Source organism: Pseudomonas kermanshahensis (genome assembly GCF_014269205.2).
GTDB classification, from domain to species: Bacteria; Pseudomonadota; Gammaproteobacteria; order Pseudomonadales; family Pseudomonadaceae; genus Aquipseudomonas; species Aquipseudomonas kermanshahensis.
Genome location: NZ_JABWRY020000001.1, coordinates 4343276 through 4399142, shown reverse-complemented (window position 1 = coordinate 4399142; position 55867 = coordinate 4343276). Strand labels below are relative to the sequence as shown.

The 55867-nt window shown below is 62.3% G+C and carries 52 protein-coding genes, 5 tRNA genes and 2 pseudogenes (2 of these 59 cut by a window edge); 33 read left to right on the top strand and 26 right to left on the bottom strand.

Going from position 1 to position 55867, the window contains the following annotated elements; genetic code table 11:
* The 4 genes from mprF to HU764_RS19715 form a co-directional block, all read right to left on the bottom strand.
* Positions 1-2579 carry the 5' portion of a bifunctional lysylphosphatidylglycerol flippase/synthetase MprF gene (mprF, locus tag HU764_RS19730; protein WP_186703803.1) on the bottom strand. The gene continues 64 nt to the left of window position 1, outside the view, so only the first 2579 of its 2643 coding nucleotides appear in the window; it begins with the start codon at positions 2577-2579; the stop codon falls past the left edge of the window.
* A 265-nt stretch (positions 2580-2844) separates the two neighbouring features.
* Positions 2845-2921 (bottom strand) — tRNA-Met (locus HU764_RS19725).
* A gap of 133 nt (positions 2922-3054) precedes the next feature.
* Positions 3055-3131: transfer RNA gene (locus HU764_RS19720), tRNA-Met, on the bottom strand.
* Positions 3132-3265: 134 nt separating this feature from the next.
* Positions 3266-3342, bottom strand: a tRNA-Met gene (locus HU764_RS19715).
* Between the two features lie 221 nt (positions 3343-3563).
* Between HU764_RS19715 and dinB the strand changes: the two genes are divergently transcribed.
* Complete coding sequence (gene dinB, locus HU764_RS19710; protein ID WP_186703832.1) at positions 3564-4622, top strand: DNA polymerase IV; 1059 nt, start codon at positions 3564-3566, stop codon at positions 4620-4622.
* Between the two features lie 28 nt (positions 4623-4650).
* Here the strand turns inward: dinB and HU764_RS19705 are convergent, their stop codons facing one another.
* The 3 genes from HU764_RS19705 to HU764_RS19695 all read right to left on the bottom strand — a co-directional run bounded on the left by HU764_RS19705 (position 4651) and on the right by HU764_RS19695 (position 8784).
* Positions 4651-5604, bottom strand: a complete 954-nt coding sequence (locus HU764_RS19705; RefSeq protein WP_027594678.1) for a YceB family lipoprotein — start codon at positions 5602-5604, stop codon at positions 4651-4653.
* 20 nt (positions 5605-5624) lie between these two features.
* On the bottom strand, positions 5625-7340 hold the full coding sequence (locus HU764_RS19700; RefSeq protein ID WP_186680995.1) for a proline--tRNA ligase: 1716 nt from the start codon (positions 7338-7340) through the stop codon (positions 5625-5627).
* Between the two features lie 160 nt (positions 7341-7500).
* Positions 7501-8784, bottom strand: a complete 1284-nt coding sequence (locus HU764_RS19695) for an OprD family porin (RefSeq protein WP_085272416.1) — start codon at positions 8782-8784, stop codon at positions 7501-7503.
* Positions 8785-9549: 765 nt separating this feature from the next.
* On the opposite strand from HU764_RS19695, the gene HU764_RS19690 reads away from it, so the two are divergent.
* Both HU764_RS19690 and HU764_RS19685 read left to right on the top strand, forming a co-directional pair.
* Positions 9550-9972: an HIT family protein gene (locus HU764_RS19690; protein WP_097151314.1), complete on the top strand. Its 423-nt coding sequence runs from the start codon at positions 9550-9552 to the stop codon at positions 9970-9972.
* Position 9973: 1 nt separating this feature from the next.
* The gene (locus HU764_RS19685) at positions 9974-10180 is read left to right on the top strand and encodes a SlyX family protein (protein ID WP_027594674.1); all 207 of its coding nucleotides are present in this window, start codon (positions 9974-9976) and stop codon (positions 10178-10180) included.
* Between the two features lie 39 nt (positions 10181-10219).
* Here the strand turns inward: HU764_RS19685 and HU764_RS27900 are convergent, their stop codons facing one another.
* Positions 10220-10813, bottom strand: coding sequence for a cold-shock protein (locus HU764_RS27900; RefSeq protein ID WP_186703804.1), 594 nt, complete (start codon positions 10811-10813; stop codon positions 10220-10222).
* A gap of 277 nt (positions 10814-11090) precedes the next feature.
* Here HU764_RS27900 and HU764_RS19675 point away from each other — a divergent pair, with 277 nt between their 5' ends.
* The 18 genes from HU764_RS19675 to HU764_RS19590 all read left to right on the top strand — a co-directional run bounded on the left by HU764_RS19675 (position 11091) and on the right by HU764_RS19590 (position 24712).
* Positions 11091-11564 (top strand): Dps family protein, encoded by a 474-nt coding sequence (locus HU764_RS19675; RefSeq protein WP_027594672.1) that lies wholly within the window; start codon positions 11091-11093, stop codon positions 11562-11564.
* 181 nt (positions 11565-11745) lie between these two features.
* Positions 11746-12075 carry a ribbon-helix-helix domain-containing protein gene (locus tag HU764_RS19670; protein WP_186703805.1) on the top strand — a complete coding sequence of 110 codons (330 nt, stop codon included), beginning with the start codon at positions 11746-11748 and terminating at the stop codon, positions 12073-12075.
* Between the two features lie 92 nt (positions 12076-12167).
* Positions 12168-12389, top strand: coding sequence for an FmdB family zinc ribbon protein (locus HU764_RS19665; protein ID WP_027594670.1), 222 nt, complete (start codon positions 12168-12170; stop codon positions 12387-12389).
* Positions 12390-12482: 93 nt separating this feature from the next.
* A complete protein-coding gene (gene aspS / locus HU764_RS19660) occupies positions 12483-14258 on the top strand; it encodes an aspartate--tRNA ligase (protein ID WP_186703806.1) in 1776 nt (591 codons plus the stop codon).
* A gap of 114 nt (positions 14259-14372) precedes the next feature.
* Entirely contained in the window at positions 14373-15119 is a 747-nt protein-coding gene (locus HU764_RS19655) for a YebC/PmpR family DNA-binding transcriptional regulator (RefSeq protein WP_027594668.1), read from the top strand.
* A 124-nt stretch (positions 15120-15243) separates the two neighbouring features.
* The gene (gene ruvC, locus HU764_RS19650) at positions 15244-15768 is read left to right on the top strand and encodes a crossover junction endodeoxyribonuclease RuvC (RefSeq protein WP_027594667.1); all 525 of its coding nucleotides are present in this window, start codon (positions 15244-15246) and stop codon (positions 15766-15768) included.
* A gap of 109 nt (positions 15769-15877) precedes the next feature.
* A complete protein-coding gene (ruvA, locus tag HU764_RS19645; RefSeq protein ID WP_027594666.1) occupies positions 15878-16495 on the top strand; it encodes a Holliday junction branch migration protein RuvA in 618 nt (205 codons plus the stop codon).
* The gene (gene ruvB / locus HU764_RS19640) at positions 16492-17538 is read left to right on the top strand and encodes a Holliday junction branch migration DNA helicase RuvB (RefSeq protein ID WP_027594665.1); all 1047 of its coding nucleotides are present in this window, start codon (positions 16492-16494) and stop codon (positions 17536-17538) included. Before ruvA ends, ruvB begins: the two co-directional genes overlap by 4 nt.
* A gap of 124 nt (positions 17539-17662) precedes the next feature.
* Positions 17663-18115, top strand: a complete 453-nt coding sequence (ybgC, locus tag HU764_RS19635) for a tol-pal system-associated acyl-CoA thioesterase (RefSeq protein ID WP_027594664.1) — start codon at positions 17663-17665, stop codon at positions 18113-18115.
* A gap of 2 nt (positions 18116-18117) precedes the next feature.
* Positions 18118-18813 carry a protein TolQ gene (gene tolQ / locus HU764_RS19630; protein WP_008090219.1) on the top strand — a complete coding sequence of 232 codons (696 nt, stop codon included), beginning with the start codon at positions 18118-18120 and terminating at the stop codon, positions 18811-18813.
* Positions 18814-18827: 14 nt separating this feature from the next.
* A complete protein-coding gene (tolR, locus tag HU764_RS19625; protein ID WP_012273765.1) occupies positions 18828-19280 on the top strand; it encodes a protein TolR in 453 nt (150 codons plus the stop codon).
* The gene (gene tolA, locus HU764_RS19620; RefSeq protein ID WP_033694212.1) at positions 19280-20404 is read left to right on the top strand and encodes a cell envelope integrity protein TolA; all 1125 of its coding nucleotides are present in this window, start codon (positions 19280-19282) and stop codon (positions 20402-20404) included. The genes tolR and tolA overlap by 1 nt, the downstream gene beginning before the upstream one ends.
* Before the next feature lie 26 nt (positions 20405-20430).
* The gene (gene tolB, locus HU764_RS19615) at positions 20431-21702 is read left to right on the top strand and encodes a Tol-Pal system beta propeller repeat protein TolB (RefSeq protein WP_033694211.1); all 1272 of its coding nucleotides are present in this window, start codon (positions 20431-20433) and stop codon (positions 21700-21702) included.
* Between the two features lie 54 nt (positions 21703-21756).
* On the top strand, positions 21757-22254 hold the full coding sequence (gene pal / locus HU764_RS19610) for a peptidoglycan-associated lipoprotein Pal (protein ID WP_008090230.1): 498 nt from the start codon (positions 21757-21759) through the stop codon (positions 22252-22254).
* Positions 22255-22260: 6 nt separating this feature from the next.
* Entirely contained in the window at positions 22261-23076 is an 816-nt protein-coding gene (gene ybgF / locus HU764_RS19605; RefSeq protein WP_027594661.1) for a tol-pal system protein YbgF, read from the top strand.
* Between the two features lie 159 nt (positions 23077-23235).
* Positions 23236-23883 carry a 7-carboxy-7-deazaguanine synthase QueE gene (gene queE / locus HU764_RS19600; protein WP_027594660.1) on the top strand — a complete coding sequence of 216 codons (648 nt, stop codon included), beginning with the start codon at positions 23236-23238 and terminating at the stop codon, positions 23881-23883.
* Between the two features lie 17 nt (positions 23884-23900).
* Positions 23901-24575 (top strand): 7-cyano-7-deazaguanine synthase QueC, encoded by a 675-nt coding sequence (queC, locus tag HU764_RS19595; protein WP_186703807.1) that lies wholly within the window; start codon positions 23901-23903, stop codon positions 24573-24575.
* A 61-nt stretch (positions 24576-24636) separates the two neighbouring features.
* A tRNA-Lys gene (locus HU764_RS19590) sits at positions 24637-24712 on the top strand.
* 69 nt (positions 24713-24781) lie between these two features.
* Here HU764_RS19590 and HU764_RS19585 read toward each other — a convergent pair.
* The 3 genes from HU764_RS19585 to HU764_RS19575 all read right to left on the bottom strand — a co-directional run bounded on the left by HU764_RS19585 (position 24782) and on the right by HU764_RS19575 (position 29303).
* The gene (locus HU764_RS19585) at positions 24782-25741 is read right to left on the bottom strand and encodes a cation diffusion facilitator family transporter (protein ID WP_027594658.1); all 960 of its coding nucleotides are present in this window, start codon (positions 25739-25741) and stop codon (positions 24782-24784) included.
* Positions 25742-25817: 76 nt separating this feature from the next.
* Positions 25818-27884, bottom strand: a complete 2067-nt coding sequence (locus HU764_RS28270) for a methyl-accepting chemotaxis protein (RefSeq protein WP_186703808.1) — start codon at positions 27882-27884, stop codon at positions 25818-25820.
* Between the two features lie 66 nt (positions 27885-27950).
* Positions 27951-29303 carry an APC family permease gene (locus HU764_RS19575; protein WP_186680979.1) on the bottom strand — a complete coding sequence of 451 codons (1353 nt, stop codon included), beginning with the start codon at positions 29301-29303 and terminating at the stop codon, positions 27951-27953.
* A 473-nt stretch (positions 29304-29776) separates the two neighbouring features.
* Here HU764_RS19575 and HU764_RS19570 point away from each other — a divergent pair, with 473 nt between their 5' ends.
* Together HU764_RS19570 and nadA are read left to right on the top strand one after the other, a co-directional pair.
* Entirely contained in the window at positions 29777-31285 is a 1509-nt protein-coding gene (locus tag HU764_RS19570; RefSeq protein ID WP_186703809.1) for a YdgA family protein, read from the top strand.
* A gap of 215 nt (positions 31286-31500) precedes the next feature.
* Positions 31501-32559, top strand: coding sequence for a quinolinate synthase NadA (gene nadA, locus HU764_RS19565; RefSeq protein ID WP_027594654.1), 1059 nt, complete (start codon positions 31501-31503; stop codon positions 32557-32559).
* Positions 32560-32677: 118 nt separating this feature from the next.
* Here the strand turns inward: nadA and HU764_RS19560 are convergent, their stop codons facing one another.
* A complete protein-coding gene (locus HU764_RS19560) occupies positions 32678-34114 on the bottom strand; it encodes a M48 family metalloprotease (protein ID WP_027594653.1) in 1437 nt (478 codons plus the stop codon).
* Between the two features lie 120 nt (positions 34115-34234).
* On the opposite strand from HU764_RS19560, the gene HU764_RS19555 reads away from it, so the two are divergent.
* On the top strand, positions 34235-34474 hold the full coding sequence (locus tag HU764_RS19555) for a sulfurtransferase TusA family protein (protein ID WP_186680975.1): 240 nt from the start codon (positions 34235-34237) through the stop codon (positions 34472-34474).
* A 20-nt stretch (positions 34475-34494) separates the two neighbouring features.
* Positions 34495-35565 carry an AI-2E family transporter gene (locus HU764_RS19550; RefSeq protein WP_027594651.1) on the top strand — a complete coding sequence of 357 codons (1071 nt, stop codon included), beginning with the start codon at positions 34495-34497 and terminating at the stop codon, positions 35563-35565.
* A 121-nt stretch (positions 35566-35686) separates the two neighbouring features.
* Here the strand turns inward: HU764_RS19550 and HU764_RS19545 are convergent, their stop codons facing one another.
* A complete protein-coding gene (locus HU764_RS19545; RefSeq protein ID WP_013973794.1) occupies positions 35687-36160 on the bottom strand; it encodes a peroxiredoxin in 474 nt (157 codons plus the stop codon).
* Between the two features lie 10 nt (positions 36161-36170).
* Complete coding sequence (locus HU764_RS19540; RefSeq protein ID WP_027594649.1) at positions 36171-36731, bottom strand: glycine cleavage system transcriptional repressor; 561 nt, start codon at positions 36729-36731, stop codon at positions 36171-36173.
* Between the two features lie 259 nt (positions 36732-36990).
* On the opposite strand from HU764_RS19540, the gene dapA reads away from it, so the two are divergent.
* From dapA to HU764_RS19515, 5 genes are all read left to right on the top strand, one after another.
* Positions 36991-37869: a 4-hydroxy-tetrahydrodipicolinate synthase gene (gene dapA, locus HU764_RS19535; RefSeq protein WP_099430204.1), complete on the top strand. Its 879-nt coding sequence runs from the start codon at positions 36991-36993 to the stop codon at positions 37867-37869.
* Positions 37870-37886: 17 nt separating this feature from the next.
* Positions 37887-39005 (top strand): outer membrane protein assembly factor BamC, encoded by a 1119-nt coding sequence (gene bamC / locus HU764_RS19530; RefSeq protein ID WP_186680973.1) that lies wholly within the window; start codon positions 37887-37889, stop codon positions 39003-39005.
* Positions 39006-39764 (top strand): MBL fold metallo-hydrolase, encoded by a 759-nt coding sequence (locus tag HU764_RS19525; protein ID WP_027594646.1) that lies wholly within the window; start codon positions 39006-39008, stop codon positions 39762-39764.
* A gap of 29 nt (positions 39765-39793) precedes the next feature.
* A complete protein-coding gene (gene purC, locus HU764_RS19520) occupies positions 39794-40504 on the top strand; it encodes a phosphoribosylaminoimidazolesuccinocarboxamide synthase (RefSeq protein ID WP_012315794.1) in 711 nt (236 codons plus the stop codon).
* A 92-nt stretch (positions 40505-40596) separates the two neighbouring features.
* Positions 40597-40686: transfer RNA gene (locus tag HU764_RS19515), tRNA-Ser, on the top strand.
* Between the two features lie 63 nt (positions 40687-40749).
* Here HU764_RS19515 and HU764_RS19510 read toward each other — a convergent pair.
* The 3 genes and pseudogenes from HU764_RS19510 to HU764_RS19505 all read right to left on the bottom strand — a co-directional run bounded on the left by HU764_RS19510 (position 40750) and on the right by HU764_RS19505 (position 42400).
* A pseudogene (locus HU764_RS19510) lies at positions 40750-41025 on the bottom strand (DUF3077 domain-containing protein).
* Between the two features lie 108 nt (positions 41026-41133).
* Positions 41134-41397, bottom strand: a pseudogene (locus tag HU764_RS27765) (hypothetical protein).
* Positions 41398-41782: 385 nt separating this feature from the next.
* Positions 41783-42400 (bottom strand): LysE family transporter, encoded by a 618-nt coding sequence (locus HU764_RS19505; protein ID WP_186680972.1) that lies wholly within the window; start codon positions 42398-42400, stop codon positions 41783-41785.
* Positions 42401-42605: 205 nt separating this feature from the next.
* Between HU764_RS19505 and HU764_RS19500 the strand changes: the two genes are divergently transcribed.
* Positions 42606-42797, top strand: a complete 192-nt coding sequence (locus HU764_RS19500; RefSeq protein WP_027594641.1) for a DUF4223 family protein — start codon at positions 42606-42608, stop codon at positions 42795-42797.
* Positions 42798-42882: 85 nt separating this feature from the next.
* On the opposite strand, the gene HU764_RS19495 is transcribed toward HU764_RS19500, so the two are convergent.
* The 3 genes from HU764_RS19495 to HU764_RS19485 all read right to left on the bottom strand — a co-directional run bounded on the left by HU764_RS19495 (position 42883) and on the right by HU764_RS19485 (position 47045).
* On the bottom strand, positions 42883-45324 hold the full coding sequence (locus HU764_RS19495; protein ID WP_186680970.1) for a TonB-dependent siderophore receptor: 2442 nt from the start codon (positions 45322-45324) through the stop codon (positions 42883-42885).
* Between the two features lie 220 nt (positions 45325-45544).
* A complete protein-coding gene (locus tag HU764_RS19490; RefSeq protein ID WP_186680968.1) occupies positions 45545-46510 on the bottom strand; it encodes a FecR domain-containing protein in 966 nt (321 codons plus the stop codon).
* A 4-nt stretch (positions 46511-46514) separates the two neighbouring features.
* Positions 46515-47045 carry a sigma-70 family RNA polymerase sigma factor gene (locus HU764_RS19485; protein ID WP_186703810.1) on the bottom strand — a complete coding sequence of 177 codons (531 nt, stop codon included), beginning with the start codon at positions 47043-47045 and terminating at the stop codon, positions 46515-46517.
* Positions 47046-47379: 334 nt separating this feature from the next.
* Between HU764_RS19485 and mqo the strand changes: the two genes are divergently transcribed.
* Positions 47380-49017, top strand: a complete 1638-nt coding sequence (gene mqo / locus HU764_RS19480) for a malate dehydrogenase (quinone) (RefSeq protein WP_027594638.1) — start codon at positions 47380-47382, stop codon at positions 49015-49017.
* 163 nt (positions 49018-49180) lie between these two features.
* Here the strand turns inward: mqo and HU764_RS19475 are convergent, their stop codons facing one another.
* Positions 49181-49516, bottom strand: coding sequence for an ArsR/SmtB family transcription factor (locus HU764_RS19475; protein ID WP_027594635.1), 336 nt, complete (start codon positions 49514-49516; stop codon positions 49181-49183).
* Positions 49517-49565: 49 nt separating this feature from the next.
* On the opposite strand from HU764_RS19475, the gene xenA reads away from it, so the two are divergent.
* Positions 49566-50657, top strand: coding sequence for a xenobiotic reductase XenA (xenA, locus tag HU764_RS19470; RefSeq protein ID WP_085272428.1), 1092 nt, complete (start codon positions 49566-49568; stop codon positions 50655-50657).
* A gap of 130 nt (positions 50658-50787) precedes the next feature.
* Here the strand turns inward: xenA and HU764_RS19465 are convergent, their stop codons facing one another.
* The 5 genes from HU764_RS19465 to HU764_RS19445 form a co-directional block, all read right to left on the bottom strand.
* Positions 50788-52044, bottom strand: a complete 1257-nt coding sequence (locus HU764_RS19465) for an NAD(P)/FAD-dependent oxidoreductase (protein WP_186703811.1) — start codon at positions 52042-52044, stop codon at positions 50788-50790.
* 3 nt (positions 52045-52047) lie between these two features.
* Positions 52048-53625: an aldehyde dehydrogenase (NADP(+)) gene (locus tag HU764_RS19460; protein ID WP_186680961.1), complete on the bottom strand. Its 1578-nt coding sequence runs from the start codon at positions 53623-53625 to the stop codon at positions 52048-52050.
* Between the two features lie 172 nt (positions 53626-53797).
* On the bottom strand, positions 53798-54745 hold the full coding sequence (locus HU764_RS19455) for a dihydrodipicolinate synthase family protein (protein ID WP_027594631.1): 948 nt from the start codon (positions 54743-54745) through the stop codon (positions 53798-53800).
* 56 nt (positions 54746-54801) lie between these two features.
* Positions 54802-55728, bottom strand: coding sequence for a 4-hydroxyproline epimerase (locus tag HU764_RS19450; RefSeq protein WP_186703812.1), 927 nt, complete (start codon positions 55726-55728; stop codon positions 54802-54804).
* Positions 55729-55756: 28 nt separating this feature from the next.
* Positions 55757-55867, bottom strand: partial view of an APC family permease gene (locus HU764_RS19445; protein ID WP_027594629.1) — the 3' portion only. Its footprint extends 1506 nt past the window's final position; the window shows 111 of its 1617 coding nt (coding positions 1507-1617); its start codon lies beyond the right edge, outside the window; it ends in the stop codon at positions 55757-55759.

Below are 55867 nucleotides of genomic sequence, written 5' to 3'. Positions count from 1 at the left end.
AGCGGGTCGAGCCCTGCTGGCACAGCCATGTAACGGGGTTCCCAGTCCGGTTGGAACTTGTCCTTGAAGCGTCGAAGCCCCTGGAAGTTGTAGAGCTGTTCGCCGCGGCGGAACACCATTGAGCCCAGGCGTTGGGTCAACGGCGCGCCACGCCGTGGCTGCAGCCCGGAAAGCGGGACCATGCCCAGGCTGAAACGGCCGTAGTCATGGCTTTTGTAGTGCAGGATCAGGCCGATCATCATGAATTCCATGGTCAGCTTCGGTGCTTCTGGATGTGCGCGCATCAGGTCGAGGCTGGCCAGCTCGTTGCTGTGGGTTTCCAGCAGGTTGGCAAATGCAACGGGCCGGCCCTGGAAGCGAATCAGGGCAATCCGGAAATGCTGCAGGTACTCGGGGCTGAAGCGCCCGAGCGAGAAGCCTTTCTCGCGCACGTTCTTGCCGCTGAGCCAGGCATCGGAGATTTCCTTGAGCTCTGCCAGTGGGGCGTGACCGGGCTCATGGATCTCCAGGCTAAGGCCGTCACGGCCGCCACGGTTCCAGGTGTAGCGCAGGTCCTTCATCTCCTTGCCCTTGGCGTCGAGGTCGAAACGGCGCAGGTCGACCCGGGCTTCCTCGCCCAGCTTGAGGGCGGTCAGGCCAATGTCCATATAGAAGGGCAGGTTCTCTGCGCGTACCTGATAGAACACCGGTCGGGCGTGGTGCAGGTCGCACAGGTCACGGAACTGCCAGATCATCTCGGCGCGCTCTTGGGCGGGGCCGATCGGGTCATACAGGGCCACCAGGCTGCGACCGCGACGGGCATACATCAGGAAGGCGTTGTCGCGTGGGTGGAACAGCAAGGCCTTGTCCCCCGTCAGCGCCAGGCCGCCATCGGGCTGGTCGGACGCCAGCAGAATACGATTGGCGCGTTGCAGCTCTTCGTCATCGGGCAGGTGGATGACCGGCGGTGCGGTGCGCAGCAGCCAGGTCAGGGCCACGGCCACCAGCAGCACGGCGCTGCCCATGGCTGCTCGCAGGCCGCGCGGGGCATCGGCATCCAGGGTGAACTGCCACCACAGCTGGTGGCTGTAGGGCACATCCTGGTAGGCAAACAGCAGCAACCACACCGAAGCACCCACCACACAGGCGCTGGCCACCAGGAACACCGGCGAGAAGGGCAGCTCCAGCAAGCGGCTGGGGCGGTAGAAGGAGCGGCGGAACAGGGCAAGCAGGGCAGCCGTGAACGTGAGCAGGCACGCTTCTTCCCAGTCAAAGCCCTTGAGCAGCGACAGCAAGGCACCGACCAGCAGCAATGTGGTGGTCAGCAGCCAGGCCGCCGATAGGCGCCGGCGCAGCCCTTGGGCCAACAGCAGGCAGAGCACGCCGATCAGGCTGGCGCCGAAGTGCGATGCATCGATCAGGCGATGGGGCACCAGAAAACCCATGTGCTCCAGGCGCGTGTCGATCTCCGGCGTGGCACCGGAGAACAGCAGCACGACGCCGGACAGGAACACCAGGATCGACAGCACCGGCGCGGCCAGCCCTGAAGCTACCTTGATCGCCTGTTGCGCGAACAGCAGGCGCCGTGCCTCGTTGGCCAACAACAGCACGCAGGCCAGCAGCAGCGGCAATACCACGTAGATCAGGCGATACAGCAACAAGGCTGCGGCCAGTGGCGCGGCGCCCAACTGGTCGGCAAAGGCTGCCAGCAAGATCGCCTCGAACACCCCGACACCGCCGGGTACATGGCTGAGCACGCCAGCGGCCAAGGCCAGCAGGTACACCAGGATGAACGCGCCAAAGGGCGGTGCTTCGGGCAGCAGCAGGTACAGCACGGTGGCTGCGGCGGCCACGTCCAAGGCAGTGATCAGCAATTGCAGCGCAGCCAGGCGGGCACCCGGCAGGCGCAGCGTGCGGCGGCCCAGTTGCACCAACAGGTTATCGGTCACGGGTTGTTCGGCCAGGCGCCTGCGATAGAGCCCGATCACCAACACTGCAAACAGCACCAGTACAGCAGCAGCGATACCCGCCAACAGGCCCGGCGAAAGGCCCAGCGCCGTAGAGGCGGCGGGCAGATCGCTCAAGGTCGCCAAGGCAGCCAGGGGCGGCAACGCACACCCCAGCGACAGGCTGGCAAAAACGGTCATCCGCGCAACTTCGGCAGCCCCAAGGCCCTGGCGCGCATACAGGCGGTAACGTACCGAACCACCCGACAGCATCGACAGGCCGATGGCGTTACCGATGGCGAAGGCGCTGAAGCCCCCCAGGACCAGGCTGCGCGCGGGCAGTTTCACGCCGGCATAGCGGCTGGCCGACCATTCGTACCCCAGCAGGATCACGAACCCGACGACTGTCGCCAGCAACGCACCGAGCAACGACTGCGTCGGCACGCTGAGCATGGCATCGTGCAGCGCATAGATGTCCAGCTCGCTCAGCAGGTGGCGGCAGGCAACCAGCGCCATGGCGAATAGTACCAGCGTCACCGCCAGGCCAATGGGCTGACGATAGCGGCTCAAGCGCTCGATCATGGGCAGGCGCTGCGCAGCAGTCGGTAGCGCCGATGCGAGGGGCACCGGAGGTTCAGGGTTGTGGGAAGTCATCGATTGGTACCCCGAGCCGGCAGCGCGAGGTAGGGGAGAGGTGCGGCCAAGTGAAAGTCCCTTAGGAAAACGTATCCAATAGTACTCCGTGCACAGGCGCTTTCAGCGTTCTGGCCGGGTTAAAGATAGTTCATCCTGAGAGGGGGTTCTCAAGCCTGGGGGGCAGGCGAGTGGCAGCTTGGTGCCGTGGCGGTGGAAAACGTGGGGCCATAAAACAACAAACCCCGCGCTGCTGTTACACAGGCGGGGTTTGTTCTGACGAATATGGTTGCGGGAGCCGGATTTGAACCGACGACCTTCGGGTTATGAGCCCGACGAGCTACCAGACTGCTCCATCCCGCGTCAGAGGTGCGCATTCTACAGCTTGTTGAATCTGTGTAAAGCGTTAATTGTTGATTTCTCAACCTTTTTTCTTCTGCATCATTTTCGATGCAAATAAAAAGGCCACTGCGTTAACAGTGGCCTTCTCTTTGTTTGGTTGCGGGAGCCGGATTTGAACCGACGACCTTCGGGTTATGAGCCCGACGAGCTACCAGACTGCTCCATCCCGCGTCTGTGGGGCGGATTCTACAGTTTATTGACGGTGTGTCAAGCGTTAGCTCTTGATTTATCGTCAATTTTCCACAATGACTTTTTCGAGACCAAAGAAAAAGGCCACTGCGTTAACAGTGGCCTTTTCTCGAATCTGGTTGCGGGAGCCGGATTTGAACCGACGACCTTCGGGTTATGAGCCCGACGAGCTACCAGGCTGCTCCATCCCGCGCCTGTGAGATCGAATTCTACGGATTTCCCGCCCTATGTCAAGCAATATTCCAAGAAAACCCTTTTTCGTTCAAACCCTTAGCGTTTGAGCAAGGCGCGCGGGGCAGGCGCGGCGGGCCTTGCAGGCCAATTGTCGAGGCATGCGCCGTGCTGGCTGTTGCGCCAGAGGGGCCATGCGATACTATCTGTATGAATCTACAGTACTGACGGTCATCCATGTCCTTGCGCAAGATCATCCATGTCGACTGCGATTGCTTCTACGCCGCGATCGAGATGCGTGACGACCCGCGCCTGGCCGGTCGGCCCATGGCGGTCGGCGGGTCGGCCGACCATCGCGGGGTCATCGCCACCTGCAACTATGAAGCCCGTGCCTATGGCGTGCGCTCGGCCATGTCCTCGCGCCATGCGCTCAAGCTGTGCCCTGACTTGTTGATCGTCAAACCCCGTTTTGAAGCCTATCGCGAGGCATCGCGTGAGATTCACGCCATTTTTCGCGATTACACCGAGCTGATCGAGCCCTTGTCGCTGGATGAAGCTTACCTGGATGTCAGCGACAGCCAGTGGTACGCCGGTAGCGCGACACGGATTGCCGAGGACATTCGCCGGCGCGTCGCCCGTACCTTGCATATAACGGTGTCGGTGGGTGTCGCCCCCAACAAGTTCCTGGCCAAGATCGCCAGTGACTGGCGTAAGCCCAATGGCCTGTTCGTCATCACCCCGGGGGAGGTCGAGGCGTTTGTCGCGGCCTTGCCCGTCGCCCGGTTACATGGGGTGGGCAAGGTCACGGCGGACAAGCTGGCGCGGTTGGGTATCGATACCTGCCTGGACCTGCGCGCGTGGTCCCGCCTGGCCCTGGTGCGTGAGTTCGGCAGTTTTGGTGAGCGGCTTTGGGGGCTGGCGAGGGGTATTGATGAGCGTGCTGTGCACAATGACAGCCGCAGGCAATCGGTCAGCGTGGAAAATACCTACGATACCGATCTGCCGGACCTGGCCAGTTGCCTGGAGCGTCTTCCTGCGTTGCTCGACAGCCTTAATGAACGCATTGCCCGCATGGACAGCAGCTATCGGCCAGACAAGCCTTTCGTCAAGGTCAAGTTCCATGACTTCAGCCAGACGACCATGGAGCAGGCGGGGGCAGGCAGGGACCTGGAGAGTTACCGGCAATTAATGAAGCAGGCCTTCGCGCGGGGTGACAAGCCGGTGCGCTTGCTGGGGGTTGGGGTGAGGTTGCGGGATTTGCGCGGTGGGCATGAGCAACTGGAGCTGTTCCCACCTAAATGAACAAGGGCCGCTAAGCGGCCCCTTTCATTTATTGCACCCCTGGGTCAGCTACCAGCCGCCCGGTGGCCTTGGTCAGGGATTGCAGGAATTCCTGCTGCAGTTCCGGATCGTTGCGCGTCAGCTCGATCAGGCTCTGCTCCATTTCACTGGCTTCCTCTTCCAGGCCCAGTTCGGACAGGCGTTTGACCCGGTGCACCCACTGGCTGACATCATCGTCTTCCAGGTCGTCAAAGATCAGCTCATGCGCTTCAAGCAGCTTGTTGCGCAGGGTGGCGCTGACCAGCAGGCTGGCGTCACCGCGCACCGCATTGTCCTCATCGACCACCTGCAGGTGCAGGGTGCCGATGTGGTTGAGGTTCTGCTCGGAGAACGGGCTGTCGAGCAGGTTCAGGCGCAGCACGCCGTTTCTGTCGGTGGTCAGCTCGTGGGTGAGTTTGCCGGCCTTGACTTCGACCAGGCGCTCGCTCCAGGGCAGGCTGGTGGACTCCTCGCGCTGGTCCTTCTGCACTTCGCTGATCCCGGCAAGGTTCTGCTGGGCGCGACCGTTGGACTGCACGTTCATGAACGGGTTAAGCCCCGCCACGCCGTAGCTGAGCCAGTCGTGGGTCACGCTTTCAGGCAGGTTGCCCAAGGCGAACACGTTGACCACGTTGGCACCCACGCCCGCCACTACAGCCACCGCACCCAGTGGGATCTCGTAGATCTCCCGCCAGGGCTGGTAAGGCGTGTAGCGGTCGTAGCGCCGGGTTACTTCGAACTCGGTGACTTCGAAGCGCTTCAGCTCATGCACGCGCACACGTCGTTGCGGCAGCTCCATCACCTTCGGCTCGCCGACATCGATCTGCAGACTGTGTTCGAGCAATTTTCGCTCGACGCGCTCCTCGTGCTCGCTGCGCTGGGACATCTGGTTGGCGCAGCCGCTGATGAGCAGGGCGCCGCACAGTGCGGCGCCCCCCAGGGGAAAGGTACTTCGCTTGGACATGATCACTCGTGCATTGATTATCAGCGGCGAACGCGGGCCTGCAGGAACGACAGCACTTCATTGAGTGGCAGCGCTTGAGCATCCTGTTCGGTGCGGTGCTTGTATTCCAGGTTGCCTTCGGCCAGGCCGCGGTCGCTGACGACGATGCGGTGCGGGATGCCGATCAGCTCCATGTCGGCAAACTTGATGCCTGGGCTGGTCTTCTTGTCGCGGTCATCCAACAGCACTTCGAAGCCGGCGGCGGTCAGTTCGGCGTACAGCTTGTCGGTCGCTTCGCGAACCACGTCGGTTTCATAGCGCAGCGGCACCAGGGCGATCTGGAAAGGCGCCAGGGCGTCGTTCCAGATGATGCCTTTGTCGTCGTAGCTCTGTTCGATGGCGGCGGCGACCACGCGGGACACGCCAATGCCATAGCAACCCATGGACAACACGACAGGCTTGCCGTTCTCGCCCAGTACCTGGCACTTGAGTGCCTCGCTGTACTTGGTGCCGAGCTGGAAGATGTGGCCCACTTCAATGCCGCGCTTGATCACCAGGGTGCCCTGGCCGTCTGGGCTTGGGTCGCCTTCGACGACGTTGCGCAGGTCGGCGACTTGCGGAACCGGCAAGTCGCGCTCCCAGTTGACGCCGAAGTAGTGCTTGTCATCGATGTTGGCGCCGATGCCGAAGTCGCTCATCAGGGCAACCGAACGGTCGATGATGCACTCCAGTGGCAGGTTCAGCGGGCCGAGCGAGCCTGCACCGGCGCCGATGGCGTCGCGCAGTTCAGCTTCGGTCGCCATGACCAGCGGGTCGGCAACCTGTTCCAGCTTGGTGGCCTTGATTTCGTTGAGCTCGTGGTCGCCACGGACGATCAGGGCGATCAGCTTGCCTTCTTCGGCGCCGCGCACGATCAGGGTCTTGACGGTCTTCTCGATCGGCAGGCCGAAGTTTTCGACCAACTGGGCGATGGTCTTGGCGTCCGGCGTGTCGACCAGGCGCAGCTCCTCGGAAGGGGCAGGGCGCACGGTTTCACGCGGGATGGCCTCGGCCTTCTCGATGTTGGCAGCGTAATCGGAGCTGTCGCTGAAGATCACATCGTCTTCACCGGATTCGGCCAGCACGTGGAACTCGTGCGAGTAGCTGCCACCGATGGAGCCGGTGTCGGCTTGCACAGGGCGGAAGTCCAGGCCCAGGCGGGAAAAGATGTTGCTGTACGCCTGGTGCATGCGGTCGTAGGTTTCCTGCAGGGAAGCCTGGTCGGCATGGAAGGAGTAGGCGTCCTTCATGATGAACTCGCGGCCGCGCATCAGGCCGAAGCGTGGGCGGATCTCATCACGGAATTTGGTCTGGATCTGGTACATGTTGAGTGGCAGCTGTTTATAGCTGGACAGCTCGTTACGGGCCAGGTCGGTAATGACTTCTTCGTGGGTCGGGCCGACGCAGAAGTCGCGGTTGTGGCGGTCTTTCAGGCGCAGCAGCTCTGGGCCGTACTGCTCCCAACGGCCGGATTCCTGCCACAGTTCGGCGGGCTGGATGCTGGGCATCAGCACTTCCAGGGCGCCGGCGGCGTTCATTTCCTCGCGTACAACGGCTTCGACCTTGCGCATCACTCGCAAGCCCATCGGCAGCCAGGTGTACAGGCCAGAGGCCAGTTTGCGGATCATGCCGGCGCGCAGCATGAGCTGGTGGCTGATGACCACTGCGTCGGCAGGGGTTTCTTTCTGGGTGGCGAGCAAATATTGACTGGTGCGCATGGTGGGCCGTGTCGATTGCCTAAGACGTTGAAATGACCCCGCATTGTACGGGGGCGAAACGAAGGCGTACAGGATGCCCCAGGGCGTGACACTTGTCAGCCAAGAAAAAGCCCGGCGTGATCGCCGGGCTTTTTCAAGTGCGGGGCACTGCAAGCCAGGCTTACAGGATGCTCAGCGGGTACTCGACGATCAGACGCAGTTCGTCGATCGAGCTCGAACCGTAGTACACACCGTCGCTGGAGCGGTAGGTGGCCTGGCGGACACGGAAGCTCAGATCTTTCGCTGGGCCGCTCTGCATGACGTACTTGACGTCTACGTCGCGTTCCCATTCCTTACCGTCGTCGGTGGTGCGGGTGGTTGCACCGGTACCGCGTGCGTAACGGGTCATGAAGGTCAGGCCTGGTACGCCGAACTCGGCGAAGTTCAGGTCGTAGCGAGCCTGCCAGGATTTCTCGTCTTCGGCGTTGAAGTCGGAACGGGCGATGGAGTTGGCCAGGAACACGGTGCCGCCGCCGTCCACGCCGTAGGCGTAGTCACCGTCGCCGCTGACTTTCTGGTAGGCCAGGGTGAAGGTGTGGGCGCCGATGTTGTAGGCAGCCGACAGGCTGGCTGCGATGTTGTCGAGCTCGTTGGTGCCGTCGGACTTGGTGACGAATGCACCGGTACGGTTGGCGCCGATCGACTTGGTGTCATAGATGTTGAAGTCGAACACCAGGCCTTGCTTGTCGCTGATCGGCAGCGCCCAGTTGATGTTGCCGTACCACTTACGGAAGTGATCTTCGATGTGCGAGTAGTAAACGCTGGTGCTGAGGCTATCAGTGAACGCGTAGGTACCGCCGAAGATGTTGGCTTCGGTCAGGTTCAGGCTGTCATGGTAGGTCTGAGCCTGGGCGTTCATGGCGGTGAAGTGACCGGCGTTCAGGGTCAGGCCATTGATCTCGTTGCTGGTGATCAAGCCGCCTTCGGCAACTTCCGGCAGCAAGCGGCTGTCGTCAGTGGCGAATACTGGCATGGCGGTGAACTGGTCACCGAACTTCAGCACGGTATTGGAGATGCGCATTTTTACAGCGCCGCCGCCTTCGGAGTAATCATCCTGCGAACGGCCGTCGGAGCCTTGTGGGAACAGGCCGGTGCCGGCGCGACCTTTGCCGCTGTCCAGTTTCAGGCCGAGCATGCCGATGGCGTCGACGCCGAAGCCTACGGTGCCTTGGGTGAAGCCCGATTCGTAAGTGCCGAGGAAACCAAGGCCGGTTTCTTCCACGCGGCTTTGACTGCCGGCTGGGTTGTTGCGGAAGTCACGGCTGAAGTACAGCATGCGAGTTTTAACGTTCAGCTGGCTGTCTTCGATGAAACCCTTGGACTCGTCTTGTGCAGAGGCGAAAGCCAATTGCGAGGTCCCTGCCGAAACGGCCAGGGCGATCATGCTCCACTTCATCACGCGCATCGTGATTTGCTCCTTTGGTTTTTTAGGAAGAGTACCGCTGCGCCCAAGTCTTTTAGTTATATGGGGCAGCTCTTTCTTGTTATGTCGGCGGAAATGTATAACACGCTGACTGTTGTTGGCGATATGGGCATATCCAAGGTTTCGGGAACTTTATGGCCATGTCGCTTTCAGGTATTTCCATGTCGCAAATCACGTCCCGGATTCCCGGGTCGTACAACGCCAGCGCTGTTCCTGTCACCGTAACGAATCTGTAACTACAGGTTCCGGTTAGGGAAACTCCCTGGTGTATCCAAAGCGGCTGTTGTTATTTGTTGCGTACATCGCTTGATGCAGATGTCGTGCCGACTTGGCGGGAGAGGAATGCAACAAGCGTGCTCAAAATTACCACCGGTTCATGAAATTTTCACAAATGGGGCTGCCGAAGGTCGGAAAGTACCGTAAATACGGGGCGGGGCTTGTCTGATGGTGTGCCACAACACGGGCGGTTTTCAAATTCAAAACCTGCCATAAAAGTCAATGTGTTACCGGCAACTGTTCATGCGGAGTCATTCGTGTGGGTAAAAGCGTAGTGGTGTGCTCGTTTGCGGCCTCATTTTGGTGCGAAAAGTAGCGGTGTGTTACCGCGACTGTGCAGGCAGCAGGTATTCATGAACTTAAAGTGTGCAGTGCCGGGCTGCTGTTGCATGCCGGCGTGCGCGAAGCAAGGTATCCTTGCGCAATGTTCCCGTGTCTCGCGGGCCCGTTATCGAGTATTGGAGGTTGGTAGTGGTTGAGATGGATTCGCGTTTGCAGCAAGACACATTTGTACTTGGAGACTTCCCGTTGTGCCGTGTATTGCTCAGCAAAGACGCCAATTACCCCTGGTTCATCCTGGTGCCTCGTCGCCCTGGGGTGAGCGAATTGTTCGACTTGAGCCAGGAAGACCAGGTGCAGTTGTGGAAAGAAACCACGTACTTGGCTGAGGCGCTGAAGGGCGAATTCAAGGCTGACAAGATGAACGTTGCCACCCTGGGTAACGTTGTCAGCCAGATGCACATGCACGTCATTGTCCGTCACACGCATGACGCCGCTTGGCCAGCGCCGGTATGGGGCAAAGTGCCCGCCGTCGAGTATGCGCCGGGGCAAGTCGACGCCATTGGTCAGCGCCTGCGCGCGCTGCTCAACGATGACTACCAGCAGGTGGCCTGAAGTGTCCTCTGAATCGCGAATCATCGAGCTGGAAACCCGCCAGGCCTTCCAGGACGACACGCTTCAGGCGCTCAATGATGTAGTGGTCGAGCAAGGGCGTGTGATCGAGCGCCTGCAACTGCAGATGGCCGAGCTGCTCAAGCGTTACGAAGAAATGGTGGGGCAATACGGCAGCGAAGGTGAAGAGGCGCCGCCCCCTCATTATTGAGTTGAGGCAGCCCTGGCCTTGCACCAGGGCTGCACACGGTCAGCGACGGGTTACCGCGACCACATCTTCGGCCTGCAGGCCTTTGTCACGGTGCATGACCGAAAACTCGACGCGTTGGCCTTCGACCAGAATGCGGTGGCCTTCGCCGCGGATGGCGCGGAAGTGCACAAAGATGTCATCGCCCGAATCGCGGGAAATGAAGCCAAAGCCTTTGGACGTGTTGAACCACTTGACGGTGCCCGTATCGCGGTTGCCGGCCTCCAAGGGGGCGCTTTGGCTGGTGCGGGCTTTTCGGTTGGCTCGGGCGAAGCCCGCAGCCAGGTGCAGCGCCACGGCCAATGCCGCGCAGACCAGGGCGGCCAGGTTGCCCATCTCGGGGCGAGCCAGCAGCGTCAGGGTCTGCAATACCACGGCCACCACCAGCAAGGCGCAAGCCAGGTGCTGCAATTGTTGCCGGGCGCCTCGGTAATACAGCGGCACGACCGGGGCCAATACCAGGTTAAGCAGGCCGAGCAGTGCCAGGTAGACCGCGTCGGGTTGCTGCAGGAAGGGTGTTGCGTCGGTTTTCAGGCTGGGTATGAGCGATAGCAGCAAAGCCGCTACGCCCGTCACCAGATGGACGATCTTGAACATGGGTTGGCTCACAGTTGACAAGCTGATCACAGGAAGAGCTGGCGACACGGTGCGCATGAGGTGTAAAGCGCGAACACGTGATGGGCCAGCCTATGCACCCGGCAATAACAGTCCGCACGGGTGGCACCCTGCCTATTTAACAGCAAAGGCGCAGGCTACTCAAACCGCAGGCCGCCACAGCCGATGTGTTGCGCCATGTCACAGGCGGGTTGCGCCAAGTGTTGATACAGTTGGAAGGGCCTGCTTGATCATCAAGCCTTATGGAAAGGGGAACTTCATGGCAATTGATATCGGTATCAGTGAGGAAGATCGCAAGTCCATCGTCGATGGGCTGTCCCGCCTGTTGTCGGATACCTACGTGCTGTATCTGAAAACCCATAACTTTCACTGGAACGTCACCGGTCCGTCGTTCCGTACCCTGCACCTGATGTTCGAAGAGCAATACAACGAGCTGGCGCTGGCGGTGGACTCGATTGCCGAGCGGATCCGTGCCTTGGGCTTCCCGGCACCGGGGTCCTATGCTTTTTATGCGCGGCATTCTTCGATCAAGGAAGAGGAGGGCGTGCCGGCCGCGGAGGAGATGATACGTCAGCTGGTGCAGGGCCAGGAGGCGGTCGTGCGCACCGCGCGCAGCATCTTCCCGGTGGTGGACAAGGTCAGCGATGAACCGACCGCCGACCTGTTGACTCAGCGTATGCAGGTGCACGAGAAGACCGCCTGGATGCTGCGCGTCTTGCTGGACGGCCAATAGTCGCCGCGTAGCGTCAGAAGCGTCTGAAAAGCCCGGCTGCCGGCAGTGCAGCCGGGCTTTTTGCGTTTCTGCGGGAAGGTTTTGCCGCTGCTTCGAAGGCGCAGGCTGGCGCTTCATGGTTGCTCTAGGGCCCCGGGTACAGGGGCAATGGCAGTCGCGATGGAGTGGCCGGATGATAGGCATGATGCAACAAGACAAGCGAGGCGGTGGTCAGGGGCGTTGGCCGGGCAAGCAATGCGTTGACCCCTTCAAGGCCGACTTCGACATGCTACAGATCAGGCCGGTGTCGCGCTCGGTCCGGTTCAACGGGTTTTCCACCTGCCTGCGCCTGGAAGCGGTCTACTGGGGGATCCTGGAGCGTATCGCCGAGGCCAACCGCTGCTCGGTCAGCGCGGTGTTGTCCTACGTGGACCGCGAGGTGCATCTGCGCCAGGGCGGGGTGCGCAACTTCAGTGGCCTGATTCGCGTTATCTGCGTCGCCTGGTTGCTTGATCCGCCGAGTGCACGCTGATCGCCAGGCGGGCTGCGCAGTGCTTGCTAACCATATATAATCCCGCTTTTTGCTGCCCCAGCAGCCAGTGTTATGGTTGACGAGAGACACCCATGCCCCTTTATGACTATCAATGTGCGTCCTGCGAGCACCGCATGGAAGTGCTGCAGAAGATCAGCGCTGCGCCGCTGACCGATTGCCCGGCCTGTCAGGCGCCGGCACTGAAGAAGCTGCTGTCGGTACCCGGCTTTCGTCTGAGCGGCACCGGCTGGTACGAAACCGACTTCAAGACCGGGGCCAAAAAGAACCTTGCAGGCGGCGACAAAGCCGACTGAGTTGAATGCTGTGACCGGGTCTTGCAGTATTAGCCCTCTGGGCGGCCAAGGCCTCCACCGAATACACGAATCACGAGAAGCGAAACCACCATCATGATGCGCAGCCATTATTGCGGCCAACTGAACGAGAGCCTGGACGGCCAGGAAGTCACCCTTTGCGGCTGGGTCCATCGTCGCCGCGACCACGGCGGGGTGATCTTCCTCGACATCCGTGACCGCGAGGGCATGGCCCAGGTCGTATTCGACCCCGATCGCGCCGAAACCTTCGCCGCCGCCGACCGTGTGCGCAGCGAATACGTCGTGCAGATCACCGGCAAGGTACGCCGCCGTCCGGAAGGCGCGGTCAACCCGAACATGGCTTCCGGTGGCATCGAAGTCCTGGGCTACGAGCTGCAAGTGCTCAACGAGGCTGAAACGCCGCCGTTCCCGCTCAACGAATACTCCGACGTTGGCGAGGAAACCCGCCTGCGCTACCGCTTCATCGACCTGCGTCGCCCGGAAATGGCCGACAAGCTGCGCCTGCGTTCGCGTATCACCAGCAGCATCCGTCGCTTCCTCGACGAGAACGGCTTCCTCGACGTCGAGACGCCGATCCTCACCCGTGCCACGCCAGAAGGCGCGCGCGACTACCTGGTACCGAGCCGTACCCACGCAGGCAGCTTCTTCGCCCTGCCGCAGTCGCCTCAGCTGTTCAAGCAGCTGCTGATGGTGGCCGGTTTCGACCGCTACTACCAGATCGCCAAGTGCTTCCGTGACGAAGACCTGCGTGCTGACCGCCAGCCGGAATTCACCCAGATCGACATCGAGACCAGCTTCCTCGATGAGTCCGAGATCATGGGCCTCACCGAGAGCATGATCCGCAAGCTGTTCAAGGAAGTCCTGGACCTGGAGTTCGGTGAATTCCCGCACATGACCTTCGAAGAAGCCATGCGCCGTTACGGTTCCGACAAGCCAGACCTGCGTAACCCGCTGGAGCTGGTCGACGTTGCCGATCAGCTCAAGGATGTCGACTTCAAGGTATTCGCCGGCCCGGCCAGCGATCCGAAGTGCCGCGTTACCGCCCTGCGCGTGCCAGGCGCCGCCAGCATGCCGCGCAGCAAGATCGACGAGTACACCAAGTTCGTCGGCATCTACGGTGCCAAAGGCCTGGCGTACATCAAGGTCAACGAGCGCGCCAAAGGTGTTGAAGGCCTGCAGTCGCCGATCGTCAAGAACATCCCTGAGGCTAACCTGAACGTGATCCTCGATCGCGTTGGCGCGGTCGATGGCGACATCGTCTTCTTCGGTGCCGACAAGTTCAAGATCGTCAGCGAGGCCCTGGGCGCACTGCGCATCAAGGTCGGCAACGACTTCAACCTGCACACCTGCGAGTGGGCACCGATGTGGGTCGTCGACTTCCCGATGTTCGAAGAGAACGAAGACGGCAGCTTTACCGCGCTGCACCACCCGTTCACCGCGCCGAAGTGCTCGCCAGAAGAGCTCGAGGCCAACCCGGCCACAGCCCTGTCCCGTGCCTACGACATGGTCCTGAACGGTACTGAGCTGGGTGGCGGTTCGATCCGTATCCACCGCAAAGAGATGCAACAGGCGGTGTTCCGTCTGCTGGGTATCGAAGCGGCGGAACAGGAAGAGAAGTTTGGCTTCCTGCTCGACGCCCTGAAGTTCGGTGCACCGCCTCACGGTGGCCTGGCCTTCGGCCTGGACCGCCTGGTCATGCTGATGACCGGCGCCCAGTCGATCCGTGAAGTGATCGCCTTCCCGAAAACCCAGAGCGCTGCCTGCGTCATGACCCAAGCCCCAGGCATGGTCGACGCCAAGGCCTTGCGCGAGCTGCACATCCGCCTGCGCGAACAGACCAAGGTCGAGTAAGCGGGCCCCCGGCGCATCCAGATGGATGCGCCTTTGCGTTACGGCGCAGGTATTTTTGTCGTTGCGCCCCGTCAGGGGCGCAACTGTTTGTGTTTCAAAGAATTTGGAGTCGTTATGGCTGGTCATTCCAAGTGGGCGAACATCAAGCACCGCAAAGAGCGCCAGGATGCCAAGAGAGGCAAGATCTTCACCAAGTGGATTCGCGAGCTGACCGTTGCCGCCAAGCAAGGCGGTGGTGACCCGGCGTCCAACCCGCGTCTGCGCCTGGCCCTGGACAAGGCGCTCGGCGCCAACATGAGCCGCGATATCATCGACCGTGCCGTGGCCCGTGGTGCTGGCACCAACGAAAGCGACAACGTCGAAGAGCTCAGCTACGAGGGTTACGGCCCAGGTGGCGTGGCGATCATGGTCGAGGCCATGACCGACAACCGCAACCGTACCGCGGCTGCCGTGCGTCATGCCTTCACCAAGTGTGGCGGCAACCTCGGTACCGACGGTTCGGTGGCTTACCTGTTCGAGCGCAAGGGCCAGATCAGCTTCGCGCCGGGCGTTGATGAAGACGCCTTGATGGAAGCCGCGATGGAGGCCGATGCCGACGACGTCGTCGCCAATGACGATGGTTCGTTCGACGTCTTCACCTCGTTCAACAGCTTCTATGCCGTGCGTAATGCCCTGGAAGAGGCTGGCTTCAAGGCCGATGACGCCGAAATCGTCATGCAGCCGACCACCAGTGCCGAACTGGATCAGGAAGGTGCGGAGAAGGTGATCAAGCTGATCGACATGCTTGAAGACCTGGATGATGTGCAGAACGTCTATTCCAATGCGCAGATTTCCGACGAGATCATGGAAAAACTCGGCTAAGGTTTTCCTTTGGCCTTTGCGGCCATTCGCGGGCAAGCCCGCTCCCACAGCTACCGCACGGTTCCTGTGGGAGCGGGCTTGCCCGCGAATGGCCACTACTGATTGCAACAACATTGCAGGCGTTATGACTCTGATTCTTGGTATCGACCCCGGCTCGCGCATCACCGGGTATGGCGTTGTGCGCCAGACTGCCCGTGGTTGCGAGTACGTGGCGTCGGGTTGTATCCGCACGGGCAGTGGTGAGTTGCACGAACGTCTGCAGATTGTCTTTCGCGGTGTCAGTGAGATCATCAAGCTGCACGAGCCGGTGACCATGGGCATCGAACGGGTGTTCATGGCCCGCAACCCCGACTCGGCGCTCAAGCTCGGCCAGGCCCGCGGTGCGGCAATCGTCGCCGCCGCCGAGGCCGGCCTGGAAATCGCCGAATACAGTGCCACCCAGGTCAAGCAGGCCGTGGCGGGTACGGGTGGGGCCAACAAGGAGCAAGTGATGATGATGGTCATGCACCTGCTCAAACTCACGAAGAAGCCGCAGATCGACGCCTCCGACGCCCTGGCCATCGCCCTGTGCCATGCCCACACCCGCTCCAGCCTGGTACCGCACGGCCTGGCCACGGCACGGCGTCGCGGCGGGCGCTTGCGTCTGTAGTCGCTTCATGCGGTGATACACATTTTGTTCAGGTGAAGCGTTCACCTGAGGCATTTGCTGATAGGGTTGAGCGGTCTTTGATCGGCTCCCCAAGAGGAAGGACCGGAACGTGATTGGACGTTTGCGCGGCACCCTGGCGGAAAAGCAACCGCCACACCTGATTATCGACGTCAATGGCGTGGGCTATGAGCTGGAAGTGCCCATGACCACCCTGTATCGCCTGCCCAAGGTCGGCGAAACGGTTACCGTGCATACCCACCTGGTGGTGCGCGAAGACGCGCACCTGCTCTACGGGTTCCACGAAAAGCGCGAGCGCGAACTGTTCCGCGAGCTCATTCGCCTCAATGGCGTTGGGCCGAAGCTGGCGCTGGCCTTGATGTCGGGCCTGGAAGCCGACGAGCTGGTGCGCTGCGTGCAGGCCCAGGACACCTCGGCCCTGGTGCGCGTACCCGGTGTCGGCAAGAAGACCGCCGAGCGTTTGCTGGTCGAACTCAAGGACCGCTTCAAGGCCTGGGAAACTTCACCGGCCATGTTCACCCTGGTGTCGGACGGGCCGGTGCCGGTCAGCAGTGCCTCCACGGCCGAGGCCGATGCCGTCAGTGCACTGGTTTCCCTGGGCTACAAGCCGCAGGAAGCCAGCAAGGCAGTGTCCGCCATCAAGGACAAGGCAGGCCTGAGCAGTGAAGAGCTGATCCGCGCCAGCCTTAAAGGGATGATTACCAAGTGATCGAAGCCGACCGTCTGATCGCCGCCAGTGGGCGTGACCGCGAAGAGGTCCAGGACCGCGCGATCCGCCCCCTGCGCCTGGACGAATACATCGGGCAGCCGGTGGTGCGTGAGCAAATGTCGCTGTTCATTCAGGCGGCCCGCGGTCGCAGCGAATCACTCGACCATACCTTGATCTTTGGCCCGCCCGGCTTGGGTAAGACCACCTTGGCCAACATCATCGCTCACGAGATGGGCGTTTCGGTCAAGAGCACCTCGGGGCCGATCCTCGAGCGCCCGGGTGACCTGGCGGCGATGCTGACCAACCTCGAACCCCATGATGTGCTGTTCATCGACGAAATTCACCGGCTTTCACCGGTGGTCGAAGAAGTGCTCTACCCCGCGATGGAAGACTTCCAGCTCGACATCATGATCGGCGAAGGGCCCGCAGCCCGCTCGATCAAGCTCGACTTGCCGCCGTTCACCTTGGTGGGTGCCACCACCCGCGCCGGCATGCTGACCAACCCTTTGCGTGACCGCTTCGGCATCGTCCAGCGCCTGGAGTTTTACAGCGACAAGGACCTGGCAACCATCGTCAGCCGCTCCGCTGGCATTCTGGGCCTGGTCATCGAAGACCAGGGCGCCTTCGAGATTGCCCGCCGTGCCCGTGGCACGCCGCGTATCGCCAACCGCCTGCTGCGCCGTGTGCGCGACTATGCCGAAGTGCGCGGCAAGGGCCAGATCACCAAGGCTGTGGCCGACCTGGCGCTGAACCTGCTGGACGTCGACGAGCGTGGTTTCGACCATTCCGACCGCCGCCTGCTGTTGACCATGATCGAGAAGTTCGACGGTGGCCCGGTGGGGGTAGACAACCTCGCCGCCGCCATCAGTGAAGAGCGTCATACCATCGAAGACGTGCTTGAACCCTACCTGATCCAGCAGGGTTACATCATGCGTACGCCGCGCGGCCGTGTGGTCACCCGGCATGCCTACCTGCACTTTGGCCTGAATGTTCCTGGGCGTTTGGGGGAGGGTGGTGATTTTTCCGAGCCAGGCGATGAATGACAGATCAAAACCGGCTTTTTGTGGTCCTACCGCTGGCATGCCCTCGGCGCGCTGGCAATAAGACATTAATGAGAAAAAACAGTTGCCGCAGCGGATTGGCAAGCTGAGGAGTAAGCACTAGAGTATGCGCGCGCAAAATCAGCTCGAACCGTTCGCCCACCGTTGTCGCGTCTACTACGAAGACACCGATGCGGGCGGCGTGGTGTATTACGTCAACTACCTGAAATTCATGGAGCGCGCGCGTACCGAGCGGCTGCGGCACCTGGGCTTTTCCCAGTTGCAGTTGGCCGGGGAGAACCTGCTGTTCGTGGTCCATTCCAGCGAGGCGCGCTACCACGCGCCGGCGCGGTTGGACGATGAACTGCGGGTGACCGCGCAAGTACTTGAACTCAATCGTGCCAGCCTGCGCTTCGTGCAGCAGGTCTGGCGGGAAAAGGATGAAACGCTGCTCTGCGAGGGGCAGTTCCTGGTGGCCGCCGTGCGCGCCGACACTTTCAAACCCCGAGCCATACCCCCCAAGCTGCGCGACGCCTTTATGGCGGACGGCTCGGGTACTCAATCGAATGCAGGAGAATAAGCGTGGAAGCTAACGTCGTCGACCATACCTCCATGTGGAGTCTGGTCAGCAATGCCAGCGTGGTAGTACAGCTGGTAATGCTGATCCTTGTGGCCGCCTCGGTCACCTCATGGATCATGATCTTCCAGCGCAGCACCATGCTGCGCGCCGGTCGTCGAGCGCTGGATGCCTTCGAGGAGCGTTTCTGGTCGGGTATCGACCTGTCCAAGCTGTACCGTCAGGCCGGCAGCAACCCAGACCCGGATTCGGGTGTGGAGCAGGTCTTCCGTGCAGGCTTCAAAGAGTTCTCGCGCCTGCGTCAGCAGCCGGGTGTAGACCCGGATGCGGTCATGGAAGGCGTTGGCCGAGCCATGCGCGTGGCCATCTCGCGTGAGGAAGAAAAGCTCGAGCAGAGCCTGCCGTTCCTCGCCACTGTCGGTTCGACCAGCCCATACATCGGCCTGTTCGGTACCGTATGGGGCATCATGAACTCCTTCCGCGGCCTGGCCAGCGCCCAGCAAGCCACCCTGGCCACGGTTGCCCCCGGTATTGCCGAAGCGTTGATCGCCACGGCGATCGGCCTGTTCGCAGCAATCCCAGCCGTTATCGCGTACAACCGTTTCGCCGCGCGCAGCGAAGTGCTGATCGGTCGTTACTACACCTTCGCCGACGAGTTCCAGGCGATCCTGCACCGCAAAGTGCACACCAGCGAAGAGTAATCAGGTAGAAGCCCATGGCCCGAGTTCGCCACAAACGCAAGCCGGTCGCCGAGATGAACGTGGTGCCCTACATCGACGTGATGCTGGTGCTGCTGGTCATCTTCATGGTGACGGCCCCAATGCTCAACCAGGGCGTGAAGGTCGACCTGCCCAAGGTTTCCAGTGAAGCCTTGCCGCAGGACAACAACGTCCAGATCCTCACCATTTCCATCAAGGCCGACAAGACCTACTACTGGAACCTCGGCAGCGAAGTCGATACCGACAAGCAGATGGACAAGGCCATGACCTTGCCCGACATGACCAACGCAGTGACCAAGATCATTGCCGCCGGCCGTGACCAGGGCAAGCAGACACAGGTCTTCATTCGTGGCGACAAGGCTGTCGACTACGGCGCGGTCATGGGTGCCATGGGCGGGTTGCAGAAGGCCGGTGTCGGTAACGTTGGCCTGATTACCGAGGCGCCCTGATGCAACAGCGAGAGCCATCCGCCTCGGAAAGCTACTTCTGGCCCAGTGTCTGGGCCATCGGTCTGCACGTGCTGGTGTTCGGCATGCTGTTCGTCAGTTTTGCCATGACGCCTGAACTGCCGCCTTCCAAGCCGATCGTCCAGGCTACCCTGTATCAGCTGAAGTCCAAGAGCCAGGCGACTACCCAGACCAATCAGAAGATTGCCGGGGAAGCGAAGAAAACCGCCTCGCGCCAGACCGAAGTCGAGCAGTTGGAACAGAAGAAGGTCGAGCAAGAGGCCGTGAAGGCCGCGGAACAAAAGAAAGCCGACGCCGCTCAAAAGGCCGAAGAGGCTCGCGAAGCCGCCGAGGCCAAGAAGGCTGAAGCCGCTGAAGCCAAGAAGGCTGAGGAGGCTGCCAAGGCCACCGAGGCCAAGAAAGCCGCCGAAGCCAAGAAAGCCGAGGAGGCGAAGAAGGCCGCCGAGAAACAGCAGGCCGACATCGCCAAGAAGAAGGCTGAGGAAGAGGCCAAGAAGAAAGCCGACGAGGAGGCCAAGAAAGAGGCCGCCGAAGAAGCGAAAAAGCAAGCCGCCGAGGACGCCAAGAAAAAGGCAGCCGAAGAGGCCAAGAAGAAAGCAGCCGAGGACGCCAAGAAGAAAGCGGCGGCCGAGGACGCGAAGAAGAAGGCAGCTGAAGAGGCCAAGAAAAAGGCCGCTGCAGACGCCCAGAAGAAAAAGGCACAGGAAGCGGCCCGCAAGTCGGCGGAAGACAAGAAAGCCCAGGCCCTGGCCGAGCTGTTGTCCGACACCACAGAGCGGCAGCAGGCACTGGCTGACGAGCAAGGCGACCAGGTGGCCGGCAGTTTCGACGACCTGATCCGTTTGCGAGCGGCCGAAGGCTGGGCGCGTCCGCCTTCCGCGCGTAAGGGCATGACGGTGGTCCTGCAGATCAACATGTTGCCAGATGGCACCATCACCAATGCCAGCGTTCTGCGCTCCAGTGGCGACGGTCCGTTCGACAGTTCGGCGGTGGCAGCAGTGAAGAACATCGGTCGTCTGACCGAAATGCAGGGTATGAAGCCGAGCGATTTCAATCAGTATCGTTCGTTCAAGATGACATTTACACCTGAGGATCTAGCGTTGTGATTAAACGTCTGAGAGGACTGCTGGTCATGCTCTGCTGCGTAGCAGGCATGGCGGTGGCAGATGAAAAGAACATCCTGGTCACCAGTGGCAGCGACCGGGCCACTCCCATCGCGGTAGTGCCGTTCGGTCTGCAGGGCGGCAGCGTGCTGCCCGAAGACATGGCCGAGATCATCGGCAACGACCTGCGCAACTCCGGCTACTACTCGCCGATTCCGCGTCAGAACATGATCAGCCAGCCTTCCCAGGCCAGCGAAGTCATCTTCCGTGACTGGAAAGCGTTGGGCGCGCAGTACGTCATGGTCGGCAGCATCGTGCCGTCCGGCGGTCGCCTGCAGGTGCAGTACGCCCTGTTCAACGTCGCCACCGAGCAGCAAGTGCTGACCGGTAGCGTGGCGGGCAGCGTCGACCAGTTGCGTGACATGTCGCACTACATCGCCGACCAGTCGTTCGAAAAGCTCACCGGCATCAAGGGTGCGTTCTCGACCCGTATGCTGTACGTGACGGCCGAGCGTTTCTCTACCAACAACACCCGTTACACCCTGCAGCGCTCGGACTACGACGGTGCCCGGGCAGTGACCCTGCTGCAATCGCGCGAGCCGATCCTGTCGCCACGCTTTGCACCGGATGGCAAGCGCATTGCCTATGTGTCGTTCGAGCAGAAGCGCCCGCGCATCTTCGTTCAGCACATCGACACCGGTCGCCGTGAGCAGGTCACCAACTTCGAAGGCCTCAACGGCGCGCCCGCCTGGTCGCCGGATGGTTCGCGCCTGGCGTTCGTGCTGTCCAAAGATGGCAACCCGGACATCTACGTGATGAACGTGGCGTCGCGTCAGATCAGCCGTGTCACTGCCGGCCCAGGTATCAATACCGAGCCGTTCTGGGGCAAAGATGGCAACACCCTGTACTTCACCTCCGACCGTGGCGGCAAGCCGCAGATCTACAAGCAGTCGGTCAGTGGTGGTGGTGCTGAGCGCGTAACTTTCGTGGGTAACTACAACGCCAACCCGAAACTTTCGGCGGACGAAAAGACGCTGGTGATGATTCACCGTCAGCAAGGCTTCACCAACTTCAAAGTGGCGGCACAGGACTTGCAACGCGGAAGTGTAAAGATTCTCTCGGAAACAAGTCTTGATGAGTCTCCCACTGTTGCGCCAAACGGCACCATGCTAATCTACGCCACCCGCCAGCAGGGCCGGGGAGTCTTGATGCTCGTGTCGCTTAATGGCCGCGTGAGGCTCCCACTTCCTACCGCTCAAGGCGAAGTCAGAGAACCGTCCTGGTCCCCTTTCCTGAACTGATTGCGGCGTAATACGTTTTGCTTAACACACTGGGGTTTCATTAGGAGTTTCACGATGGAAATGCTGAAGTTTGGTAAATTCGCTGCGCTGGCTCTGGCCATGGCTGTAGCTGTAGGTTGCTCCTCGAAAGGCGGTGACAACGCTGGTGAAGGCGCTGTTGACCCGAACGCTGGCTACGGTGCCAACACTGGCGCTGTTGACGGCTCCCTGAGCGAAGAAGCCGCCCTGCGCGCAATCACCACCTTCTACTTCGAATACGACAGCTCGGACCTGAAGCCAGAAGCCATGCGCGCTCTGGACGTTCACGCCAAGGACCTGAAGTCCAACGGCAACCGCGTTGTTCTGGAAGGCAACACCGACGAGCGCGGTACCCGCGAGTACAACATGGCTCTGGGTGAGCGTCGTGCCAAGGCCGTTCAGCGTTACCTGGTTCTGCAGGGCGTTTCCCCTGCTCAGCTGGAACTGGTCTCCTACGGTGAAGAGCGTCCGGTTGCCACTGGCAACGACGAGCAATCCTGGGCTCAGAACCGTCGCGTAGAACTGCGTAAGTAAGTTCCTATGCGAATGTGCCGCCGTGTTGTAACCGTCCTCGCACTCAGCCTGCCGCTCGCGGCCTGGGCTGAGGTCCCTGTAGTAGATGACAACGCGGGTGGGTATCCACCTGCGGGTTATGGCACGAGCGGCGCCTATGCCGGGGCAGGGGCTTCGACCCCTGCCTCAGCACAGGGCCAGCTGTTCATGCAGCTGCAACAGATGCAGGATCAGCTTTCCCGCCAGCAAGGCATCATCGAAGAGCTGCAAAACGATGTGTCGCGCATGAAGCAGGAAAACCTGGAGCGATACCAGGATCTGGACCGTCGCATCAACAGTGGTGCCGCGCCTGCCGCGACCCCTGACAATTCCGCTACCGGTGGCGCATCCAATGCCGCCGCCGGTGCAGCAGCAGGCGCCGCTGGCGCTGCTGCACAACAACCGGCCGCCAGCAGCGAGCCCGGTGATCCGGCGAAAGAAAAGCTCTACTACGATGCTGCTTTCGATCTGATCAAGCAGAAGGACTTCGACAAGGCCAGCCAGGCGTTCAACGCCTTCCTGCGCAAGTACCCCAACAGCCAGTACGCCGGCAACGCCCAGTACTGGCTGGGTGAGGTGAACCTGGCCAAGGGCGACCTGCCGGGTGCCAGCCAGGCCTTCGCTCAGGTGAGCCAGAAGTACCCCAAGCACAGCAAGGTGCCTGATTCGCTGTACAAGCTGGCCGACGTCGAGCGCCGCATGGGCCACACCGACAAGGTCAAAGGCATTCTGCAACAGGTCATCACCCAGTACCCCGGCACCTCTGCCGCACAGCTGGCGCAGCGCGACCTGCAGAAGCTCTAAGCAGCACCTTTCAAAAGAAACCCGCGCGAGTCGCGGGTTTTTTCGTTAGAATCAGTGCCCTTTTTCCTAAACACGCTGCTGCGGATAACGCCATGTCGAGTCCGCGACAGTGCCTGACGGAGGCGGACAGCCTGTTTAGCTGTCACGCCCGTGGCGATCATGCAAGACACATTACGCATCACCGAAGTCTTTTACTCGTTGCAGGGTGAAACACGAACGGCTGGGCTGCCCACGGTATTCGTGCGCCTGACCGGTTGCCCCCTGCGCTGTCAGTACTGCGACAGTGCCTACGCCTTCACTGGCGGCACTATTCGCACCCTCGATTCGATCATGGAACAAGTGGCCGGCTTCAAGCCGCGCTACGTCTGTGTCACCGGTGGCGAACCGCTGGCCCAGCCCAATGCCTTGCCTTTGCTCCAGCAGCTGTGCGATGCCGGCTACGAGGTCTCGCTCGAGACCAGTGGCGCCCTGGATATTTCCGGCACCGACACCCGCGTCAGCCGTGTGGTCGACCTGAAGACCCCAGGCTCCGAGGAGTCGCACCGCAATCGCTATGAGAACATCGAGCACCTGACCCGCAACGACCAGGTCAAGTTCGTGATCTGCTCCCGTGAGGATTATGACTGGGCCGTGTCCAAGCTGATCCAGTACAACCTGGCCGAGCGTGCCGGCGAGGTGTTGTTCTCGCCCAGCCACCACCAGGTGAGCGCAAGTGACCTGGCCGACTGGATCGTTGCCGACAACCTGCCCGTACGTTTCCAGTTGCAGCTGCACAAGTTGCTGTGGAACGACGAACCCGGACGTTGATTGAGGAGTTGCAGTACATGACTGATAAACGCGCGGTAATCTTGCTGTCCGGTGGCCTGGACTCGGCCACGGTGGTGGCCATGGCCAAAGCCGAAGGCTACAGCTGCTACACCATGAGTTTCGACTATGGCCAGCGTCATCGGGCCGAGCTCGATGCTGCCGCCCGTGTGGCGCGTGACCTGGGTGTGGTCGAGCACAAGGTCATTGGCCTGAGCCTGGACGGTATCGGTGGCTCGGCCCTGACCGACAGCAGCATCGACGTGCCGGAAACCCCAGGTGAAGGCATCCCGGTCACCTACGTACCGGCGCGCAACACCGTTTTCCTGTCCTTGGCCCTGGGCTGGGCGGAAGTGCTCGAAGCGCGTGACATCTTCATCGGCGTCAATGCCGTGGATTACTCCGGTTACCCGGACTGCCGCCCCGAATTCGTCGAAGCCTTCGAGCGCATGGCCAACCTGGCGACCAAGGCGGGTGTCGAAGGGCAGGGCTTTCGCATCCAGGCACCGTTGCAGAACATGAGCAAGGCGCAGATCGTTCAGGCGGGCATCGCCCGGGGTGTGGATTACAGCCTGACGGTTTCCTGCTACCAAGCCGACGATCAAGGCCGTGCTTGCGGCAAATGCGACAGCTGCCGCCTGCGTGCTGATGGCTTCAAGGCTGCCGGGGTGACCGACCCAACGCGTTATTTTTGATTTTTTTTATGGCGAGGTGTTGATTTCCCGTTAGAAATCAGTATTATACGCGCCATCCAACGGGTCGTTAGCTCAGTTGGTAGAGCAGTTGGCTTTTAACCAATTGGTCGTAGGTTCGAATCCTACACGACCCACCATATGCAGTAAGTCAAAGCCCGCTACCGGCAACGGTAGCGGGCTTTGTCGTTTCTGGCGCGAACTGCCGGTTACTCAGCCCACTCCGGATCCCCGGTAAACACCACGGTCAACCAACGGTCCGGCCCTTCGCCGCCCACGGCATCGCCGATCTCGTTGCGCAGCGCATCCCACTCATCGATGGTTTTCGCGCCCATGCCGGTAGGCACGATGAAGTACAGCTCGATCTCCCGCGAGCGCCCTACCTTGGCCACATAGGCGCGGTACGACTGCAGCCCGTGGCGCGCAACGAAGGCCTTGGCGACTTCGTCGACATGCAGTTTGAGGTCCCCTGGCGTCACCAGGAATATCTCTGAAAACGCCTGGCGTACCACCGACAGCGGCAGTGGAATAATCACCAGGCAGACCAGTGCCAGCACCGCCGGGTCGATGTACGGGGACATCCATTCCCACTGCGTGCCCTGTACCGCATAGCCAAAGCAGAAAGCGATCAGCAACGCGGCGGTGATGCTTGCCGACATCACCCAACCCTTGACGTCCATGCGTACGAAGTCCGACCCCAGCTTGCGATTGGCTCGGGCTTCGACGACTGCGATGGTCACGCAGGCGATCACGGTCAGTACCGCGTAGACCATGGCGATGCCGAACTCCAGGTGCCGCCCGCCTTGCAGCACGCTGCTGACGGCGTTGATCAGCGCATAGATGGCCACGCCGCTGAGCAGGATGCCATTGAGCGCTAGCACCATGGGTTCCAGGTGCCAGAAGCCCATGGTGAAGCGCTCACGCAGCTTGCGTGACATCTGCAGGCTGGTGGCGTGAGAGGTGATCAGCTTGACCACCACCAGCGACAGGCCGCTCATGCTGGCGTCGACCAGCGAGTAAACGCCGTCGAAGATGATCGAGAACGAGCCCGAGGCCAAGCCGAAGGCAATGCCGATGGTGGCGATGAATAGGGTAACGGCGATCGAGGTGCGTAGCAGGCCTTGTTCGCTGGTGATGTCGAAGAACGGGGTTTTGTTTGTTGCTTGCATGGGTAAAGCTCTTTCAAAAGGTGGGTTGCCTGTGCTGGCCCTTTCGCGGGCAAGCCCGCGAAGAGGCCGGTACCGGCTAAACGCGAAACTGCTCCATCAAGGCTTGCTGCTGATTGGCCAGCCGGTTCAGCGCCTGGCTGATCCGCGCCGATTCATCGGCCTGGCCAGCCAGCGATTCTGTCACATCACGAATACCTGCCACGTTACGGTTCACTTCCTCGGCCACCGCACTTTGCTCCTCGGCTGCCGACGCGATTTGCAGGTTCATGTCGCTGATCACCGCCACCGCCTCGCCGATACGCTGCAGGGCCGGCAGCGCCTGTTCCATGCGCGTTGCGCTGGCCTGGGCCTGGCGCTGGCCCTCGTGCATGGCGCCCACCACATCCAGGGTACCTTGCTGCAGGCCCTCGATGACCTGGCGGATTTCCTCGACCGACACCTGAGTACGCTGGGCCAGGCTGCGCACTTCATCGGCGACCACGGCGAAGCCACGGCCAGCCTCGCCGGCGCGGGCCGCTTCGATGGCGGCATTGAGCGCCAGCAGGTTGGTCTGCTCGGCAATCGCGCGGATCACCTCCAACACCGAGCCGATCTGATCGCTGCGGCTTTCCAAGGTGCGCGCCTCGTCCATCGCGGTGTTCATGTCGGCTGCCAGGCGGTCGATGGCCTGGCGTGTGCTGGCAATCAGTTGCAGGCCTTCGCGGCTTGCCTGGTCGGCGCCACGTGCCGCCTGGGCGGCTTGGGAGGCGTTGTGGGCTACATCCAGCGCGGTGGCGCTCATTTCGTTGGCCGCGGTGGCGACCTGCTCGATTTCCCGGTGCTGTTGCTGCATGCCGCTACTGGTCTGGCTGGCGATGGCGGCGGACTGGTCGGCAGTGCCACGGGCTTCCTGCAGCGAGCCTTTGACCTGGGCGATCACCGGCTGGAGTTTGTCGAGAAAGCGGTTGAACCAGCCGGTCAGTTGGCCCAGTTCGTCCTCGCGGGCATAGTCCAGGCGGCGCGTGAGGTCACCTTCGCCGCTGGCGATGTCTTTCAGGCGCCCGGCGACGACAAGGATTGGCCGCGTCACGCCGCGTGCGGTCAGCCAGACCAGTGCCAGGCCCAGTACAGCGGCGCCAAGGCCGATCAGCAGGCTGGTGAGGTTGGCGGTTTGGTTGTGCGCATCCAGGCGTTGGTTGAGCGCCATGGCCGGTGCTTGCAGCACGCTTTCAGGCAACTCCAGCAACACTTGCCAGGGCGCTGCGTCGGGGATGGGGCTGAACGGGTGAGCAACGCGCAGCAAGCCGTTCGGTACCGCCGCGTCCAGCGCCTTGCCGAGCTGGCTGCTGTCGCGGCTGTGGCCCGCCAGCAGGCCGGCCGGGCTGACGATGCTGACCTGGCCCTGGCCGTCGAACAGCTCCTGGCGGCCGTTCAGGCTCAACTGCTGCAGGTTGTCCAGGCCTATGTCCAGGCCGACCACACCGACGACCTTGCCGTTTTCCAGCAGGGGCAGGGCAATGCTGGTCATCAGCACCTGGCGGCCGTTGACCTCGTCGAGGTACGGCTCGAGCATGCAAGTCCGCGCGGTTTCTTGCGGGCAGGTCAACCAGCGGTTCTGCGGGCTGCCGCTGGTGCTGGTGCGGGTGTCGGCGAGCATCGCCTCAGGCATGGCTTCTTGCTCCAGGGTGCCTGGGCGTGGCTGCGACCAGTACAGCGAGAAGCGCCCGCTGTCGTTGCTGCCCACGGCCTCCTGCGCGACGAACTGGCGGTCCTGGTGGTCCAGCGCGTCCGGCTGGAACACCAGGTACAGGCCGATCACGTCCGGGTTGCTGGCCAGGCTGGCGCGCGCCTCGCGGGTCAGCTCGCCACGCAAGTCGTTGCCGCCGCGGGCCTTCAGCACCTGTACCAGGCGTCGGAAGCCATTACCGTGCTGATAGGCATCCATGAAGTAGCGCTGGATACGCAGCGCCTGGGTTTCGGCGTGCGCCTGCAGGCGCAGGCGCGCGCTGTGGTCGAGCATTTCCGAGTTGGCCTGGCTGACCAATGCCGCGCTGCGCCGGGCCTGGGTCAGCGAGGTGGTGACCAGCAGTGCGACGATGGCCAGCAGGCACAAGCCGGCAAGCAGGGTGATCTTCCACTGGATGGAGAGGCGACGCAGCGACATGAGGGCTTTCCTTTTCGATCAAGGACAACGCCCGCGGTCAGGCGCGGGCGTTGTCGGCAGCGTGGGTCATTCAGCAATGCAGTTCGGTGGCGCAACCCTGAAGGCCTTGGTCAGCCAGGCCAGGTAGATCACCCCGAGCAGTGCCCAAAGCCCGCCGAACATCAAGGAGTGCTCGTTCAGGTCCAGCCACAGCGAAACGATGATGCAGAAGCCGATGGTCGGCAGTACCAGGTACTTCAGCTTGTTGGCCAAGCCTTTGCGGTTGCCTTCGCGCAGGTAGCAGTGGTTGATCACCGACAGGTTGACGAAGCTGAACGCGACCAGGGCGCCAAAGTTGATGATCGACGTGGCGGTGACCAGGTCGAAGAAAATCGCCGACAGCGAAATCAGCCCGACCACGGCGATGTTCATCACCGGCGTCTTGTAGCGTGAATGCAGGCGGGCAAAGATGCTGGCCGGGATTACATTGTCGCGGCCCATCACGTACAGCAGGCGCGAGACGCTGGTCTGCGAGGCCAGGCCCGAGGCGATGGTATTGATCACGGTGCAGGCGATGAACACGGACTGGAACAGCTTGCCGCCCACGTACAGGGCGATCTCCGGCAGGGCGGCTTCCTGGTCATGGAAGCGCGCCATGGTCGGGAAGTAGGCCTGGATGAAGTACGACACCAGGATGAACACCATCCCGCCGATCAGCGCGGTCAGGAAGATGGCCCGTGGGATGGTCTTGCCCGGGTCGCGGGTTTCTTCCGACAGGCACGTCACTGCGTCGAAGCCCAGGAACGAGAAGCACAGGATGGTGGCACCAGCGGCCAAGGCGCTGAGGTGGGTCTGGTTGTCGGCGAACGGCAGCAGGCTCCAGGTGGTGCCCAGCCCTTCGCCGTGGCCCAGGCCACGCACGCAGAGGTAGATGAACACCGCAATGATCGCGACCTGCACCGCCACGAACAATAGGTTGAAGTGGGCCACCAGGTTGATGCTGCGCATGTTGATCAGGCTGATCAGGCTGACGAACCCGGCCACCCAGACCCACGCCGGCACTTCTGGGAACATGGCCGACAGGTAGAGCTTGGCCAGCAAGGCATTGACCATGGGCAGCAGCAGGTAGTCCAGCAGCGATGACCAGCCCACCAGGAAGCCCACGTGCGGGTTGATGGCGCGCTGGGTGTAGGTATAGGCCGAGCCCGATTGTGGGAAGCGTCGTACCAGGGTGCCGTAGCTCACCGCCGTGAACAGGATACCGGCCAGCGCCAGGATGTAGGCGCTGGGCACGTGCCCGGCGGTGATGCCGGAAACAATGCCGAAGGTGTCGAACACGGTCATCGGCGTCAGGTAGGCCAGGCCGATGATCACCACGTGCCAGAGGCGCAGGGATTTGCGGAATTGGTCGCCGCCGGAAGCGCTGTGGTCAGGCTGCATGCTGGCATGGCTCCTGCGGCTGGACGTGAACGGCGGGCACAGTGAGTTGCGCATGCGGCAAGGGCGAGCGGGTGGGCTCCATGTTGTTCACCTTTATTGTTCGGAGCAGAGGGAGGCGCGTGCGAGGCGCCGGTTGTTCTTTGTGGGGTGGGCGCGGTGCAAGTGGTGAAAATAAAAAACGATGGGTAGGTTGGTGTCAAGTTAAACATGACAAGATGTTGCCAAACTGAAATATTTATCGATTTCAATGGGGTTTTGTTCAGTTTATGCGCGTTTTTTTGCTCTTTTGATCGATTTAGATGTTCGTAAAAATGAACAAATAGGATGTTGCCTATGGGCCTATCAGACGGATCCTAAACGCGGGATTTCTCGGTTTCGGCCACCACCTGGCCGTGGCTGCGGTGATATTCTTCAGGCCTTGCGTGGCACCTTGGCCACGTGTAAGCCCTTATGGACAGCATTCGGTTCTATTCATGAAGAAATCAGTAGGCATCCTTACCGGCCTGGCCATTGCCATTGCCGTCGCAACCACCGCTGGCGCCTGGTACACCGGCGAGCGCTTGCCTGCGGAGCTGGAATATTCCGTCAACCGCAGCAACGCCGAACTGAAAAAAGCCCTGGTGGGCGTCGGTGGCAGCCTGACCGTCGAACTGGTCTCGCTGGATCGGCACTTCTTCAGCAGTACCGCCCAGTACCGGCTCAAGGCCAAGGACATCAACCTGGGCGACGACGAAGTGGTCAGTTTCGATGTAGGCATGACCGACCAGATCGAGCACGGCCCATTCCCGTGGTCGCGGGTCAAGGCACTGAAGCTGATGCCCGTGCTGGCTGTCAGCAACAGCACCCTGCAGAAGGACGATTTCACCGCCCCCTGGTTCGCGGCAGCGGGCGAACAGGCGCCGGTCAGCGCGCAGACTAGCCTAGGCTACGGCGGCAACGTCGACAGTACGGTCCTGCTGGCCCCGCTCAAGGTCAACGAAACCGACGGCAACAGCCTCGCGTTCTCGGGCATGCAGTTGCAGCTCAGCGGCGACCGCGAAGGCAAGGCGACGAAATTCCAGGGCAGCGCCGAGCGCTTCGAAATGAAGTGGGTGCACGATGATCAGCCGCCTGCCACCTTCGAGCTGAAGGGCTTGAAGGTCGACGGCGACCTGGCCGCCACCCAGCATGATGCGATCTATGTCGGCAAGGTCGACCTGTCGCTGGCGGAAACCAAGGTGACCTTGGGGCCCAAGCAGCAGGTGCTGTCGATCAAAGGCTTTGAGCAGAAAGCCCAGCAAGCCCTCGACGGCCCGGACACCGTCGGTGGGCGCGCGGATTACACGCTGGCGGATATCACCTGGGACGGCCGCGCCGTCGGCAATGCGCAGATGGCCGTGAGCATCAAGTCGGTCAATGCACCGGCGCTGCAAGCGCTGTCGCACTGGTACCAGGCGCACTTGCCGGAGTTCGAGGCTGCGGCCGCAGCGGGCCAGGCAGTGCCACAGATCCAGATGGACGAAGCCGAGAAGGCCAAGTTCCAGGCTGACCTGCAGCAGCTGCTGGCCTCCAAGCCCAAGCTCGCGGTAGAAAACCTGTCGTTCAAGACCGCCAACGGCGAGAGCCGCTTCAACCTGGCAATGGACTTCGCCAGCCCGGCCTCCTTCGACCTGCCGCCCGACCAGCTGAGCAAACAACTGATCACCGAGGTCAAGACGTCGCTGTCGCTGTCCAAGCCGATGATCGGTGACCTGGCAACCTTGCAGGCGCTTTTGGACGGGCAGACCGATGCCCAGGCCATCGCCATGCAGTCGAGCCAGGCAGGTGAAATGGTTGGCATGATGGCGCTGCAGAGCGGCATGGCCACGGTGCAGGGCAACGACGTGGTGACCCGCCTGCACTATGCCGATGGCATGGTCGACTTCAATGGCCAGAAGATGACCGTAGAGGAGTTCGCCATGCTGATGTCCATGCGTCTTGCCGCCTTGCAGCCGCAAGGTTGATTCGCTAAGCCTGCCCCGGCCCGTTCGCCGGGGCAGGCTGCATAAAAACCCCTTTTGAATTCCCTCGATTGTCTGTAGCCTTCGGCGTCCGATAATAATCCGCGCCCGCAGAGGGCCGTGATGGCCTGAGCGCCGTCCGGCGCCCTTAGCCGATCTGCCAGGGCCGGGTGATACACTCGATTTGATGCGCGCACGCGCTTGCAGGTCCAGCGATCATGACCCAGATTTCCGAACGCCTGTTGGTTCAGGCCCACCTCGACGCCAAACAGCTCAACCCGCTGACAGCCGAGCAGGAGGCCGAATACCGTGCGGCCATCGCTGCCGAGCTCAAGGCCCAGAACGCCGTGCTGGTCGCCCATTACTACTGCGACCCGGTGATCCAGGCGCTGGCCGAAGAAACCGGCGGCTGCGTATCCGACTCGCTGGAAATGGCCCGCTTCGGCAAGAACCACCCCGCCGAAACCGTGGTCGTCGCCGGCGTGCGCTTCATGGGTGAGACGGCAAAAATTCTCACCCCCGAAAAACGCGTGCTGATGCCCACCCTGGAAGCCACCTGCTCCCTCGACCTGGGTTGCCCGGTCGAAGCGTTTTCGGCGTTCTGCGACCAGCACCCGGAACGCACCGTGGTGGTGTATGCCAATACCTCGGCGGCCGTGAAGGCCCGGGCCGATTGGGTGGTGACCTCGAGCTGCGCACTGGAGATCGTCGAAAGCCTGATGGACAACGGCGAGACCATCATCTGGGGCCCGGACCAGCACCTGGGCCGTTACATCCAGAAGCAGACCGGTGCCGACATGCTGCTGTGGGACGGTGCGTGCATCGTCCACGAAGAATTCAAGTCGCGTCAGTTGGCCGACATGAAGGCGCTTTACCCGGATGCCGCAATTCTGGTCCACCCCGAATCGCCAGAATCGGTGATCGACCTGGCTGACGCGGTTGGCTCCACCAGCCAGTTGATCAAAGCCGCGCAGACCCTGCCGAACAAGACCTTCATCGTCGCGACCGACCGCGGCATCTTCTACAAGATGCAGCAGCTGTGCCCGGACAAGGAATTCGTCGAGGCCCCGACTGCCGGTAACGGTGCTGCGTGCCGCAGCTGCGCGCACTGCCCGTGGATGGCGATGAACACGCTGGAGCGGGTGTTGGAATGCTTGCGCACGGGCAGCAACGAGATTTTTGTTGACCCGGCGTTGGTGCCCAAGGCGATCAAACCGCTTAACCGCATGCTGGATTTCACCCAGGCGGCGCGCTTGAAGCTTTCGGGTAACGCCTGAAAATGCTGGGGCCGCTCTGCGGCCCATTCGCAGCACAACACTGCCCCTACAGGGGAATGCGATCTCCTGTAGGAGCAGCCTTGTGCTGCGAATGGAGCGCAAAGCGCTCCCGAAAAACTCAGCGCCCCATCATCTCCCTGACCATCCGCTGCTGCTCCATGACCTCGCGCTGGCGCTGATCGATCTGTGACGCCAGCGGGAAGTTGCTCCCCGCACGACGCTTGGCGTAATCCAGCTGCTGGATAGCCTGGTCGAAGTCACCGACCAAGGTGAAGTACTCGGCACGCGCCCGGTGCAAGCCGATGGTATTACCCGACAACCCCCGCACTTCGGCAACGTCGTACCACACATCCGGATCGTCCGGCCGGCTCTTGAGCAGGTCGTTCAGTACTTTTTCCGCTTCAGCTGGCTTGTTCTGCTTCACCAGCAGGTCGGCCCGCACCTGTTTCAGCGGGTAGTTGCCCGGGTACAGCCCCTGCATGCGCTCGGCACGCTGCTGGGCGTCAGCGAGGCGGTTGTTGGTGATGTCCAGGTCGATCTGCGCGAGGTTATAGGTAATGTCGTTGGGCGCTTTGGCCAGCAACGGCTTGAGCAGTTCGCGGGCTTCGTTGAGCTGGCCGCCCTTGATCTGCGCCAGGGCCAGGCCATAGCGTGCGGCGTCCAGCTTGGGGTCTTCATCCAGCTGGGCGCGGAAGCGCTTGGCGGCAAGGCCTGGGGTGCCTTCGTAGGTGAGGGCCACGCGGGCGCGGATCAACTGGTAGCGCTGGGTGTCTTCGATGCCGCCCTTGGGCGCCTGTTCGGCGCGGTTGCGGGTGTCGGCAACGCGCGACTCGGTAACCGGGTGAGTCAGCAGGAATTCTGGCGGCTTGGCATCGTAGCGGTACTGACGCGCCAGGCGCTCGAACATGCTCGGCATGTTGCGCGGGTCGTAGCCGGCCTTTTCCAGGTTCTGGATACCGACGCGGTCGGCTTCCTGCTCGTTCTGCCGCGAAAAGCGCCGCTGCTCTTGGATCGCCGCCGCCTGGGTGCCGGCAATCATGCCGATGCCAGCGTCGCCAGCGCCCCCGGCCGCCAGCACGATGCCAGCCAGCAGCGCTGCCATCATGGGCAGTTGCATGCGTTGCTGGGCTTCGACGCCACGGGCAAAGTGGCGCTGCGACAAGTGCGCCAGTTCGTGCGCCAGTACCGAGGCGTATTCGCCCTCGGTCTGGGCATTGAGGAACAGGCCGCCGTTGACCCCGACGATGCCCCCAGGGGCGGCGAATGCGTTGAGCTCGCGGCTGTCGATCAGGATGAATTCCAGGCGTCGGTCCTGCAGCTGGCTGGTTTCTGCAAGGCGGTACACGCTGGTTTCGACGTAGTCTTTGAGCTGCGGGTCGTTCAGCTGGTTGACCTGGCCACGCAACAGGCTGAGCCAGGCGCGGCCGAGCTGGTGTTCCTGCTGCGGCGAGACGATCGCAGAGCTGGCATCACCCAGTGATGGCAGGTCGTCAGCATGGCCGGGAAGGGCCATCAGGCAGGCCAGCGTCAACAGGGTAGGGCGCAGTAGATTCATGCACGAAGCTCGCGTCGGGTCAAAGGCCTCTACTGTAGCCCGCTCACACGTTGGCGACCAGTGGCGGTATCCTAGCGGGTCTGTTACCAAAGACGTCTACCCGCGTGTGGAGAACCCCTGATGAGTGACACCCTGACCTGCGACGCCGAACTCGACGCCAGCGGGCTGAACTGCCCCCTGCCACTGCTGAAGGCGAAGATGGAACTCAACCGCCTGGCCAGTGGCGGGGTGCTCAAGGTGATTGCCACCGATGCCGGCTCGCAACGTGACTTCCGCACTTTTGCCAAGCTGGCCGGTCATACGCTGCTGCACGAAACGGCCGAGGCCGGTACCTACACCTACTGGCTGCGCAAGGCCTGAGTCTTAACCAAGGATCGTCAATGTTCAAAGTGCTTCGCGACTGGATGCAGCGCTACTTCTCCGATGAAGAAGCGGTGGTGCTGGCGGTCCTGCTGTTTCTGGCGTTTACCGCGGTACTGACCCTGGGCGGCATGCTCGCGCCGGTGTTGGCGGGGATGGTCCTGGCGTTCCTGATGCAAGGCCTGGTCAACGCCTTGGAGCGTCTGCGCGTGCCTACTCGGCTGGCGGTGGCGGTGGTGTTCGCGCTGTTCATGGGGGCGTTGGCGGTCATCCTGCTGGTGCTGGTGCCGTTGCTCTGGCATCAGCTGATCACCCTGTTCAACGAGTTGCCCGGCATGCTCGGCAAGTGGCAGTCGCTGTTGTTGCTGCTGCCTGAGCGCTACCCACACCTGGTGTCGGATGAGCAGGTGTTGCGAGCTATCGAGTCGGTGCGCGGTGAAATCGGCAAGTTCGGCCAATGGGCGCTGACCTTCTCGCTGTCGAGCCTGCCGCTGCTGGTCAACGCCATGATCTACCTGGTGCTGGTGCCGATCCTGGTGTTCTTCTTCCTCAAGGACCGGGAAATGATCGCCCGCTGGGTCAGTGGTTATCTGCCACGCCAGCGCACCCTGTTGAACCGGGTGGGCAGCGAGATGAACCGGCAGATTGCCAACTACATCCGTGGCAAGGGTATCGAGATCCTGATCTGCGGGATTGCCACCTACATCGCCTTCATCAGCCTGGGGCTCAACTATGCCGCGCTGCTGGCGCTGCTGGTGGGCTTGTCGGTGGTGGTGCCTTATGTGGGCGCGGTGGTGGTCACCGTGCCGGTGACGCTGATTGCCTTGTTCCAATGGGGCTGGGGGGACCAGTTCATCTACCTGATGACGGTGTACGCGATCATTCAGGCACTGGATGGCAACGTGCTGGTGCCGCTGCTGTTTTCCGAGGCGGTCAGCCTGCACCCGGTGGCGATCATCTGCGCGGTGTTGTTGTTTGGTGGGCTCTGGGGCTTTTGGGGGATCTTCTTCGCGATCCCGCTGGCGACGCTGTTCAAGGCCGTGCTGGATGCCTGGCCGCGGCAGGAGCCGAGTGTTTCGCCACTGCTCTGAATGACACGGGGGCCGCTTTGCGGCCCATTCGCAGCACAAGGCTGCTCCTACAAGGGTTAACGCTGCTGTTGTAGGAGCAGCCTTGTGCTGCGAATGGGGCGCGAAGCGGCCCCAACCAATCTCAAGCCTTGTTCAAAGCCTGGGCCGCCGCCAAAACGGCATCCACATGCCCGGGTACCTTCACCCCACGCCATTCCTGGCGCAGCACACCGTCCTTGTCGATCAGGAAGGTGCTGCGGTCCACACCCATGTATTCCTTGCCATACAGCTTCTTCAGCTTGATCACGTCGAACAGCTGGCACAGGGCCTCGTCCTTGTCGCTGATCAGCTCGAACGGGAAGCCTTGCTTGGCCTTGAAGTTCTCATGCGACTTGATGCCATCGCGCGACACGCCGAACACCACGGTGTTGGCTGCGGCGAAGGCGTCATGCTGGTCGCGGAAACCCTGGCCTTCGGTGGTGCAGCCCGGGGTGCTGTCCTTCGGGTAGAAGTACACCACCACCTGGCGGCCCTTGAGCTCGGCGAGGCTGACCGTCTGGCCGCTGGTGGCCTGGGCCTGGAAATCGGCAACGGGTTGGTCGAGTGCTACGGCCATAGGGGCTTCCTTACACGGGGTTCTGTGGGCGCCAAGGCTCGATCAGCGCATCCAGGTTCAAGGCATCGGCAAAGTCCAGGAACTGGTCACGCAGCCAGCTGATCTGGGTGCCGGCGGGCAGGATCACGGTGAACTGGGCGTTGAGCATGCTGCTGCCGGTTTGTGGCGCCAGGTAGGTGTCGCAGGTCATGGCTTCGAGCTCGACGCGGTGGTCGAGGAAGAACTGGCACAGCTCATTGATGATGTCCGGGCGGTAGGCCGCACTGACATAGGCCACGTAAGGCAGCGCCTGCGGGCGCACCTCCTGGTCGGCGCTGCGCACCACATCGAGGGTCAGGCCGTGCTTTTTGCCCAGGCCCGGCAGGGAAGCTTCAAGACGCGCCAGGGCGTCCCAGCTGCCACCGACCTGCAGCACCAGGGCGCTGGTCTCGCCATGGCGGCTCAAGCGCGAAGTGACGACCGCGCAGCGGTTTTCGAAGGCAGCGCGGCTGAGGACGTTGGCCAGTTCCATGGGGTTTGGGCCCAGGGCACTGATGACAAGGAATTGTTCGCGGACGGTGGGGGTGGACATGCAGCATTCCTAAAGCGATGAGCGGTCGGTGCAGGACAGGCAAAAGCCTCCAGTCGGCAGGGCCCGGGGCTCGCATGCGAGGTCGTGGACGCCGGCGGGGAGCAAGGTCGACGGCCCGGCGGGCCGCGCTGCACCGATCAAAGGGCCAAGGGTAGCGAAATAAGCCGCCGAGGGGAATGCTCCGCCCGCCTGCTTCGCTTGTGCAAGGCCGATGCCCCCAGTACCATTACCGCTCTCTTTTTCCGGCAGGAGCAGTTACATGATTGCGGGCAGTATGGTGGCATTGGTCACTCCCATGGATGCACAAGGGCGTCTTGACTGGGACAGCCTCGGCAAACTTGTAGACTTCCACCTGGAAAACGGCACTCATGCGATCGTCGCCGTCGGCACCACCGGCGAGTCGGCCACCCTGACTGTTGAAGAACACATCGAGGTCATCGAATTTGTTGTCAAACGTGTCAATGGCCGCATCCCGGTCATCGCGGGCACCGGCGCCAACTCCACGTCGGAAGCCGTGCACCTGACCCAGAACGCTAAAAACGCTGGCGCCGATGCCTGCCTGCTGGTCGTGCCGTACTACAACAAGCCGACCCAGGAAGGCTTGTACCAGCACTTCAAGCACATCGCTGAAGCCGTCGACATCCCGCAGATCCTCTACAACGTGCCCGGCCGCACTTCGTGCGACATGCAGGCCGAGACCGTGATCCGCCTGTCGACCGTGCCGAACATCATCGGCATCAAAGAAGCCACCGGCGACCTGGCCCGCGCCAAAGCCATCCTCGATGGCGTCAGCAAGGACTTCATCGTCATGTCCGGCGACGACCCGACCGCTGTCGAGCTGATCCTGCTGGGCGGCAAGGGCAACATCTCCGTGACCGCCAACGTCGCCCCGCGCGAAATGGCCGATCTGTGCGAGGCCGCCCTTGAGGGCAATGCCGAGAAGGCCCGCGCGATCAACGAAAAACTCATGCCGCTGCACAAAGACCTGTTCTGCGAAGCCAACCCGATTCCGGTGAAGTGGGCGCTCGTTGAAATGGGCCTGATGCACAAGGGCATTCGCCTGCCGCTGACCTGGCTGAGCGAAGGCTGTCACGAAAAAGTCCGTACTGCCTTGCGCCAGTCCGGCGTACTGGTTTAATCGAGGAAGTACACCGCATGAAGCGACTGGCTGGTCTTTCCGCCCTTGCCCTGATCATTTCCAGCACCAGCGGTTGCGGCTGGCTGTGGGGCGACGAGGGTTATTTCCGCGACCGCGGCAGCGATTACCTGCAGGCGCACCCGACTGCGCCGATGCAACTGCCGCCGGACGCCAGCAACGTCAAGCGCCTCGACCCGCTGTTGCCTATTCCGCGTAACGTTGCTGATGACCGTGCCACCGGCGAGTTCGAAGTACCGCGCCCGCAGCCCCTGACTGCGGGTGCCGAAGTCAGCGATTTCAGCCTGCAGCGCAGCGGCAACAGCCGTTGGGTCCTGGCCCAGCGCTCGCCCGCCGAAGTCTGGCCGGCAGCCCGTCAGTTCTTTGAAGACAATGGCTTCCGCATTGCTGAAGAGCGCCCACAGACTGGCGAATTCAACACCACCTGGCAGCGTTTCGACGAACTCTCCGCGTCACTCGGTCAGCGCCTGGCGAGCACCGCCAGCAGCGCAGACAGCGAAGTGCGCGTGCGTGTACGCATGGAGCCCGGCGTGCAACGCAACACCTCCGAGGTGTACATCGTCAGCGTCGAGCGCCCGGCCGGCAGCACCGCCGAACCTGGTTTCCCGTCCTCGTCCAGCAACACCGGCGCTGATGCCCTGCTGGTCGACGAAATGCTTGCCAGCATGAACCGCAGCGCCGAGAAGGGCGGGTCGGTCTCGCTGCTGGCCGCACGCGATTTCGATGCCCCGAGCCGCGTCAGCCTGAGCGAAGACGGCAGCGGCAACCCGGTGCTGTACCTGGGCGCCGACCTGGATCGCGCCTGGTCTAGCGTAGGCCGCGCCTTGGAGCAAGGTGGCGAGTGGCGTGTCGAAGACATCAACCGCAGCTTGGGCCTGTACTACATCAACCTGTCCGAAAAGCCTGAGGACAAGCAGAACGAGCCGGGCTTCTTCAGCCGCCTGTTCGGCAGTGCGCCGTCCAAGGAAGAGCGTGAAGCCCGTGCCGAACGCTACCAGGTGCGCCTGAGCAAGGTCGGTGAAAGCGTCCAGGTAACGGTCGAGAAAAACATCAACACCGTGGCTCCGGCCGATGTCGCCCGCCGCGTGCTGAGCGCCATTCAGGACCACCTGGGTTAAGTGCGCTTCGCGGTACTCGGAAGCGGCAGCCAGGGAAACGGCACGCTGATCGCCAGTGGTGACACGCTCATCCTGGTCGATTGCGGGTTTTCCCTGCGTGAAACCGAGCGGCGCCTGGCGCTGCTCGGGGTCAGCGCAGCACAGCTGAGCGCCGTGCTGGTCACCCACGAACATGCCGACCACGTGCATGGGGTGGGGTTGCTGTCGCGGCGCTACAATGTACCGGTCTACCTCAGCCAAGGGACCTTGCGCGGCCTGCGCAAGCCGGTGGAGGTGGCCGGTTTTCTCGCGTGTGGCGACAGCCTGCGCATCGGTGGCCTGGAGGTGACGGCGGCGCGCGTCGAACACGACGCCTACGAGCCGTTGCAGTACGTGTTCAGCGACGGCCGACGGCGTTTCGGCATGCTCACCGACCTGGGCTCGTACGATGCCTTGTTGCTGGAGCGCTACCAAGGCCTGGATGCCTTGTTGATCGAGGCTAACCACTGCCGTGACCTGCTGGCGCGCGGGCACTACCCGGCCTTCTTGAAGCTGCGGGTGGGTGGCGCGCAAGGGCATTTGAACAATCACCAGGCTGCGCGCCTGGTGGACGAGTTGGGCTGGAGCAACCTGCAACACCTGGTGCTGGCCCACCTCAGCAGCAAGAACAACCTGCCACAACTGGCCCGCCAGTGCTTCGTCGACACCCTTGGGTGCGACCCGGACTGGCTTCAGGTGGCGAATCAGGAACACGGGCTCGACTGGCGCGAAATCGCCTAGCCCAACTACTCAAGCAAGCGGAGCCCATCATGGAAAAACGCGAAGAACTTTACCGCGGCAAGGCCAAATCGGTTTACAAGACCGACGACGCCGACCGCTTGATCCTGCTGTTCCGCAACGACACCTCGGCCTTCGACGGCAAGCGCATCGAACAGCTCGACCGCAAAGGCATGGTGAACAACAAGTTCAACGCCTTCATCATGCAAAAGCTCGAAGAAGCCGGCGTGCCGACTCAGTTCGACAAGCTGCTGGGCGACAACGAGTGCCTGGTGAAGAAACTCGACATGATCCCAGTCGAGTGCGTCGTGCGTAACTACGCCGCGGGCAGCCTGGTCAAGCGCCTGGGCGTGGAGGAGGGCATCAAGCTGGAGCCGTCCACCTTCGAACTGTTCCTGAAGAACGACGAGAAGGGCGACCCCTTCATCAACGAATCCCACGTTGTCGCGTTCGGCTGGGGCACCGCCGAACAGCTGGCCGAAATGAAAAAGCTGTCGCTGAAAGTCAACGAAGTGCTGAACAAGCTGTTCGATGACGCCGGCCTGCTGCTGGTCGACTTCAAGCTGGAGTTTGGCGTATTCCACGGCCAGATCGTCCTGGGCGACGAATTCAGCCCAGACGGCTGCCGCCTGTGGGACAAAGAAACCCGCAAGAAGATGGACAAGGACCGCTTCCGTCAGGGCCTGGGCGACGTGATCGAAGCCTACGAAGAAGTTGCCAAGCGCCTGGGCGTGCCGCTGTAAGCGGCCTGTTCACGCAAGCGCCTGATACCACGCGAATTTTTTTGAAATAAAGGTTTGCGTTTCAGAAATTCGCTGGTATGATGCGCGCCATTGGAGAGATGCCGGAGTGGTCGAACGGGACGGATTCGAAATCCGTTGTACTGGCAACAGTACCTAGGGTTCAAATCCCTATCTCTCCGCCATACATGTGGTAGATGAAGCCCCTGAAAACGATGAGTTTTCAGGGGCTTTTTCGTTGTTTGGCCTTAATGCTTCATCATCCCCAGCCCCGCATCATCAAGCAGCGCTTTGGCCATCGCGCTCAGGTAATGCGAAGCCCAGATCAACTTCTGATCGCCCTCCTTCAACCCTGTCAGGGTCATGTCGCGTACATAGCCCATCAGCTCGGATGCCTGTTCGCGGGCGCTTTGGCAGCAGATGCCTGGCTCGATGCGAAAGAGTGGGTGGGTTTGGTTTTCGCCTTAGTAGAACGTTGTCAGGCCGACCGTGGTGGGCGGCTTTGGGGGGGCTGTAGTCGTCATTTAACTCCCTGGAATCTTTAGTGCCGGGCCTGGCCTCTTCGCGGGTGAACCCGCTCCCACAGGTATAAAGAAGAGCCCTGTGGGAGGGGTACGCAGCTACTCGAACGTTCAATGCACCGTGCCCGGCGCTGCGGGGATGTGCGGCTGCATCTGCAATTGCATCAATGCGGACTCAACCAGGCTTTGTACTGCCTCCATCTCGTGGATGACTGCCTGCATCACGATCGAGTTGGGGGAGGTGGGCTTGAGTTGCACTGATTAGCGGGCTACAGACAGGGCACAGAGGACGTACTCTGTGGATTGGATCAGGGTGTCCTGCAATATCTGCGAGGAATCGAGGGAGTAGGGCGGATCGGGGACTATCTTGCGCATGAAAGCTCCTTGGGTAAGTGGAGCTGCCTGGCAACGCTGTCAAACGAATGGAGGCAGTTATACACAGGTTGACAGGCCGGTACCCAAGCACTAGCAACAGTTTGAGCGGATCGTGAGTATGTTTGGGAGATGGACTACAAGATAGGGGAAAAAACTGAAGGTTAGCTTTAGGGCGTATGGCTGATTCGCCATTCCTTTACAGTTCAAGAAATGACAACTGCGCTCTTCTGTTGTTTATGCGTTTTGGGTAAACCTGGGGCCGCTTTGCGGCCCATCGCAGGCAAGCCAGCTCCTACAGGTAAAGCGCAAGCCTTGAAGGCAGTGCAGGACCTGTAGGAGCTGGCTTGCCTGCGATGGGCTGCGCAGCAGCCCCGGAAATCTCGAATCAGCGCATCGCCGCCAGCTTGATCCCGAACCCAACCAGGCAAACCCCCGCCAACCGCTCGAACAGGTTGGCAATCCGTGGGTTCGCGCGCATGCGTTCGGCCAGCTTGTGGGTCAATACCACCGCAATCAGCCCATACAGGAACGTCACCACCGCCACGGTCGCCGCCAGAAAGCCAAAGGTCAGCAACCCCTGGTGCTTCACCGGGTCGACGAACAACGGGAAAAACGCCATGTAGAACATGATCGCCTTCGGGTTGAGCAAGGTGATCATCATCGTTTGGCGCAAGTAGTGGCCGTTGTCCATGCGGCTTGCACGCGGGGCGCCGCCGGGTTTGCTCAGCACCATGCGCAGGCCCAGGTAGGCCAGGTACGCAGCACCCGCCCATTGCACCACGTGGAAGGCGGCAGGGTAGGTGGCAAGTAAGGTGGCAACGCCGGCCACGGCCAGCCACAGCAGTACCTGGTCACCCAGGATTACCCCGAAGGTCGCCGCCAAACCGGCCTTGATGCCACCCTTGCCCGTGGCCGTGATCAAGGCAAAGTTGCCCGGGCCAGGGATGGCCAGGACGATGATAAAGGCGATGACGAAGGCGCCGTAGTCGGTAACACCGAGCATGGGGGGAACTCCTGTAATAGTGCAGGTGCAAGGCAGAACTACAGACTATCTTCCCCGGCGGCTTACTTTTCAACTGTCCGTTAATGCTGCGATAACGCGACGTATTGTTACATCGAGCCCTCTGTGACTTGGATCCAATGCTTTGGTTCTGTATGATCCGGGCGCCATCAGTACGATGGCCGACGATTCATTTAAAGGACTTAGTATGAAAAAGCTGTTGAAAGCCACTGTTGCTGTTGCTGTCGTTTCGGGCGTTGCCCTGCTGTCCGGCTGCACTGGTCAAGTCTACAACCAGCAGAAGAACTGCTCGTACGACTACCTGTTCCACCCTTCGGTTTCCATCTCCAAGGTCATCGGTGGCTGCGGCCCAATCGATAAACTGCCTCAGCCGCAGTAATCTTGGCGATACCCTGATCGCGACGCTTGCGGCGTGATCCAAGGACCCCGGTCATGCAGATGCCCGGGGTCTTTTGTTTAAGGGATCACCAGCGCAACGAAACGGTACCGAGCAAGGTCCGCTCTTCACCCCAGTAGCAACGCCCGGCGTTGTTGCAGCCTGCTACATACTCCTTGTCGAACAGGTTGCGGGCATTGAGCTCGACTGACCAATTTTCGTCGAGGGTATACCCCACCTTGGCATCCACCAGCGTGACATCACCGGTATCGAGCTTGCCGTACAGGCTCGCCGGGGTATAAGCGAAGGTGCTGTCGAAGTGACGCACGCCACCGCCTATCTGCAGCCCCTTCAACAGCCCGTCACGAAAATGGTAGGTGCTCCACACCGATGCCTGGTTGCGCGGCACGCCGGTCATCTGGTGGTCTTCATACAGCGAGCCCGCCACGTCCTTGGTTATGCGCGAATCGGTGTAGGTGTAGGCCGCGGTGATGTTGAGGTTTTCGCTCAGGTCGCTGTTGAGCTCCAGCTCCACACCCTTGGCGCGGCTGGCGCCGATCTGGCGGTAGTCGCCGACGCTTGAGTCGAACAACACATCGTCCTTCTTGCGCAGGTCGTACACCGACGCGGTAAAGGCGGTGTTCCAGCCCTTGGGCTCGTACTTGATACCCACTTCGTACTGTTCGCTGGTGGTCGGGTCCAGCGGGCCGCTCTTGCTCTCGGTCTGCTGGGTGGGGGCAAAGGCGGTGGAATAGCTGAAGTACGGCGACAGGCCGTTTTCGAACTGGTACATCACGCCGGTCTGCCAGGTGAAATCGCTGTCCCAGCTGTCCATGTCGGCTTGTGCGTTGAGGGTGCCAGCTTTGTTGCGGAACTGGCTGTTGACCCGGTCCAGGCGCCCGCCGAGCAGCAACACCCAGTTGTCGACCTTGGTTTGAAGCTGGCTGTAGAGGCCGTACATGGTCTGTTCGAGCAAGGCGTTCTGCACGTGTAAAGGCGTGCTTGGCTTGCCATTCCAGACCGGGTTGAACACGTTGAGGGTGCCGCCGTTGCCGGCATCCCAGTCCTGGTTGAACGAAGTGCGGTCAAGGCTCGCCCCCAGCAGCAGGGTGTGCTCGAACTCACCGTTGTCGAAGTGGCCTTCGAACTGGTTGTCCAGCGAGTAGGCGATGGACTTGTTGTAGCGGTCGTAGGCAGTGTTGCCCAAGGTGGTGCCGAAGCCGCCGTTGTTCAGGCTGCCTGGCCACATCTCCTGGCGGTCGATGCGCGACTGCATATAGCGCGAATTCTGGCGGAACTGCCAGGTGTCGTTGAAGCGGTGGCTGAACTCATAGCCTAGGCTCCAGGTTTCGCGTTTGAAGTTGTCCCAGTCCGGGTTGCCGGACAGCTGGTCCTTGTCGATCTTGCCGTTGGGGTTGTGCAGTAAGGTGCCGGCCGCGGGGTAGCCCAACTCCATCAAGGTACGGTCGCGCTGGTAGGTGGCCAGCACGGTCAGGCTGTTGAACTCGTCGAAGTTCAGGGTCAGCGACGGGGCGATGTAGAGGCGGTCATCAGGCTGGTGATTGACCTGGGTATCGGCGTTGCGGCCCATCATTACCAGGCGGCCAAGCACATTGCCTTCATCGTTCAACGGGCCGGAGACGTCGACACCCAGTTGGCGGCGGTTGTGCGAGCCATAGCTCAGTTGCACTTCGCCGCGGGCCTCGGCGGTCGGTCGTTTGCTGACCAGGTTGACCACGCCACCTGGGGCGTTCTCGCCGTACAGGATCGAGGTCGGGCCGCGGAACACTTCCACCCGCTCGAGGCCATAGGGTTCGCTGCTGGTGTCGTAACGGTTGCCTTGCACCCGCAGGCCATCGCGCAGCAGGCCGTAGCCATAGTCGGTGGCGTTGAAACCACGGATGAAGAACAGGTCGCCCGCCTGGCCGTCACCGCCGGCAAAGGGTGGCGAGAAAATGCCCGGTACATAGCCGAGCACTTCGGTGAGGGTTTGCGATTGCTGGTCGTCCATGCGCTGGCGCGTCACCACCGAAACCGAGCGCGGGGTGTCGGCCAGGGCGCTGCTGGTCTTGCTGGCCGTGGCGCTGGAGACCGCACGGTAGCCTGTGTCGCCCTGGCCATTGCTGACGGCCAGGGTGGCGGCGTTGATGGCGGTGGCGTCCAGTTGCAAAGCGTTGCCGTCTTCGACCGGTTGCAGCACATAGCCGCTGCTGCCTTGCGGTACAGCCTGCAGGCCGCTGCCTTGCAGCAGACGGGCCAGCCCTTGGGTGACGCTGTAGCGGCCTTGCAGGCCCTGGCTGGTTTTACCGGCGGCCAATGCGTTGCTGCCGGCCAGGTAGATGCCGGCCTGGCTGCTGAACTGGTTGAGGGCGCTGGTCAGCGAGCCGGGGGCGATGTTGAAGGCAGCCTCGGCATTGATCGCTTGTTCGGCGTGCGCCAAGGTCGCCGGCAGCATCAGCGGTGCAGCGGCACAAAGGGAAAGCGGGGCGGCAAGCGCCAGGCGAAAGGCGGGGTGGAGGGGCGTCGGCATGCTGGTCCCTGAGGTCGATACGGTCAGTTGAGGGAGGTTGTGAGGGGTTAACCGAACGAGATTGGGAAAAGGGAACCGGTTGGTGCGGTTTTTTTGCATGAGGATTGTGGGGGGTATGGCGTTGTTTTTATAGCGCCTGTGAAATCGAGCGCCGCCCGCGCGGCGCTCGATTTCACAGGCGCTACAAACCTATCGGCAACCACCCATCAGCCCCCACTCCTCACGCCGGCTCGACGCTCACCCACCAGGGCGTCAGCCTTTGCACACGAACCGGCAGCGCCGCCTGCAGCAGGTCGAGTGCGCGGTCGGTATCGTTGAGCGGAAAAGCCCCCATCACCGACAGCTGTGCCACCGACGGGTGCCAGCCCAGGTGGCCATGGCGATAGCGGCCCAGCGTCTGCAACAGCTGCGCCAGGGGCATGTCCTCGGCATTCAGGCGTTGATGAATCCATGACTCACCCGCGCTTTGCGCCGGGCGCGGCGCGCTGATGCCCTGGGCGGTGAAGACCACCTGCTGCCCGGCCTGGACGATAAGGCGCTCGGCCCGCTGCGCAGTGCACACTTCGACCGCACCGGCGTACACGTCCAGCCGCGTGGTCTCGCCCTGCTGGCACACCGCAAAACGGGTACCCAGGGCTTGCATGCGCCCTTGCGCGGTGTCGACAAAAAATGGCCGGCGCGAGTCGGCGGCGGTTTCCACCAGGATTTCGCCAAAACGCAACGTGAGCACGCGGCTCAGCGCCGAGAACTCCAGGTCCACTGCACTCTGGGCGCCCAGCCACAGCTGGCTGCCGTCGGCCAAGCGGGTTTGGCGGGTTTCACCAATGCCGGTGGCAAGGTCGGCACCCCAGCCCGGCAGTGGCGCACCCCGCCAGGCCTGCCAGCCGAGCAGCGAGCTGGCGCCGAGCACCAGCAACGTCTTGAGCCCGGTGCGCCGGCTGAAGCGGCGCGGCTCGTGCTCGCGCAGGGCCCGGCCCGCGGTAGCGCCTTCGGCCTGCAAAGGCGCGAAGCGCTGGCCGACACGTTGCACGTAGTGCCAGGCTGCGCGGTGGTCGCCGTGCTGGTCGAGCCAATGTTGCCACTGGTGGTGCACCTGCGGGCCGGCGTCCTCGTCCTGCAATTGCACGTACCAATGCGCGGCTTCCTGCAAACTGGCGTGGCTGAGTTTCTGTGTGGGTGTGCTCATGGCGTCATTCCACCAGCACGCCGTCGAGTTCGGCTTCAAGGATGGCGCAGTGCAAAAAGGCCTGCGCCAGGTACTTCTTGATCATGCGTTCGCTGACGCCAATGTGCGCGGCGATATCGCGGTAGGCCAGGCCATCGATTTGTGCCAGCAGAAACGCCTGGCGCACCTTGCTGGGCAAGCGCAACAGCATCGCGTCCACCTCGTGCAGGGTTTCGACGATGATCGCTCGCTGCTCGGGGGAGGGCTGCACGGCTTCGGGCTGCAACGCCAGCTGTTGCAGCCATGCATGCTCCAGCCGCTGGCGCCGCCAGTGGTCCACGCACAGGCCACGGGCGATGGTGGCCAGGTAGGAGCGTTCAGCGCGCTCCCCATCGAATTGGCGCGGGCGGTTGAGGATGCGCAGGAACGTGTCCTGAACCAGGTCGGCAGCATCGCAACGGCTGCCCAGGCGCCGGTACAAAAAGCCAAGCAACCAGCGCGAATGGCTGTGGTACAGGGTATGGATGGAGGTGTTCAACTCAGGTATCGAAACCACGGCGGCATCCGGCGCGAGCGCGTACTGGTGCGAATGAGAAATGATCGCAATAGTAGGGGTGGCGGAAGAATACTGCAATCGCTGTCGAATATTCCCGCGTGGCTGGGACAACCTGTCGCCTTGACGCGCAGCCCCTCAATTTGTTTGTGCTGGCAATTCAGATACAATCGGAAAAACGTTTCAGCGATGGCGGGTCAATTCGACCATTGGCTGGGCGTTCACTGTTTCTCTTGGCTGCTGACTCCAATGATCAATAACAAGCGCGCGCTGAAGGACAGAACGACACGAGGCCCCGCCTAGGCCTCCCTTACGTGCTAACCATTGGGATTGATCAATGTTCAAGAAAGCTGGCAAGACCTTGCTGGGTCTGGCTGTCGCGGCGAGCGTCATGCAAGCGCACGCGGTAGAAACCAAGAAAGTCGACGTGCTGCTGGTCGGCGGCGGCATCATGAGTTCCACCCTGGCGGTCTGGCTGCACGAGCTGGAGCCGAGCTGGTCGATGGAAATGGTCGAACGCCTGGACGGCGTCGCCGAAGAAAGCTCCAACGGCTGGAACAACGCCGGTACCGGCCACTCCGCGCTGGCCGAGCTGAACTACACCCCGGAAGACAAAGACGGCAACGTCAACATCACCAAGGCCATCGAAATCAACGAAGCCTTCCAGATCTCCCGCCAGTTCTGGTCGTGGCAGGTGCGTCAGGGCGTGCTGAAGAACCCGCATTCGTTCATCAACAGCACCCCGCACATGAGCTTCGTCTGGGGCGATGACAACATCAAGTTCCTCAAGAAGCGTTATGACGCGCTGCAGGCCAGCCCGCTGTTCCGCCCGATGCAGTATTCCGAGGACCACGCGCAGATCGCCAAGTGGGTCCCGCTGATGATGGAAGGCCGCGACCCTAACCAGAAGCTGGCCGTGACCTGGACGCCGATTGGCACCGACGTCAACTTCGGCGAGATCACCCGCCAGTTCGTTGGCCACCTGAAGACCCAGGACAAGTTTGACCTGAAGCTGTCCAGCGAAGTGCAGGACATCACCCGCAACAAGGACGGCTCCTGGCACGTCGAGTACAAGAACCTGAAGGACGGTACCGAATCGGCCACCGACGCCAAGTTCCTGTTCATCGGTGCCGGCGGCGGCGCGCTGAAGCTGCTGCAGAAGTCGGGCATCCCTGAGGCCAAGGAATACGCCGGCTTCCCGGTGGGCGGCTCGTTCCTGGTGACCGAGAACCCAACCGTTGCCATGCAGCACATGGCCAAGGCCTACGGCATCGCCTCGACCGGCGCGCCACCCATGTCGGTACCGCACCTGGACACCCGCGTGCTGGACGGCAAGCGCGTGATCCTGTTCGGGCCATTCGCGACCTTCTCGACCAAGTTCCTGAAGAACGGCTCGTACCTCGACCTGCTGGGCAGCACCACGCTGCACAACGTGTGGCCGATGACCAAGGTCGGTATCGAACAGTACCCGCTGGTGGAGTACCTCGCGGGCCAGCTGATGCTGTCTGACGACGACCGCTTCGAAGCCCTGCGCACCTACTTCCCGAACGCCAAGAAAGAAGACTGGCGCCTGTGGCAGGCCGGCCAGCGCGTGCAGATCATCAAGCGTGATGCCGAGAAAGGCGGCGTGCTGAAGCTGGGCACCGAAGTCGTGGCCTCCGAGGACCGCACCATTGCTGGCCTGCTGGGTGCCTCGCCAGGTGCTTCCACTGCTGCGCCGATCATGCTGAACGTGCTCGAAACCGTGTTCAAAGAGAAGGTGGCGACGCCTGAGTGGCAAGCCAAGATCAAAGAGATCGTGCCGAGCTACGGTACCAAGCTGAATGATTCGGCAGCCGCCACGCAGAAAGAGTGGAACTACACCGCTGAAGTGCTGCAGTTGGAGAAGCCGCCAGTGATCGATGCCAGCGTCGATTTCGGTGCTGCGCCAGGCAAAGCGGTTGAAAGCAAGCCTGAGAACGACATGGCGCTGTAAGCGACACTGTTGTGAACGAAAGCCACGGGGGTGACCTCGTGGCTTTTTTATTGCCTGTACCGGCCTCTTCGCGGGCAAGCCCGCTGCTACAGGTACAGCGCTGCCTTTGAGGTCAGTGAGGGCCGTGTGGGCGGGCTTGCCCGCGAAGAGGCCCGCGCAGGAATCACTGCTGCCGCAGAATGCACGCCAGTAACCCAGGGAACCGTTCGTCGAGCATTTCGCTGCGCAACGAGTTCATGTGGGTCGTGCCGACATTACGCGTATGCACCAACCCCGCATCGCGCAACACGCGAAAATGGTGCGACATGCTCGACTTCGGCCGGCCGCCGTCCAGCTCGCCGCAGCTGGCCTCCGCCACGCCCGCCAAGTGGCGCACGATCTCCATGCGCACGGGGTCGCTCAAGGCGTAAAGCAGGCGCTCGAGGATCAGGTCTTCAGGGTTGGGATGTTTGTAGGCTCGCATGGTCGACATGATAACGGGCCTTTCAATTATTGCCATAGTTCGATTATGATCGAACTATCGTATTCAGATGAACCCGGAGTCCCTCATGTCCGCATTGTTCGAACCCTATACCCTCAAAGACGTCACCCTGCGCAACCGCATCGCGATTCCGCCCATGTGCCAGTACATGGCCGAGGACGGCATGGTCAATGATTGGCACCACGTCCACCTGGCCGGCTTGGCCCGGGGTGGTGCCGGCCTGGTGGTGGTCGAAGCCACTGCAGTCGCGCCGGAAGGGCGCATTACCCCCGGCTGCGCCGGTATCTGGAGCGACGCCCATGCCCAGGCGTTCGTGCCGATGGTGCAGGCGATCAAAGCAGCAGGCTCAGTGCCGGGCATCCAGATTGCCCATGCCGGGCGCAAGGCCAGCGCCAACCGCCCGTGGGAAGGTGACGACCACATCGCCGCCGACGACGCCCGCGGCTGGCAGACCATCGCCCCGTCGGCCATCGCCTTCGGCGCTCACTTGCCGAAAGTACCGCGCGAAATGACCTTGGACGACATTGCCCGGGTCAAGCAGGACTTCGTCGATGCCGCGCGCCGTGCGCGCGAGGCGGGCTTTGAGTGGATCGAGCTGCACTTTGCCCACGGTTACCTGGGCCAAAGCTTCTTCTCCGAGCATTCCAACCAGCGTACCGACGCCTACGGTGGCAGCTTCGAGAACCGTAGCCGCTTCTTGCTGGAAACCCTGGCAGCCGTACGTGAGGTGTGGCCGGAGAACCTGCCGCTGACCGCCCGCTTTGGTGTGCTGGAATATGACGGTCGCGATGAGCAGACCTTGGACGAGTCCATCGAGTTGGCCCGGATGTTCAAAGCCGGTGGCCTGGACCTGCTGAGTGTCAGCGTCGGCTTCACCATCCCTGAGACGAACATCCCGTGGGGCCCGGCATTCATGGGGCCGATTGCCGAGCGCGTACGCCGCGAGGCCGGCCTGCCGGTGACGTCGGCGTGGGGCTTTGGTACGCCGCAGCTGGCTGAAGGCGCGCTTAAAGCCAATCAGCTCGACCTGGTGTCGGTAGGACGTGCGCACCTGGCGGACCCGCACTGGGCGTACTTCGCGGCCAAGGAGTTGGGGGTGGATAAAGCGTCGTGGACCTTGCCGGCGCCTTATGCGCACTGGCTTGAGCGTTATCGCTGAGTTGCTGATTATTCAGTAGCCTGGGCCGGCCTCTTCGCGGGGCAAGCCCGCTCCCACAGGTAACCGCCAACCTCAAGGCCAGCGGAGTACCTGTGGGAGCGGGCTTGCCCCGCGAAGAGGCCGCCCCTGATCAAAACCGATCCAACCGATAGGCCTCCATCTGCGGCCCTCTTTCCTGTTCGGCCAGCCGCCCCACCCATTCGGCCGTCACCGCCGCCTGGGTCAACCCCAGGTGCTGATGCCCGAACGCAAGCATCACCCGTCCCTCGCACACCTGGTCGATCACCGGCAATGAATCCGGCAACGACGGCCTCAAGCCCATCCACGGCGTCGCCCCTTCGGCATCGAGATCTTGTTGGAACAAGCCCTTGCTCAGCCGATGCAGCTGCCATGCCCGTTGCATGCTAGGCGGCGCATCGAGCCCGGCGAATTCCACCGTGCCGGCCAGCCGCAACCCGTCGGCCATCGGCGTCATGATGAACTTGCGCTCCAGCGAGGTGACGGCAAAGGGCAGCCGTTGATGTTCACCCGGCAACATCAGGTGGTAGCCACGTTCGGTGTCCAGCGGCACCCGCTTGCCGGTCAGGGCCGCAGTGAGTTTGGCCGATTGCGCGCCGCAACTGATCAGCACCTGACGTGCAGTGAACGTGCCTTGGTCGCTGGCCAGGCTGACGCCGCTGCCGTGCAGGTGCCCACCGTCGACGTGCGCCCGGACGAAGCGAACCCCACTGGCCTTGGCCGCTTCGAACAGCTCACAGACCACGCGGTATGGGTCGATGAAATGCCCGGTACGGGGGAAAAACAGCCCGCCCAGGATCGAGCGGCTCAGCTGAGGCGCCGTTGCCCGCACGCTGTCGGCCGACCAGTACTCTGCCGGCACCGCCTGCTGCTGCATGCGCGCCTGCAAGGCCGCCAGTGCCTGGCGCGACTCGTTGCGTTCGAACACCAGCAACGACCCCTCTTCCTTGAACAGGTCGCTGCGCCCAATCGAGCCGAGCAACCGCTGCCAGGCCGCCAGGCTGCCTTCGTTCAGCGCACGGATGCCAGCCACGCTGCGCTGAAACGGCGCGGGCCGCAGGTTGAGCAGCAAGCGGGTGAACCAGGGCATGGCCTTGGGCAGGTACTTCCAGTCCAGGCGCAGCGGGCCCATCGGGTCCATCAGCATGCTGGGCAGGCGTTTGAGAATCGACAAGTCGGCAATCGGGAACACCTGCTCGGTGGCCAGGTGCCCGGCGTTGCCGAACGAGGCGCCGTGGCCAGGTGGCTCGCGGTCGATCAGCAGCACCCGACGGCCTTGCCTTGCCAGCTGCAAGGCACAGGCGACGCCGACGATGCCGGCGCCGACCACGGCGATATCAGTTTCAGCAGCGTTGAGCGGCTCGACCATGGTTCAGCCTTCCCGCTTGCCGTCGAGCAACCGGCGCAGTTGCAGCGGGTTGCCGTGGCGCAAGGCCTCTGGCAGCAGCCCGTCTGGGAAGTCCTGGTAGCACACCGGGCGCAGGAAGCGCAGGATCGCCGCCGTGCCCACCGACGTGGTGCGGGCATCGGAGGTAGCCGGGAATGGCCCGCCATGGACCATCGCATCGCACACCTCGACCCCGGTCGGCCACCCGTTGACCAGGATGCGCCCGGCCTTGCGTTCCAAGGTCGGCAACAGCGCGCGGGCACTGTCGATGTCGGCCTCATCCAGTTGTAGCGTCGCGGTCAGTTGGCCTTCCAGGTGCTCGGCCACCTGGCGCACCTGCGCGTCGCTGTCGCACGCCACCACCAGTGAGGCAGCGCCGAAGACCTCGGCTTGCAGCGCCGGGTCGGTCAGAAACGCGCTGGCCTGGGTCACGAACAACTGGGCTTGGCACTGGTTAGGGCCTTGCGCCGGTTGACCGCTGGCGGCCACGTGGGCGTTGCTGTTCTCGGCCAATGCGCCAACGCCCGTTTCATAAGCGCTGAAAATACCGGGGGTGAGCATGGTTTGTGCGGCTGCACGTTGCACCTGCTCGCTGGCGGCGTCGACGAAGCGTTGCAGCGCCGGCCCTTGGCGGGCGATCACCAGGCCAGGGTTGGTGCAGAACTGCCCGGCGCCTTGGGTCAGCGAAGCGACGAACCCTTGCGCCAGTGCTTCGCCGCGACGCTGCAGGGCGGCGTCAAACAGGAACACCGGGTTGATCGAACTCATCTCGGCGTACACCGGGATAGGCTCTGGGCGGGCCTGCGCGGCGTGGCACAGGGCGATGCCCCCGCTGCGCGAGCCGGTAAAACCGACGGCCTTGATGCGCGGGTCGCTGACCAGGGCGATGCCCACTTCACGGCCCGCGCCGTACAACAGCGAGAACACGCCTTCAGGCAGGCCACAGTGCTTCACGGCGTGCGCCACTGCCTGGCCCACCAGCTCGCTGGTGCCAGGGTGGGCGCCGTGGGCCTTGACCACCACCGGGCAACCCGCGGCCAGTGCCGAAGCCGTGTCGCCGCCGGCCACCGAGAAGGCCAGGGGGAAGTTGCTGGCGCCAAACACCGCTACCGGCCCCAGGGCCACCTGGCGCTGGCGCAGGTCGGGGCGCGGCAGGGGCTGGCGCTCGGGCAGGGCATTGTCGACCCGCACGTCCAGCCATTCGCCGGCACGTACCACGCGGGCGAACGTGCGCAGTTGCGTGCAGGTGCGGCCGCGTTCGCCTTGGATGCGTGCCTTGGGCAGGCCCGTCTCGGCGACGGCGCGGTCGATCAGTGCATCGCCCAGGGCCTCGATCTGTTCGGCGATGGTTTCAAGAAAGTGTGCCCGTTGTTCGAGCGAGGTCTCGCGGTATTCATCGAACGCCGCCCAGGCCAGTGCGCAGGCCTGGGCCACGTGTTCGCCGGTGCCGCCGAGGTAGGCGGGTTCGAGCGCTTGGCCGGTGGCCGGGTCGATGGCGCGGATGGCGTCGCGGCTGCCGGTTACCGGCGTTTGGCCAATCAGCAGGTTGCCTGTCAGGGGCATAGAGCCTCCTTTGGAGTCGGATTCAGGTGCAAGGGTGTAGCGCATACCCTGTGGGAGATCCCCCAGCGGCATTGTGGGAGCGGGCTTGTCCCGCGAAGGGGCCGCGGTGCATGGCACCAGCTTTGCCGGTGTTCGCGGGGCAAGCCCGCTCCCACGGTTACGCCCACAGTGATCAGGCGACGTTTTGCTCGGCCGACCAGTTGGCGTACCACTGGCGGAACAGCGCGTATTGCTGTTCGGCGTAGTTGCGCTGGGCATCGGTCAGGGCGTCGGTCTCGTTGAAGTGCAGGCTGTACTCGCGGTCGCCGTTGAGCACCATCAGGTGCTTGTAATACAGCACCAGGTCGCAGCCTTCATCGAACGACGACAACACCGCCAGCGCCGCTTCCAGTTCACGGGCCAGGCGCCGGGCCTTGGCATCACCTTTGGCAGCCTGCTTGCTCAGGCTCACCAGTTGCAGCACTTCACGGGGCAGTGCGTTGCCGATGCCGGTGATGGCACCGGTGGCATTGCAGTTGACGAAGCCATGCACCACTTGGGTGTCGACGCCGACCATCAGGGTCACGTCATCGTCCTTGGAGGTGATGTGCTCGGCGGCGTAGCGCAGGTCGGCGCCACCGCCAAATTCCTTGAAGCCGATCAGGTTCGGGTATTCGCGGCGCAGTTCGAAGAACAGGTCGGCGCGGGTGGCAAAGCCGTAGTAGGGGCTGTTGTAGATGACTGCCGGCAGTTTCGGCGCGGCGGCCAGGATGGCCGAGAAGTGGTGCTTCTGGGCGATCAACGAAGCGCCGCGGGACAGCACACGCGGGATCACCATCAGGCCGGCCGCGCCAACTTCGGCGGCATGGGCCGCGTGGGAAACCGCTTCACGGGTATTCACCGCGCCGGTACCGACGATGGTCGGGATGCCGGCAGCCACCAGGCGCGCCACGCCTTCCTGGCGCTCGGCCTCGGTCAACAGCGGCCAGTCGCCCATCGAGCCGCAGTACACCACGGCGCTCATGCCGGCTTCGATCAGCTCGCGGCCTTTGCGTACCAGGGCATCGAAGTCCGGTTTGCGCGCGGCGGTGCAGGGGGTCATCAGGGCAGGCATGCAGCCGGTGAAGATGTTGTCGCTCATGGGTGTCACTCCTTGCAGTATTCAGTCTGGGTTGCGAATAAAAAGGCCTAGGCAGGTCAGATGCCCCAGGCGAAAGGATCCTGTTCGTCGATCAGCAGGGTGCTGTCGGCAGTCATGTAGGCGCGGCCGGTGATGAACGGGCGAATGCGCTCGCCCTCGCGCTGGTAGCGGCCCTGGAACTGGCTGCCGGTGATGCTCGCCTGGACCCAGGTCTGGCCTTCGCCGAGCTTGCCGTCGGCGGCCAGGCAGGCCAGCTTGGCGCTGGTGCCCGTGCCGCAAGGGGAGCGGTCGTAGGCCTTGCCGGGGCACATGACGAAGTTGCGGCTGTCGGCGTCGGGGTCGTCGGCAAACAACTCGACATGGTCGATCGGCTCGCCGTTTTCGCCGGTGATGCCCTGGGCCTCCAGGGCCTTGAGCATCGCCCAGGTGTAGTCGGTGAGCGCTTCGACGTTGTCCAGCTCGATGCGCTGGCCATGCTCGGACACCAGGAAGAACCAGTTGCCGCCCCAGGCGATATCGCCGTGCACCACGCCATGGCCCGGTACCTCGACCGTCACCTGTTGGCGATAGCGGTAGGCAGGCACGTTGCCTACGGTGACCGCGCCGTCTTCATGCAAGGTGGCGCTCACCTGGCCGACCGGCGTGTCGACCTTGTGCACGCCTGGCGCGATCAGCCCCAGGTGCTGCAGCGAGGCGATCAGGCCGATGGTGCCGTGGCCGCACATGTTCAGGTAGCCGGCGTTGTTGAAGAAGATCACCCCACACGTGGCGTCTTCCGAGACCGGTGGGCAATACAGCGCACCGACCAGCACATCGTTGCCGCGAGGCTCCAGCAGGCAGGCGCGGCGCCAGGGGTCGTGCAGTTCGCGCAGTTCGTCGCGCTGTTCGGCCATGGTGCGGCCATTGAGCGGTGGGAAGCCTTTCATCACCAGGCGGGTCGGTTCGCCGCCGGTATGCGAGTCGATGACGTGAATGTGTTTCATGGGCAGGTCCCTTGAATGGTGGCCGAGGTCAGGAGGCGACAGCGGCAGGGCGGTGGCCCAGGTGTGTGTCGGCGGTGGCTTCGCTCTCGTCTTCGCCATCCAGGCGCACCAGGTGCGCCGGCACGCCGGTCGCGGCGCC

Excerpts from the sequence above, each read along its gene's own strand:
- HU764_RS19575 (WP_186680979.1), bottom strand. The coding sequence starts at position 29,303 with ATGCAGCCTGACCACAGCGCTTCCGGCGGCGACCAATTCCGCAAATCC.
- tolA (WP_033694212.1), top strand. The coding sequence starts at position 19,280 with ATGCAACAGCGAGAGCCATCCGCCTCGGAAAGCTACTTCTGGCCCAGT.
- HU764_RS19460 (WP_186680961.1), bottom strand. The coding sequence starts at position 53,625 with ATGCCCCTGACAGGCAACCTGCTGATTGGCCAAACGCCGGTAACCGGC.
- HU764_RS19700 (WP_186680995.1), bottom strand. The coding sequence starts at position 7,340 with ATGCGCACCAGTCAATATTTGCTCGCCACCCAGAAAGAAACCCCTGCC.
- HU764_RS19490 (WP_186680968.1), bottom strand. The coding sequence starts at position 46,510 with ATGAGCACACCCACACAGAAACTCAGCCACGCCAGTTTGCAGGAAGCC.
- ybgC (WP_027594664.1), top strand. The coding sequence starts at position 17,663 with ATGCGCGCGCAAAATCAGCTCGAACCGTTCGCCCACCGTTGTCGCGTC.
- HU764_RS19505 (WP_186680972.1), bottom strand. The coding sequence starts at position 42,400 with ATGCTCGGTGTTACCGACTACGGCGCCTTCGTCATCGCCTTTATCATC.
- queE (WP_027594660.1), top strand. The coding sequence starts at position 23,236 with ATGCAAGACACATTACGCATCACCGAAGTCTTTTACTCGTTGCAGGGT.
- HU764_RS19585 (WP_027594658.1), bottom strand. The coding sequence starts at position 25,741 with ATGCAAGCAACAAACAAAACCCCGTTCTTCGACATCACCAGCGAACAA.
- HU764_RS19555 (WP_186680975.1), top strand. The coding sequence starts at position 34,235 with ATGAGTGACACCCTGACCTGCGACGCCGAACTCGACGCCAGCGGGCTG.
- tolB (WP_033694211.1), top strand. The coding sequence starts at position 20,431 with ATGCTCTGCTGCGTAGCAGGCATGGCGGTGGCAGATGAAAAGAACATC.
- HU764_RS19655 (WP_027594668.1), top strand. The coding sequence starts at position 14,373 with ATGGCTGGTCATTCCAAGTGGGCGAACATCAAGCACCGCAAAGAGCGC.
- xenA (WP_085272428.1), top strand. The coding sequence starts at position 49,566 with ATGTCCGCATTGTTCGAACCCTATACCCTCAAAGACGTCACCCTGCGC.
- pal (WP_008090230.1), top strand. The coding sequence starts at position 21,757 with ATGGAAATGCTGAAGTTTGGTAAATTCGCTGCGCTGGCTCTGGCCATG.
- HU764_RS19705 (WP_027594678.1), bottom strand. The coding sequence starts at position 5,604 with ATGTCCAAGCGAAGTACCTTTCCCCTGGGGGGCGCCGCACTGTGCGGC.
- HU764_RS19475 (WP_027594635.1), bottom strand. The coding sequence starts at position 49,516 with ATGGCAATAATTGAAAGGCCCGTTATCATGTCGACCATGCGAGCCTAC.
- HU764_RS19540 (WP_027594649.1), bottom strand. The coding sequence starts at position 36,731 with ATGTCCACCCCCACCGTCCGCGAACAATTCCTTGTCATCAGTGCCCTG.
- HU764_RS19450 (WP_186703812.1), bottom strand. The coding sequence starts at position 55,728 with ATGAAACACATTCACGTCATCGACTCGCATACCGGCGGCGAACCGACC.
- tolR (WP_012273765.1), top strand. The coding sequence starts at position 18,828 with ATGGCCCGAGTTCGCCACAAACGCAAGCCGGTCGCCGAGATGAACGTG.
- HU764_RS19570 (WP_186703809.1), top strand. The coding sequence starts at position 29,777 with ATGAAGAAATCAGTAGGCATCCTTACCGGCCTGGCCATTGCCATTGCC.
- HU764_RS19665 (WP_027594670.1), top strand. The coding sequence starts at position 12,168 with ATGCCCCTTTATGACTATCAATGTGCGTCCTGCGAGCACCGCATGGAA.
- HU764_RS19455 (WP_027594631.1), bottom strand. The coding sequence starts at position 54,745 with ATGAGCGACAACATCTTCACCGGCTGCATGCCTGCCCTGATGACCCCC.
- mqo (WP_027594638.1), top strand. The coding sequence starts at position 47,380 with ATGTTCAAGAAAGCTGGCAAGACCTTGCTGGGTCTGGCTGTCGCGGCG.
- HU764_RS19550 (WP_027594651.1), top strand. The coding sequence starts at position 34,495 with ATGTTCAAAGTGCTTCGCGACTGGATGCAGCGCTACTTCTCCGATGAA.
- HU764_RS19695 (WP_085272416.1), bottom strand. The coding sequence starts at position 8,784 with ATGCGCGTGATGAAGTGGAGCATGATCGCCCTGGCCGTTTCGGCAGGG.
- HU764_RS19670 (WP_186703805.1), top strand. The coding sequence starts at position 11,746 with ATGATGCAACAAGACAAGCGAGGCGGTGGTCAGGGGCGTTGGCCGGGC.
- bamC (WP_186680973.1), top strand. The coding sequence starts at position 37,887 with ATGAAGCGACTGGCTGGTCTTTCCGCCCTTGCCCTGATCATTTCCAGC.
- HU764_RS27900 (WP_186703804.1), bottom strand. The coding sequence starts at position 10,813 with ATGTTCAAGATCGTCCATCTGGTGACGGGCGTAGCGGCTTTGCTGCTA.
- ybgF (WP_027594661.1), top strand. The coding sequence starts at position 22,261 with ATGCGAATGTGCCGCCGTGTTGTAACCGTCCTCGCACTCAGCCTGCCG.
- nadA (WP_027594654.1), top strand. The coding sequence starts at position 31,501 with ATGACCCAGATTTCCGAACGCCTGTTGGTTCAGGCCCACCTCGACGCC.
- HU764_RS19495 (WP_186680970.1), bottom strand. The coding sequence starts at position 45,324 with ATGCCGACGCCCCTCCACCCCGCCTTTCGCCTGGCGCTTGCCGCCCCG.
- queC (WP_186703807.1), top strand. The coding sequence starts at position 23,901 with ATGACTGATAAACGCGCGGTAATCTTGCTGTCCGGTGGCCTGGACTCG.
- HU764_RS19560 (WP_027594653.1), bottom strand. The coding sequence starts at position 34,114 with ATGAATCTACTGCGCCCTACCCTGTTGACGCTGGCCTGCCTGATGGCC.
- dapA (WP_099430204.1), top strand. The coding sequence starts at position 36,991 with ATGATTGCGGGCAGTATGGTGGCATTGGTCACTCCCATGGATGCACAA.
- HU764_RS19545 (WP_013973794.1), bottom strand. The coding sequence starts at position 36,160 with ATGGCCGTAGCACTCGACCAACCCGTTGCCGATTTCCAGGCCCAGGCC.
- purC (WP_012315794.1), top strand. The coding sequence starts at position 39,794 with ATGGAAAAACGCGAAGAACTTTACCGCGGCAAGGCCAAATCGGTTTAC.
- ruvC (WP_027594667.1), top strand. The coding sequence starts at position 15,244 with ATGACTCTGATTCTTGGTATCGACCCCGGCTCGCGCATCACCGGGTAT.
- HU764_RS28270 (WP_186703808.1), bottom strand. The coding sequence starts at position 27,884 with ATGTCGCTGCGTCGCCTCTCCATCCAGTGGAAGATCACCCTGCTTGCC.
- HU764_RS19500 (WP_027594641.1), top strand. The coding sequence starts at position 42,606 with ATGAAAAAGCTGTTGAAAGCCACTGTTGCTGTTGCTGTCGTTTCGGGC.
- aspS (WP_186703806.1), top strand. The coding sequence starts at position 12,483 with ATGATGCGCAGCCATTATTGCGGCCAACTGAACGAGAGCCTGGACGGC.
- HU764_RS19465 (WP_186703811.1), bottom strand. The coding sequence starts at position 52,044 with ATGGTCGAGCCGCTCAACGCTGCTGAAACTGATATCGCCGTGGTCGGC.
- HU764_RS19675 (WP_027594672.1), top strand. The coding sequence starts at position 11,091 with ATGGCAATTGATATCGGTATCAGTGAGGAAGATCGCAAGTCCATCGTC.